This is a genomic window from Psychrobacter sp. N25K4-3-2 (assembly GCF_015351755.1).
GTDB classification, from domain to species: Bacteria; Pseudomonadota; Gammaproteobacteria; order Pseudomonadales; family Moraxellaceae; genus Psychrobacter; species Psychrobacter glaciei.
This window is the reverse complement of record NZ_JADKLX010000001.1, coordinates 115,344-173,014: the sequence shown is the minus strand read 5'-3', so window position 1 is coordinate 173,014 and position 57,671 is coordinate 115,344. Positions and strand designations below refer to the sequence as shown.

General features: G+C 43.6%; 44 protein-coding genes and 1 pseudogene (2 of these 45 cut by a window edge). 22 read left to right on the top strand and 23 right to left on the bottom strand.

From position 1 onward, the window contains the following. From IOD06_RS00675 to IOD06_RS00650, 6 genes are all read right to left on the bottom strand, one after another. Positions 1-2,980, bottom strand: partial view of an AAA family ATPase gene (locus tag IOD06_RS00675; RefSeq protein WP_194618547.1) — the 5' portion only. Its footprint begins 935 nt before the window's first position; the window shows 2,980 of its 3,915 coding nt (coding positions 1-2,980); its start codon is at positions 2,978-2,980; its stop codon lies off the left edge, out of view. Positions 2,981-3,082: 102 nt separating this feature from the next. Then, the gene (locus IOD06_RS00670) at positions 3,083-4,690 is read right to left on the bottom strand and encodes an exonuclease SbcCD subunit D C-terminal domain-containing protein (protein WP_227669825.1); all 1,608 of its coding nucleotides are present in this window, start codon (positions 4,688-4,690) and stop codon (positions 3,083-3,085) included. Positions 4,691-4,858: 168 nt separating this feature from the next. After that, positions 4,859-6,526, bottom strand: coding sequence for a uroporphyrinogen-III C-methyltransferase (gene cobA, locus IOD06_RS00665; protein ID WP_194618546.1), 1,668 nt, complete (start codon positions 6,524-6,526; stop codon positions 4,859-4,861). A 202-nt stretch (positions 6,527-6,728) separates the two neighbouring features. Next, positions 6,729-7,367, bottom strand: a complete 639-nt coding sequence (locus IOD06_RS00660; RefSeq protein ID WP_194618545.1) for a phosphoadenosine phosphosulfate reductase family protein — start codon at positions 7,365-7,367, stop codon at positions 6,729-6,731. Positions 7,368-7,453: 86 nt separating this feature from the next. Further along, positions 7,454-8,050: a DUF934 domain-containing protein gene (locus tag IOD06_RS00655; RefSeq protein ID WP_010198042.1), complete on the bottom strand. Its 597-nt coding sequence runs from the start codon at positions 8,048-8,050 to the stop codon at positions 7,454-7,456. After that, positions 8,043-9,728 carry a nitrite/sulfite reductase gene (locus tag IOD06_RS00650; protein WP_194618544.1) on the bottom strand — a complete coding sequence of 562 codons (1,686 nt, stop codon included), beginning with the start codon at positions 9,726-9,728 and terminating at the stop codon, positions 8,043-8,045. The genes IOD06_RS00655 and IOD06_RS00650 overlap by 8 nt, the downstream gene beginning before the upstream one ends. A 277-nt stretch (positions 9,729-10,005) precedes the next feature. Between IOD06_RS00650 and sat the strand changes: the two genes are divergently transcribed. Beyond that, positions 10,006-11,259, top strand: a complete 1,254-nt coding sequence (sat, locus tag IOD06_RS00645; protein WP_194618543.1) for a sulfate adenylyltransferase — start codon at positions 10,006-10,008, stop codon at positions 11,257-11,259. A 105-nt stretch (positions 11,260-11,364) separates the two neighbouring features. On the opposite strand, the gene IOD06_RS00640 is transcribed toward sat, so the two are convergent. After that, positions 11,365-11,886 carry a hypothetical protein gene (locus IOD06_RS00640; protein WP_194618542.1) on the bottom strand — a complete coding sequence of 174 codons (522 nt, stop codon included), beginning with the start codon at positions 11,884-11,886 and terminating at the stop codon, positions 11,365-11,367. A gap of 255 nt (positions 11,887-12,141) precedes the next feature. On the opposite strand from IOD06_RS00640, the gene IOD06_RS00635 reads away from it, so the two are divergent. The 5 genes from IOD06_RS00635 (at position 12,142) to IOD06_RS00615 (ending at position 17,353) form a co-directional block, all read left to right on the top strand. Next, positions 12,142-13,266, top strand: coding sequence for a sulfate ABC transporter substrate-binding protein (locus tag IOD06_RS00635; RefSeq protein WP_194618541.1), 1,125 nt, complete (start codon positions 12,142-12,144; stop codon positions 13,264-13,266). Positions 13,267-13,416: 150 nt separating this feature from the next. Next, positions 13,417-14,517 carry a sulfate ABC transporter substrate-binding protein gene (locus IOD06_RS00630; RefSeq protein WP_194618539.1) on the top strand — a complete coding sequence of 367 codons (1,101 nt, stop codon included), beginning with the start codon at positions 13,417-13,419 and terminating at the stop codon, positions 14,515-14,517. Positions 14,518-14,698: 181 nt separating this feature from the next. Next, entirely contained in the window at positions 14,699-15,583 is an 885-nt protein-coding gene (cysT, locus tag IOD06_RS00625) for a sulfate ABC transporter permease subunit CysT (RefSeq protein ID WP_189581940.1), read from the top strand. 1 nt (position 15,584) lies between these two features. Beyond that, complete coding sequence (gene cysW, locus IOD06_RS00620) at positions 15,585-16,520, top strand: sulfate ABC transporter permease subunit CysW (RefSeq protein WP_010198022.1); 936 nt, start codon at positions 15,585-15,587, stop codon at positions 16,518-16,520. A 110-nt stretch (positions 16,521-16,630) separates the two neighbouring features. Continuing rightward, positions 16,631-17,353, top strand: a complete 723-nt coding sequence (locus IOD06_RS00615; RefSeq protein ID WP_010198021.1) for a sulfate/molybdate ABC transporter ATP-binding protein — start codon at positions 16,631-16,633, stop codon at positions 17,351-17,353. A 418-nt stretch (positions 17,354-17,771) separates the two neighbouring features. Here IOD06_RS00615 and IOD06_RS00610 read toward each other — a convergent pair whose 3' ends face one another. After that, positions 17,772-18,101: a helix-turn-helix transcriptional regulator gene (locus tag IOD06_RS00610; RefSeq protein WP_194618537.1), complete on the bottom strand. Its 330-nt coding sequence runs from the start codon at positions 18,099-18,101 to the stop codon at positions 17,772-17,774. A gap of 376 nt (positions 18,102-18,477) precedes the next feature. Between IOD06_RS00610 and IOD06_RS00605 the strand changes: the two genes are divergently transcribed. From IOD06_RS00605 to bfr (IOD06_RS00595), 3 genes are all read left to right on the top strand, one after another. Beyond that, the gene (locus tag IOD06_RS00605) at positions 18,478-18,669 is read left to right on the top strand and encodes a bacterioferritin-associated ferredoxin (RefSeq protein WP_010198018.1); all 192 of its coding nucleotides are present in this window, start codon (positions 18,478-18,480) and stop codon (positions 18,667-18,669) included. A 405-nt stretch (positions 18,670-19,074) separates the two neighbouring features. Next, positions 19,075-19,563, top strand: coding sequence for a bacterioferritin (gene bfr / locus IOD06_RS00600; protein ID WP_010198016.1), 489 nt, complete (start codon positions 19,075-19,077; stop codon positions 19,561-19,563). Positions 19,564-19,624: 61 nt separating this feature from the next. Then, positions 19,625-20,107 carry a bacterioferritin gene (gene bfr, locus IOD06_RS00595; RefSeq protein ID WP_194618535.1) on the top strand — a complete coding sequence of 161 codons (483 nt, stop codon included), beginning with the start codon at positions 19,625-19,627 and terminating at the stop codon, positions 20,105-20,107. A gap of 143 nt (positions 20,108-20,250) precedes the next feature. On the opposite strand, the gene IOD06_RS00590 is transcribed toward bfr (IOD06_RS00595), so the two are convergent. Further along, entirely contained in the window at positions 20,251-21,627 is a 1,377-nt protein-coding gene (locus IOD06_RS00590; protein ID WP_194618533.1) for a DHA2 family efflux MFS transporter permease subunit, read from the bottom strand. 387 nt (positions 21,628-22,014) lie between these two features. Between IOD06_RS00590 and yghU the strand changes: the two genes are divergently transcribed. The 4 genes from yghU to IOD06_RS00570 all read left to right on the top strand — a co-directional run bounded on the left by yghU (position 22,015) and on the right by IOD06_RS00570 (position 28,372). After that, positions 22,015-22,869: a glutathione-dependent disulfide-bond oxidoreductase gene (gene yghU, locus IOD06_RS00585; RefSeq protein ID WP_194618532.1), complete on the top strand. Its 855-nt coding sequence runs from the start codon at positions 22,015-22,017 to the stop codon at positions 22,867-22,869. Positions 22,870-23,281: 412 nt separating this feature from the next. Next, on the top strand, positions 23,282-24,367 hold the full coding sequence (locus IOD06_RS00580; RefSeq protein WP_227669824.1) for a DUF1176 domain-containing protein: 1,086 nt from the start codon (positions 23,282-23,284) through the stop codon (positions 24,365-24,367). 607 nt (positions 24,368-24,974) lie between these two features. Next, complete coding sequence (locus tag IOD06_RS00575; protein WP_189581957.1) at positions 24,975-26,642, top strand: DEAD/DEAH box helicase; 1,668 nt, start codon at positions 24,975-24,977, stop codon at positions 26,640-26,642. Positions 26,643-27,127: 485 nt separating this feature from the next. Then, positions 27,128-28,372, top strand: coding sequence for a DUF819 domain-containing protein (locus tag IOD06_RS00570; RefSeq protein WP_194618528.1), 1,245 nt, complete (start codon positions 27,128-27,130; stop codon positions 28,370-28,372). A 120-nt stretch (positions 28,373-28,492) separates the two neighbouring features. Here IOD06_RS00570 and IOD06_RS00565 read toward each other — a convergent pair whose 3' ends face one another. The 3 genes and pseudogenes from IOD06_RS00565 to IOD06_RS13680 form a co-directional block, all read right to left on the bottom strand. After that, positions 28,493-29,233, bottom strand: a complete 741-nt coding sequence (locus IOD06_RS00565) for a peptidase (RefSeq protein ID WP_194618526.1) — start codon at positions 29,231-29,233, stop codon at positions 28,493-28,495. Positions 29,234-29,267: 34 nt separating this feature from the next. Then, the gene (locus IOD06_RS00560) at positions 29,268-30,053 is read right to left on the bottom strand and encodes a transglutaminase family protein (protein ID WP_189581966.1); all 786 of its coding nucleotides are present in this window, start codon (positions 30,051-30,053) and stop codon (positions 29,268-29,270) included. 957 nt (positions 30,054-31,010) lie between these two features. Then, positions 31,011-32,369 (bottom strand): annotated as a pseudogene (locus IOD06_RS13680) (circularly permuted type 2 ATP-grasp protein); the annotation flags it as partial. Positions 32,370-32,883: 514 nt separating this feature from the next. On the opposite strand from IOD06_RS13680, the gene IOD06_RS00550 reads away from it, so the two are divergent. Then, positions 32,884-33,522, top strand: a complete 639-nt coding sequence (locus IOD06_RS00550) for a GDSL-type esterase/lipase family protein (RefSeq protein ID WP_194618522.1) — start codon at positions 32,884-32,886, stop codon at positions 33,520-33,522. 159 nt (positions 33,523-33,681) lie between these two features. On the opposite strand, the gene IOD06_RS00545 is transcribed toward IOD06_RS00550, so the two are convergent. After that, complete coding sequence (locus IOD06_RS00545; protein WP_194618520.1) at positions 33,682-34,776, bottom strand: DUF2855 family protein; 1,095 nt, start codon at positions 34,774-34,776, stop codon at positions 33,682-33,684. A 42-nt stretch (positions 34,777-34,818) separates the two neighbouring features. Next, complete coding sequence (locus IOD06_RS00540) at positions 34,819-36,258, bottom strand: NAD(P)-binding protein (protein WP_194618518.1); 1,440 nt, start codon at positions 36,256-36,258, stop codon at positions 34,819-34,821. Positions 36,259-36,377: 119 nt separating this feature from the next. Between IOD06_RS00540 and IOD06_RS00535 the strand changes: the two genes are divergently transcribed. From IOD06_RS00535 to rhuM, 4 genes are all read left to right on the top strand, one after another. Further along, entirely contained in the window at positions 36,378-36,971 is a 594-nt protein-coding gene (locus tag IOD06_RS00535; protein WP_194618516.1) for a TetR/AcrR family transcriptional regulator, read from the top strand. 203 nt (positions 36,972-37,174) lie between these two features. Next, positions 37,175-39,229 carry an autotransporter domain-containing protein gene (locus IOD06_RS00530; RefSeq protein WP_194618514.1) on the top strand — a complete coding sequence of 685 codons (2,055 nt, stop codon included), beginning with the start codon at positions 37,175-37,177 and terminating at the stop codon, positions 39,227-39,229. Between the two features lie 192 nt (positions 39,230-39,421). Next, positions 39,422-40,165 (top strand): zinc-dependent peptidase, encoded by a 744-nt coding sequence (locus IOD06_RS00525; RefSeq protein ID WP_194618512.1) that lies wholly within the window; start codon positions 39,422-39,424, stop codon positions 40,163-40,165. 71 nt (positions 40,166-40,236) lie between these two features. After that, positions 40,237-41,229: a RhuM family protein gene (rhuM, locus tag IOD06_RS00520; RefSeq protein WP_194618510.1), complete on the top strand. Its 993-nt coding sequence runs from the start codon at positions 40,237-40,239 to the stop codon at positions 41,227-41,229. A 146-nt stretch (positions 41,230-41,375) separates the two neighbouring features. On the opposite strand, the gene IOD06_RS00515 is transcribed toward rhuM, so the two are convergent. Next, entirely contained in the window at positions 41,376-42,047 is a 672-nt protein-coding gene (locus IOD06_RS00515; protein WP_194618508.1) for a hypothetical protein, read from the bottom strand. Between the two features lie 202 nt (positions 42,048-42,249). Between IOD06_RS00515 and IOD06_RS00510 the strand changes: the two genes are divergently transcribed. The 3 genes from IOD06_RS00510 to IOD06_RS00500 all read left to right on the top strand — a co-directional run bounded on the left by IOD06_RS00510 (position 42,250) and on the right by IOD06_RS00500 (position 43,895). After that, positions 42,250-42,747, top strand: coding sequence for a hypothetical protein (locus tag IOD06_RS00510; protein WP_227669823.1), 498 nt, complete (start codon positions 42,250-42,252; stop codon positions 42,745-42,747). Positions 42,748-43,341: 594 nt separating this feature from the next. Continuing rightward, positions 43,342-43,590, top strand: coding sequence for a hypothetical protein (locus IOD06_RS00505; protein WP_194619680.1), 249 nt, complete (start codon positions 43,342-43,344; stop codon positions 43,588-43,590). Between the two features lie 74 nt (positions 43,591-43,664). Further along, complete coding sequence (locus IOD06_RS00500) at positions 43,665-43,895, top strand: hypothetical protein (protein WP_194618506.1); 231 nt, start codon at positions 43,665-43,667, stop codon at positions 43,893-43,895. 202 nt (positions 43,896-44,097) lie between these two features. On the opposite strand, the gene IOD06_RS00495 is transcribed toward IOD06_RS00500, so the two are convergent. From IOD06_RS00495 to IOD06_RS00485, 3 genes are all read right to left on the bottom strand, one after another. Next, complete coding sequence (locus tag IOD06_RS00495) at positions 44,098-45,036, bottom strand: response regulator (protein WP_194618504.1); 939 nt, start codon at positions 45,034-45,036, stop codon at positions 44,098-44,100. Positions 45,037-45,069: 33 nt separating this feature from the next. After that, the gene (locus IOD06_RS00490; RefSeq protein WP_194618503.1) at positions 45,070-47,427 is read right to left on the bottom strand and encodes a PAS domain-containing sensor histidine kinase; all 2,358 of its coding nucleotides are present in this window, start codon (positions 47,425-47,427) and stop codon (positions 45,070-45,072) included. A 330-nt stretch (positions 47,428-47,757) separates the two neighbouring features. Continuing rightward, positions 47,758-49,158, bottom strand: a complete 1,401-nt coding sequence (locus tag IOD06_RS00485; RefSeq protein WP_194618501.1) for a PLP-dependent aminotransferase family protein — start codon at positions 49,156-49,158, stop codon at positions 47,758-47,760. Positions 49,159-49,326: 168 nt separating this feature from the next. Between IOD06_RS00485 and IOD06_RS00480 the strand changes: the two genes are divergently transcribed. Then, the gene (locus IOD06_RS00480; RefSeq protein WP_194618499.1) at positions 49,327-50,277 is read left to right on the top strand and encodes an EamA family transporter; all 951 of its coding nucleotides are present in this window, start codon (positions 49,327-49,329) and stop codon (positions 50,275-50,277) included. Between the two features lie 114 nt (positions 50,278-50,391). Here IOD06_RS00480 and IOD06_RS00475 read toward each other — a convergent pair whose 3' ends face one another. The 5 genes from IOD06_RS00475 to IOD06_RS00455 form a co-directional block, all read right to left on the bottom strand. Further along, entirely contained in the window at positions 50,392-50,625 is a 234-nt protein-coding gene (locus IOD06_RS00475; protein ID WP_194618497.1) for a DUF1272 domain-containing protein, read from the bottom strand. Between the two features lie 156 nt (positions 50,626-50,781). Then, positions 50,782-53,175, bottom strand: coding sequence for a TonB-dependent receptor (locus IOD06_RS00470; RefSeq protein WP_194618495.1), 2,394 nt, complete (start codon positions 53,173-53,175; stop codon positions 50,782-50,784). A 204-nt stretch (positions 53,176-53,379) separates the two neighbouring features. Continuing rightward, on the bottom strand, positions 53,380-54,021 hold the full coding sequence (locus IOD06_RS00465) for an RraA family protein (RefSeq protein WP_194618493.1): 642 nt from the start codon (positions 54,019-54,021) through the stop codon (positions 53,380-53,382). A 93-nt stretch (positions 54,022-54,114) separates the two neighbouring features. Next, positions 54,115-56,229: an IucA/IucC family protein gene (locus IOD06_RS00460; protein WP_194618491.1), complete on the bottom strand. Its 2,115-nt coding sequence runs from the start codon at positions 56,227-56,229 to the stop codon at positions 54,115-54,117. Between the two features lie 4 nt (positions 56,230-56,233). Continuing rightward, positions 56,234-57,671: the 3' portion of an IucA/IucC family siderophore biosynthesis protein gene (locus IOD06_RS00455; RefSeq protein ID WP_194618489.1), read on the bottom strand. It continues 476 nt past the right edge of the window; only the last 1,438 of its 1,914 coding nucleotides appear in the window; the start codon falls outside the window, past its right edge — the gene reads right to left on this strand; it ends in the stop codon at positions 56,234-56,236.

Sequence of the window (57,671 nt, the reverse complement as noted above, 5' to 3'; positions counted from 1 at the left end):
GTTGCTTTCTAGTCGTTAATTGTTCTAATGCTTGCTGCACCGAATCTAACCGCCTTTGTGCTACTACTTGCTTGGCTTTAGCCTCATCAATAGTACTGCGTAATTGCGTCTCTTCGTAGTCTGGATTTTTATCTGAGAAAATATCTATTCTAGAGTGGTTTAGTTGTTCAATATCATTGGCTTTATTGGTAATGAAGTTTGTTAGTTTTGCGAAAGCTACTTCATCGTTGGTAAGCTGATCTTGCTTAGTCTCAATCTGCGCAGCCAAGCTGCTTAACGTATTGATGAGCTGCTGTTGGCTATTTTTTTTCTCATTAAATCTTTGTTTTAACTGATTAAGCGCGCTACGCTGTTGACGCAATACATCTATATGACGGTCATAGTCTGCGTTATCGAGCACAGTGTGCTGATCGATACTGTTATCCAGTTGTCCCAGTACGTCTTGAATGACTGTTGACTCAAAATCGATACTGAAATCATTCTTATATTTATCTACAGGGTATTTGCGCACTAAAGATGAAATTGTTGTCATAGCGGGCGCCAGCTCAGAGAAGTTAGCCATAACCCTACCTTCGATACCTTCAATTTTCTGCGCGTGAAGCGTGATGTCAGTTGTTAAGTTATTGATATTACTGATCAATGCCTGCTGCTGTTTTTCGTCATGTTCGATAGCAGTACGGAGCGTGGATGTATTCTCAGTCAGCTCGTCATAATGAAGCAATGTCATCTTAATGGACTGCTTTTGTTCAATAAGCTGCTGTTTAACGGTATCTAATAAAAATACGCACTGGTCAACATCCGAAATATCGGTATTAATGCCGTCACTCATTTGCGCCAATGGCTTGATAATAGCTACAATCGACTCAGAATAACGATGGTCGGTATTCAACAGCGACGATATGTAACTCTGAATATCACTGCCTAAGGTTTTGGATTGCTGCTGTAGTGGTGCTAGTTGCTGCTGCTGGTTGTTAAGCGTTTCTTGCTTTGTGGCATATTCGATATGGTAGCCCGATAAAGCCTGCTCAAGACTCTCGATACGGGTTTCTAATTCAGCCAGTTGCTGCTGGGTTTGCTTTATCTGAGACGGTTGATTTTGGTTGCTAGTGTCGTTAGTATAATTATTGTCTAGTAATGGATGCTGTTTGCCGTAAGGGTGCTCATGTGCACCGCAAAGCGGGCAGGGCAACCCATCCTCTAGTTCTGTTATATAGTCTTCAAGCTTAGCGACTTTTTGTAATAGGGTTAAATGTGTCAGCTTTTCTTGTCGTTTGATTTTGGCATCTTGAATGTCTGATTGATGGCTAGCCAGCAAACCTTCTAGTGTTGTTAACTCATTATTTAGCGTCGGTAGCGAGAGAGTGGTCTTTGTGATTTGGCCAACAATCTCGGACAACTGCTTTAGATTAAAGCTGGCTTGCGAAATTTGATTGCTAATGTGATCGATTTGCTCTTGTTCGCTACGCATACTAGCGATTGATTGATTTTGGAGCAGTGCCGATTGTTGCTGTTGCAAGTGGGTCAATTGCTCACGTTGTTGTACTACCTTCAATTTATCTGCGGATTGCCGCTCAGATAACTGATCACATTCAGCCTTGAGTTGTTTTGATTGATGATTAAGCGCAAGACTGTCTTCTGTTAAGTGGACATTGTCCTGTAGCAGCCCCTTCAATCGACTACAGCTATTATCAAAGGTTGCTATATCCGTATCGAGGTCGTTTAATTCTTGGTTATCGTTAAAATGCTTTTCTATAGTGCTAAGCTGAGTTTTGGTCACTTGCTCTGTTTGTTTGTGGTTAGAGATTTCTTGACGTAATTTATGAGCATTACTTGCTAGTACATCTTTACGTTGATTATCGTCTACTAGAGACTGTGATAACTGTTTTATATTGGCATCCAACTCACGCGTCTTGGCAATAACTGGCAAGGTCGTTTGAAGGCGTTCTGTGGCTTGCTTTTCAATAGTGTTGGCATCGTCTAACTGAGTCGCAGTCTGGGTCAGTGCTTCTTGCTGTACTGGAAGCTTATCAAGCAGTTCCTGTTGTTCAATACCCAGCCGTTTAACCGTATCGCGGCTATGACTCAGCTCTCGAAATTGGCTGTCAATCTCCAATGCTTTGCTGGCAATGTCTAAGCGCAGCGCTTCAGGAGTGAAGTCTTGCTGTGCCTGCTGCGCTGTTGAAAATTCAGTTTGATAAATAGCCAGACTCTGCTGTAACTGCTGAACGTTGTCTAGCCACTGTAGTTGCTCGCTTAGTGTTTTAAAGGTTTTTCGTTGTGTGCTTTGCTGTTGATTGAGATCTTTTAACGCTGCAATCAGCAGTTGTTCATCTTCGATACTTAGTAAAGACAAGCTGTTAACGCCTGCTTGGAGATTGCTTAGGACCTCTTCTTCAGAGCGTTTCTTTTCATGCACATTTAATGATATTTTGGCATAGATGGCTGTACCCGTTATCTTCTCTAAAATGGCGGCTCTATCACCAATATCAGACTTTAAAAACGCCGCAAAACTGCCCTGTGCTAGCATAATAGATCGGGTAAATTGACTAAAGTCCATGCCAATAAGGTCTTGGATATAGACCGATGTTTTAGATTTTTTTTCTTCTAAAATCTTGCCAGTTTCGACCTCGCTGATTTCATGCTTGATCGGCAATAAGTTACCTTTGGCTTTTTTGTGAGCACGATGTTGATACCACGAGCATTGATAGCGTGTTGAGTCAATCTCGATGATGACTTCAGCCGAGCACTCACCTGTACCCTGAGTCATGATCTCGTTTGTCGAACCTGTAATATCACCCAATCTTGGCGTTTGGCTATATAGTGCTAAGCAAATCGCATCCAAGATGGTCGTCTTGCCAGCGCCCGTCTGCCCAGTAATGGCAAAGATGCCCTCATTAAGAAAAGCGGGGTCACTAAAGTCAATGTGCCATTCGCCTTTTAGGGAGTTCAGATTTTTGAGTCGCAGTTCAATCAGTCGCATGGGCAGGTCTTATTTTTATATAGAGTAGTGAGAAAATGGCAGTGATGAGAAACAGTAGTGAGAAATTAAGAAGCTATTAATTGCCTCTATAATAAGCTGCTATTATTCGGCCTGAGTGTCTTCATGACGAAGGTTATAAACGATTTGCTCATAAGCATCACGCAAGATTGATTTTTGCTCATCAGGGACACTATGTGCGACTAAGCAACGCTCAAATACCTCTTGCTCATTTAAATCTTGGAGCGTCTCAGAGATCTGCTGTTGATTGAGGACTTTATTATAGGTATGAGTATTTTTTATTTTTAACACCTCACAGGACGAGCCATCTACCATCGATTGAATATGATCGCGCAGCTCACTGACCACTTCATTACCTGTATAAATAACTTCCAGCCAAACGGACTCTGTTGCATCGAGAGACTGAATGGTTGTATCGATAGTTTGATTAATGGATTCTAAATCACCTGAGACTTGTGCTAACTTTTGAAATTTTGGGATGGGTAGAGAGATGACCTGCATCTGACGTGATTCGTCATGATGTAGTAGGTTAGAGACTAATATGGCGTTATTTGTGGAATTGTTTGTGGAGTGGTTACTCTGTATAGCGTTTACTTGACTAGAAATTGAGTCGTCAAAGGCGTTTGGCGTAATCTCTTCGCTGTCTGCCGAGTCACCAAAGCCAAACAAGTCGTCCATAAATTCAGTTGCTTGAGCAGCTGCTTTTTTAGAGAGTTTCTCTACGGATTTCTCGATAGGCGCTACCGTTTCTGTCGCCTGAAAACTTATAACTTCATCAATTGCCTTTGACGGTGACATCTCATCAGTAACTTGCTTTGAAGCTTCGCCAAATTTTACCAACAACACCTGTTTTTGCTGGCGAGCTTCTCCAAATCCCATCGCGATGGGTGAGCCTGAATAGCGAATGCTCTCACGCCCACCGACACGCTGCGGCACATGTAAGTGACCAAGTGCCACATAATCAAAGCATTCATCGAACATATCGGCGGATATTTTGCCCAAGCTTCCCACATACAGTTCACGTACGCCATCATCATCAGTAGTAGTGCCACCAGCTGCAAATAAATGCCCTGTCGCGATGATAGGAATGTGACGCTGGTTTGCTTCGACTAATTTAGCCTGCTGAGCTTTGGCAATGCTAGCGACTTCATCATAATGGGCGCGAATGCCTTTGATGACATTGGCGTCTTTGCTATCTGCGGACTCGCCAGCACTACTGCTACGCACATCGCGGTCGCGCAAATAAGGGACAGCGGCGACAATACAATGAGGTGTACCATCTACATCATTCAAAACCAATACTTCATCGGTTAAGTCGTCACAGGCCGTACCAATGACATGGACGTTTAAAAACTTAAGCACCTGACTGGGTGCATCTAAAAAAGTAGGGGAGTCGTGATTGCCCGCGACTATCACTACGTGCTGACAGCAGGATTTTGACACTCTACCCAAAAACTCAAAATATAATGCTTGGGCTCTGTTACTTGGCGTCATGGTATCAAAGATATCACCAGCAACGATTAGTACATCGACTTTTTGCGCGCTAATCGTCTCTTCAAGCCAGCTCAAAAATGCCTCAAACTCCTCATAACGCATGCGACCATAAAGCCGTCGTCCCAAATGCCAATCAGAGGTATGGAGTATAGTGAGAGGTTTAATAGGCATAGATTTGGTATCGGCAAGTGTGGACATAGTTGAGCTTAAAGATTTTTAGTAGAAAGCCTTCATTCTAGCAAGAATTATTGCTGTTTGCTCTGCTGCCAAAATAAAACCCTACCAAATATCATTGATAGGGTTTTATTTTGGTTAGCCCCTTTAGGTGGCTATCGATTAAGTTTTCGATTTAGTTGAGGAGAGTCACTAATCAATGACCAGTTTCTCGAGTCCATCTTCTTGCTGCGTTGCTAGATTTGCCACCATTGATAACGCATGTGCTTGCTGCTGCAAGCTTGTTTCTTTAGGTGTCGCAGCTGTACCGCCACGCAACCAATTATTTGCGGTGTCACTGACGTTTTGATTGTGCTGCTGATTCTGTAAATTATACCAAGCCAAATCATGATGTAGCGCGACCACATCACCCATGATCAGTAATGCTGGCGTTGGCAGTTGCGCTTTTTCTTGTTGGGCGACAATGGTTGCTAGCGTCCCTGTCAATACCTGCTGGTTTGGCATACTGGCATTAGAGATAATAGCGATTGGCGTATCAGCATTGCGTCCTGCCTCAATCAAGCCTTCAGTCAAACGTGGCAGCGAATGCAAACCCATATAAAATACCACGGTTTCATCCGTATTTAAAAAGCTCTTAAAGTTACTATTGGGCGCGCCAGCCTTTAAAAATCCAGTGACAAAGCGCACAGATTGCGAGTGATCACGATGGGTAAGCGGAATACCAGCGTAACTTGCGGCAGCATTGGCAGCGGTTATACCGGGGACGACTTGATACGGGACGCCATGGGCGCGCAGGCTTTCAATTTCTTCACCACCACGTCCAAAGATAAAGGGATCACCGCCTTTTAGCCGTACTACACGGCGACCTTCTTTCGCACTATTGACTAACAGCTCATTGATACCAAGCTGAGCGACGGCGTGGTTGCTACGTTTTTTACCGACAAATACTTTATCAGCATCACGGCGACATAGGTCCAATACTTGTGGTGATACCAGCGCATCATAATAGACAATATCGGCTTGCTGCATTAAACGTAGCGCTTTAAACGTGAGCAGCTCTGGATCACCCGGACCTGCACCAACGATATAGACTTCACCGATAGGCGTTTGCTCAGACGATGCAGCTGAATGTTCAGGATGTTGTTGTGGCTGATCTTTTGAATCCGTCACCGATATCGCTGTTTGTGGAATTTGAGTGTCTGCATTGCTGGTTCTATCAATTTTGGCAGCCGTGTCGTTCAAGTCAGCTTGCAGTTGAGCAGCCGCTTGGGTTTCATTACCCGCAAACATCAGCTCACTAACTTGACCTTCAAAAGTACGCTCCCAAAACTGCCGACGACCTGTCAAGGTTGGGATTTTGCTTTTTACCTCAGTACGAAAATCGCCTGCCAGCTTGGCAAGTTTACCGTAGCCTTGAGGTATTAAGGTCTCAAGACGCGCACGCAACAGACGTGCCAGCACGGGCGCTTTACCATTCGAAGAAATACCTATCACAATGGGATTGCGATCGACGATGGCAGGAAAAATAAAATCACACAAAGGCGGGGTATCGACCACGTTTACAGGAATATTAATATCGGTAGCATCGGCATGAATTTGATGATTGAGCGTTTCATCATCCGTCGCCGCGATAATGACACGGGCACCTGTCATATAGGTTTTATGATAGTTTTCATAGATGAGTTGGTGCTTGCTATCAGATAGCAACGCTTGTATCTCAGCCATAATGGTTGGTGCCAGTACCGTGATACAAGCCCCAGCGCGGCTGAGCAAGTCAGCCTTACGTAGCGCCACATCGCCGCCACCGACGATCAGCACTTTGCGGTCTTCTAATTTAAAAAATAGCGGAAAGGTGTTCATAGCATCACCAGCAATTTATTCAATGTAAAATATACCCCTATTATGAGGTATCGCGTGCGACGTCTCACTTAGTGTATTGGCATTAGTATATTCGTTTTTGACATGTTAAAGGTGGTTTTTGATTGAAAAGGGAATAGCCATACAGAATGCAAAAGCCCTCTCGTTTATGAGAGGGCTTTTGCTTAACTAAAATCAGTCGATATTACAGCTGAGTATGCAAGCCACACTCACGGCTCTCTTCTACTTTCGTTGGATCAAAGTAGTCATGCTCGTTAGGTAGTTTGTGCTCGTCTAAATAAACATCCAAGTCTGCATCTGTTTTTTCAAACAACGGTGCTACTTTCAGCACGCCATCTTTTGATAAACTTAACACATCAAGGCCTTGACGGAATTCGGTTTGATCTTTACGAATGGCATTGAACCAAACGTCAGGCTTTAGCTCATCTAGTGCGCGGCGGAACGGCTCAAGCTTCACTTGTTCAGTGAATTCGTCATGCTGTGGGTTATCAATCCCCGGAATACCATTCATAGTGGCGTCACGATGGGCAGCCGTTTGTTTAGGGATATACGTAATGACATTTAGACCTAAATCTTTGATGACTTTATTAGCAAAACGATAAGTGGCATCGGTGTTATAACCAGAATCTACCCATAATACGGTAATATCAGGACATTGCTTGGCGACCAAATGCAAAATAGCAGATTCATAAGGACGGAAGTTCGTCGTGATAATTGGGTTTTTAGCTTGCTGCAATGCCCATGCTACGATTTCTTCTGGTGATTTACCTTGTAGCGCTTGGTTGGCTTGGTCAAGGTCTAAATTTGGGTGTAATTGGCTCATAATGCGTTCCTTAATTGTTGTTAATATAAAAAATGGTTAAATAAACAAAATATTTAAAAGTAAATAATGGCTACTAAGTAGCAATATTAAGCGCCCGAAAACATCGGCAAGTCGGCAGCGTTGCGACCATCATAACTACTGGCAAGCGCATTGAACGCTTGACTGATGTCAGAGATAGACTGCATATCGTGCTCGCTAAGTACAAAAGTGTCGGCACCCGCGCGCAGTAGATACGCAATTTGGTCACGACCAAACTTGCCTGCCATACGAATCTCGCCTTGAAAACCGAGCTGACGTAATGTTTGCGCGAAACTAAAACCGCGCCCATCAGTAAAGGCTGGCACATGAATCACAATCAAATCTTGCTTTAACAAAAAGTCTGTCAATCCTGCCAGCGCATCAGTATCAGTGTCTGAGGTAATCCAAACACCAAGACGGCTAGTATGCTCGCCCAACAGCTCATATACTTGCTGCAATAGTCCACCAGCGAGCGTGCCTTTAGCATCCAGCAAGTCTGCAAGTGGTAGGACGACATCGAGCTTCTCTTGCTTTTGTAAGGTCTCGAGCAGCGATATCTCTGTGAGAGCGATACCATCTGGTATCTCATTGGTGGTAAGCGCATGCCAAGTATCAGTCTGACTGATATCGACACCATCACTATTTAGGACATGATGATTACCCATAGACCTTCTCCTTAAATGGTGCGATACCGACGCGATCGACCAAATCAGTAAAGAGTTCTACGTCATTGTCATTACTAGCACGTAGCTCTAGATAAACGTCCAAAATCTTTTGTAGAGTAGTAGCGACATCATCAGCTGGCACTGCTTTGCCCAATATCTTGCCGATTTTGGCATCACTGCTTGAGTTACCACCCAAGCTAATCTGATACCAGTGTTCGCCTTTTTTATCGACACCAAGGATACCGATATCACCCGTATGATGGTGCGCACAAGCGTTCATACAGCCGGACATGTTTAGACGAATCTCACCCAAGTCATAAAGGTAGTCGAGATCATCAAACTGTTTCTCGATTTGCTCAGCGATATTGTAAGTCGTGGCATTGGCAAGCGAGCAATAATCCCAACCTGGGCAGACAATCATGTCTGTTAAGGTGTTTATATTGGCACGCGCTAAATTAAGCTCAGTCAGCTGTTGCCATAGCTCATACAGATGATTGGTTTGCACGTCAGCAAACACCAAATTTTGCTGATAAGTACCGCGTAACTCCCCAAAGCTATATTTATCTGATAAGTCAGCGAGGGCATCCATTTGCTGCTCGTTGACATCGCCCGAAGGCACATAGCTTCCGTCGACCAACCCTGCTTTTAACGAAATAACAACGGCACGGTAGCCCGACACTTTATGCGCGACCGTGTTTTGATTGTACCAATTGGCAAAGTCTTTATCGGCATTGAGTTGCTGCTGCAAATCAGACTGTGCTTGCAGAGCGTCGAAGGCAAAATAATCAGGCTCGCTAAAGAAACTGCTGGCAGTGGCAAAATTCTCGTCTGTTAAGGTCAGCGCGCCATCTTTGGTATGCGCTTCCCACTCTGCATCGACCAATTTGGCAAAGGCAGGACCGCCCATGCTCTCCACCAATATTTTAATACGGGCTTTAAATTTATTATCGCGGCGACCATGCAGGTTATAAACACGCAAGATAGCGTCTAGATAGCTGAGTAGATGCTGACGCGGTAAGAATTCGTTAATCACTTTACCAATCACTGGTGTGCGACCAAGACCACCGCCAACCAATACTTCAAAACCAATCTCGCCTGCCTCATTGGTTTTTAGGTGTAGTCCCACATCATGCACTTGCGTCGCCGCGCGGTCATTGGCTGTACCAATAACAGCAATCTTAAATTTACGCGGCAAAAAAGCAAACTCAGGATGAAAAGTTGACCATTGACGAATAATTTCACAATAGGGACGTGGATCTGCAATCTCTTCTTGATGAATACCAGCGTAAGGATCAGTTGTGGTATTACGAATACAGTTGCCCGACGTTTGGATGGCGTGCATCTGTACCGATGCCAGTTCTGCCAATATGTCTGGAACTTCCTCTAGCTTCGGCCAATTCAACTGGATATTGGTACGGGTCGTAAAGTGCCCATAGCCTCTGTCATATTTGCGAGTAATCTCTGCCAATTTACGCAATTGGTAACTGGCAAGCAGGCCGTAAGGGATAGCAATACGCAACATCGGCGCATAACGTTGGATATAAAGGCCATTCTGCAAACGCAGGGGCAAAAACTGATCTTCTGGCAGCTCACCGGCCAAAAACCGTTCAGTTTGGTCGCGAAATTGGGCGACCCGTTCCTCTACCAAGGTTTGGTCAGCGTAGTTATATTGATACATGACGTAATCTCAATTTTGTTTTTAGACTTAAAAGCAGCGACGAAAATGATTTGCGTGTGTAATAGATTTTGTTGCCGATCGCAATGTGAATAATTCAGCTTTACATCATATAAGCTTGTGCCAAAAAACATAAATTCCTTTAAGACATATCCATATCCAAACACAGCATAAATTTTCATAACGAAAGTTAGGTAGCCTATGCGTATTCTATTTATAAGCCAATTCGCTAAGCCAATTTACTAAGTATAATCATTTATTATTAAGGTTTTAAATCAATATGACATCTTCAGTCCTCAATCAAGCAGCTTCAAAACTAGTCCCTCCTCATGGTAGCAGTGAGCTTAAGCCATTATTGTTAACTGGCGACGCCCGTGATCAAGCCTTGTCACTTGCCAGCACATTACCGACGATTACCTTAAGCTCTCGTGAGCGTGGCGATTTGATTATGTTTGGTATTGGCGGCTTTACCCCGCTAAACGGCTTTATGAATCAAGCCGACTGGCAGGGTGTGGTTGATAATATGCGCTTACAAAGCGGCGAAAATGCTGGCTTGTTTTGGCCGATTCCAATCACCTTATCTGCACCAACAGCCACAGCCGACAGCCTAAATAAAGGTGATAAAGTTGCGTTGGTCGCTGAAGATGGTGAAGTGATGGGCATCTTGACGGTTGAAGAAACCTACAGCATTGATAAAGAACACGAATGCCAGCAAGTATTTACCACGACAGACTCTGAGCATCCGGGTGTGCAGCAAGTGCTAAACCAAGGCGATGTCAACATCGCAGGTAGCGTAGAAGTGCTGAGCGAAGGCGAATTCCCAGCCTTATACCCAGAGATTTATAAAACGCCTGCGGAGACGCGCGAAATATTGGATGCCAAAGGCTGGAAAACAGTCGCAGCGTTCCAGACGCGTAACCCAATGCATCGCTCACATGAGTATCTTGCCAAGATTGCTATCGAGATTTGTGATGGGGTGTTGATACATTCATTGTTAGGTGCGCTCAAGCCAGGTGATATTCCTGCTGACGTGCGTCAAGAAGCAATCAAAACCTTGATTGACAACTACTTTAGACAAGATACGGTGATTCAAGCGGGTTATCCACTAGACATGCGTTATGCTGGACCTCGTGAAGCGTTACTACATGCGGTATTCCGTCAAAACTATGGTTGTAGTCATCTGATTGTTGGTCGTGACCACGCTGGTGTTGGCGATTATTATGGTGCCTTTGATGCTCAGACTATCTTTGAGCACGTTGGCAAAGACGACCTTATCACTCAGCCGTTAAAAATTGGCTGGACGTTCTGGTGTAATGCTTGTAATGCGATGGCATCCGACAAAACTTGCCCGCATGATGCCTCTGAGCATGTCAAAGTGTCAGGTACTAAGCTACGTAAAGCACTATCAGAAGACGAAGAGGTGCCAGAGAACTTTAGCCGTCCCGAAGTACTAGAAATTTTGCGCAATTATTATGCCGGTATCGCTCGTGAGGAGCGTGCTGAGGTTAAGCTCACTGGTGCATCCGCCGTATAATTAATTTGTATCGTTGATAAATAAAATCAGTCATAAAAAAAGGTGTCAGACTTATCGTCTAGCACCTTTTTTATTGTCTACAGTACAGCCTAACGTCATTGAATGTTAATTCAGCTCTAAAGCACCCGAAAGCTTCTCATAGTTTCCGGCTAGCGTACCGCCACCTGAGCAAAAATAGTTTAATGCATATTTATCTGGGCTATCAATGGTCAGCGTATTATCTTTAAATTGAAAGAACGCCATGCTGTCATTGCTGCTATTTATCTTGGTCTGAAAAATAATGCCGTGCGCATCATCCTGACCCAGCAAGGTCGCCTTACCATCAAAATAACAGGTTGGTTTTTTCACATCACTGCGGGCGCGCACTTTTATAGTAATGTCTGTCGCTCCGTCAGGTCTCACCATAATGCCTACCCAATCATAACCTTGCTTGCGAGCCGCATAACTCTCTGAGGCGTAGTCACCAACGACTTTTTGCACAGCAGGTGTCGGCATAACAGCAGTACTTTTCACGTTGCTATCACCGTAGTTATCATTGCTATAACTACAACCGCTGACGGTAACAAGAATAGCGCTGGCAAATAATAACGCAATAGAAAGTACTGAGCGGGTTTGGTATTGAATCATATGGTCGCACCTTGTGGTTAAGTGAATGATAGGTATTGCTCCTGCCTGCTTATGCCAAGTGCTTCACTCGATAAGCTAATTTGTCACTAAGCGTTCATGAAACAAGCTGCTAGCATGGCTCTCATTATACTCAATATTAAATTAAAAAAGCCAAATTCACTGAGCAATAGCCATTGAGACCATAATAAGTATTTTAATAAAAAATGGTCGCATCGAAACTAAAAGATATGAAACTCGAAACTATAGAGAACATTTATGCAAATTAATATCAACAAAATCTCATCTCGCATTGGCAGTATTGCTGGTGCCCCATCATTATCTAAAAGCGTACAACCACGCATCCTCATGATTGGCAGCGCATTGACAGCGATGATGCTAATTGCAGGTTGCAGCCCAACGCAAGCCACGCAAAACGAATCTGCCAGTGCGCAAAAAGACATCAGCTTACTGAACGTCTCTTACGATGTATCGCGCGATTTTTACAAAGACTATAACGCGTTATTCAGTGCGAATTATCAGAAAGAAAACCCAGACAGTAAGATCGATATCAATCAGTCACATGGTGGTTCAAGTAAGCAGGCCTTGTCGGTTGCCAATGGCTTGCAAGCCGATGTGGTAACCTTCAACCAAGAAAGCGACATGAACTTGTTGGTTGAAAAAGGCTTGGTCGCAGCCGACTGGCAACAAGCCCTACCGAATAATGCCGTTCCTTATACCAGCACTATGGTGCTACTGGTACGGAACGGCAATCCAAAAAACATTCAAGATTGGTCGGATTTGGCGCGTAACGGTATCGATGTGGTCATCCCGAATCCAAAAACCAGTGGTACCGCGCGTTATGCTTTTTTGGGCGCTTATGGTTATGGGCTGCATCAATTTAAAGAAAACGTGGAAAATCCTACCAAAACGGATGACTTTATCAAGAAACTATTGGCAAACGTTGTTACTTATGACAATGGTGCACGAGCAGCGACGACCAGCTTTACCCAACGCGGGCTAGGTGATGTACTTATCACTACCGAAAACGAAGCGCATCTGGCGGTGCAGCAGTTCGCAAAAGGAAAAGTTGACATTGTTTATCCGAGCTACTCGATTGTTATTAAAAACCCCGTTGCCGTAGTGACCGCTGTCACCGAAAAAGGCGGTAAAACTGAGGCCGCAACCGCTTATCTCAAAGGCTTATGGGATACCCCCGCACAAGAACTCATGGCACAGATGTATATGCGTCCTAGTAATGAGCAGGTGCTGGCCGCGCACAAAGACACCTTACCTGATATTGACACTTTTGAGCCAGTCGAAGTTTTCGGGTCTTGGGCACAGATCATGGACACATTCTTTGTCGATGGCGGGCGTTTCGATCAGCTGGCACGGGTAGAGTAGAGGGCAACCCTTAAGTAATTGATAACTTTATCTATATAATACAGTTATTCCATTTTGGCAATAACATACACATATTCATCATTAAACATAATAAGATGGCGCTGTTAGCATACCTGCATTACATAAAAAACAGACATCTCTGAGGTATTTATGACATACGCAGCTCGTTATCAACAAAAAAACAAAGCGCTGAGCGCTCTAAGTGTCGCTGGCGTGGCGTTGACACTTGGACTTGCTGGCTGTAGCAACAGTGAGCAGGCAGATACAACTGCCAATGCTGATGGCACAGCCACGAGTGCAGAAGGTCAGAATATCGAGCTGTTGAACGTCTCTTATGATGTGGCGCGTGATTTTTATAAAGACTACAACCCACTGTTCGTTGAGCACTATAAAGCTGAGAACCCAAACGACACTATCCTAATTAAGCAGTCACATGGTGGCTCAAGTAAGCAAGCACTGTCAGTTGCCAATGGTTTGCAAGCGGATGTTGCGACGATGAACCAAGGTTCAGACATTGAATTGCTTGAGAAAAAAGGGTTGGTTGAGTCAGATTGGGAAAGCAAATTCCCAGATAATGCTGTGCCATTTACCAGCACCATCGTATTTTTGGTGCGTAAAGACAATCCAAAAGGCATCAACGATTGGGAAGATTTGACCAAAGATGGCCTTGAGATTGTAATGGCTAATCCGAAAGTCACTGGTAATGGTCGCTATGCATTCTTAGGGGCTTATGGTTATGGTTTACACGCCTTTAATAACGAAGAAGCACCAGCGAAAAAATATGTAAAAGATATGCTTAAAAACGTGAAAGTTTATGAGAATGGCGGACGTGCAGCGACAACGACTTTCGTTCAGCGCGGTATTGGTGATGTACTCGTCACCTTTGAAAACGAAGCCAATCTTGCCGCCACTGATTTTGGTGCGGGTAAAGTTGACATCGTTTATCCTAAATACTCTATCAAATCAGAAAGCCCTGTTGCGATCGTTAAGTCGGTGACGGACAAGAAAGGCACGACTAATGCAGCAAAAGCCTATCTTGATTACTTATGGAGCGAGCCTGCTCAGCAATTGGCTGCTGACCTTTACTTACGTCCTAGCGTAAAAAGCGTTCTTGATAAAAATGGTGACAAATTACCACCGGTTGAAACTTTCCGTCCAAACGATGCGTTTGGGTCATGGGATGAGATCATGAGCACTTACTTTAGTGATGGCGGCGTATTCGATCAGTTAGCAATCAATGCCCCTCAGTAGCCAGTCTGCTATGTTTTAAACGTACTGTCGTTACCAGCTCAGCAATTCTAAAGTAACGTCCAATCATATAAAGGACATGGCACCCGCGCTATGTCCTTTATACCATAAGCGTACTAATAATAAATTTGATAAAACGTGGTCTTTACGATAAGTACCATCAGATAGGCAATAGGACATTACTATGAGTGCACCACTATCTTCTGCCAACAAACCCCTGCGAAACAAAGGGTGGCTGAACCGTTTGCGTCAGCGCAATGTGCTGCCAGGGTTTGGTCTGAGCATGGGCATCACCGTCTTTAGCTTATCGTTACTGGTGGTACTGCCGTTTGCTATGATGGCTTATACCACAACGCAAATGGGCTGGACTGGCTTTTGGGAAACCATTACCCAGCCGCAAGTGACCGCTGCTATAAAATTAAGTTTGTGGATGTCGTTCTTAGCGATGCTTACTAATATGGTGTTTGGTACGCTGGTCGCTTGGGTGCTGGTGCGTTATGAGTTTTGGGGTAAGTCTCTAATCAATGCTTTGGTTGATTTGCCTTTTGCACTACCAACCGCCGTCACCGGTATCTCTCTTGCCACTCTTTACGCGCCTAATGGTCTGATTGGTCAATGGTTCGATAAATTCGATATTCAGGTGGCTTTTACGCCTATTGGTATTTGGCTCGCCTTAGTAGTGGTCAGCTTTCCGTTTATTGTTCGTGCGGTACAGCCCGTATTGGCCGAGCTATCGGTTGAGTTTGAAGAAGCATCTGCGGTATTAGGTGCGAATCGCTTTACCACTTTTCGCAAAGTTATTTTACCAGAGCTGTTACCCGCTTTACTTATGGGTGCAGGCATGATGTTTGCTCGTGCGACTGGCGAGTATGGCTCGGTGATTTTTATCGCTGGTAACATTCCGATGCAGTCTGAGATTTTACCGCTCATTATTATCAGTAAGCTTGAGCAGTTTGATATTCAGGGTGCCTCCGCTGTGGCGTTATTTATGCTGCTGATCTCATTTGTGATTTTATTGACCATCAACATCGTACAGTGGAAACTGTCGCGCCGTGTAGGAGCTCGCTAAGATGCAGATATCCAATAGCTACGATTATCAAAGTAATCCAGCGACTAAAGACAGCCCATGGATTAGACGTACCTTTATCGCGATTGCTGTTTTATTCATGGTTATCATGTTGGTGGTGCCATTATTTGCGGTGTTCTACGAAGCCTTTAAAGGTGGTTGGCAGCTGTACATTGCCTCGTTGGTCGATCCAGAAGCCTTGCAAGCCATTAAGCTGACGTTAATTACCGCTGCTATCGTGTTACCCATTAATATGGTGATGGGTATCGCGATTGCATGGTTGGTCACGCGTTATCAGTTTAAAGGTAAGCAGCTGGTCACAACCTTGCTTGATTTGCCATTTTCGGTGTCACCAGTGGTCGCCGGTTTGATGTTTGTCTTGTTATTCGGCCTTAACTCTACCGTTGGTGGCTGGCTTGAGAGCATGGGCTTTCAAGTGATTTATGCGGTACCAGGGATTGTGTTGGCGACGCTATTTGTGACCTTTCCCTTTGTAGCACGTGAGCTGATACCGCTGATGCAGACTCAAGGTGATAGTGAGGAGCAGGCCGCGCTGACTTTGGGTGCCACCGGTTGGCAGACTTTTTGGCATGTGACCTTGCCCAATATTAAATGGGCATTGCTCTATGGTTTGATTTTAACCAATGCGCGAGCAATGGGTGAATTTGGTGCCGTGAGCGTGGTCTCGGGTCATATTCGCGGTGAGACCAATACCATGCCGCTCTTGGTTGAGATTGCTTACAATGATTATAATTTTACCGCGGCTTTTGCCTTATCAAGTTTACTTGCTGCGCTCGCTCTAGTGACGCTACTGATACAACAAGTCATGACCAAAGTACAAGAGCGTAAATTTGCCAAATCTGAACGGCTGGCAAGTGCCCCTGAGCTGCCAGTGAGTGCCAATGCCACCGTAGCAAAGAACGAAGATAACAGCCTATAACTGGTTCAAGTAGCTGTTAATAGTTCGCTACTTATATTTAGCTACTAATAAAACAGCAATCGAAGACAATCTGCTACGATAAGACAAAAGATATAATAAGAGACACTATTATGAGCATCGAAATTAGGAACGTTAATAAAAGTTTTGGCAATTTTACTGCCTTAGACAATATTAATATCACTGTGCCTACTGGTAAATTGACGACCTTGCTAGGCCCCTCTGGTTGCGGTAAGACGACACTGTTACGTATCATTGCTGGGCTTGAATATGCGGATTCGGGACAGATATTGTTTGATGATTTGGACGTTACCAACACGCCGGTTCAAAAACGCCATATCGGCTTTATGTTTCAGCACTATGCCTTGTTTCGCCACAAAAATATCGCCGATAATATCGCCTTTGGCTTAACGCTGTTGCCAAAGAACGAACGCCCAAGCAAAGCTGATATCAATAAGCGGGTGGCAGAGCTGCTAGAATTAGTACAGTTGCCGCAGATTGCCAATGCTTACCCACATCAATTATCTGGCGGTCAGCGCCAACGTATTGCACTGGCACGAGCACTGGCGGTAAAACCAAAGTTATTACTACTGGATGAGCCGTTTGGCGCACTTGATGCCAAGGTGCGTAAAGAGTTGCGTACTTGGCTAAAAGACATTCATCATGATCTTGGTATTACCAGTATCATGGTGACCCATGATCAAGAAGAGGCGCGCGCAATATCTGATGAGATTGTGGTAATGAATCATGGTCATGTCGAGCAGGTAGGTACTTCAGAAGAGCTGATACACCATCCAGCTAACGCTTTTGTCAGCGACTTTTTAGATTTAGTATAATCAGACTTCTTTAAGTCATATAGTCAGTGCAAAGTAATATCGATACATCACGCACTGATGATATCAATTTTTCTTGCTTGCTGTGCCTGAGCAGACAGAGGCTACAAAAAATTAATATCATCAGTATCGTAGCGTTTTTGGGGTATTTTGACTATATCTCATCGCATTTTACCCATGTTTAAGACAACCAGTCTGTGCAGTTGCTGTCATTTGTAAATAAAAAAAGACCTAAATTATTAGGTCTTTTTTTATGGATTAAGCTATTTATAAGTGTCAACTTTAGAGGTAGAGCAATGACCAAACCCGCAGATAGTAACGCTTAATGAATAGCTTCTAATTACCTACTATCCTAATCGCTTACCATCTAATCACTTATTAGTAGTAACTACTTAATAGTAACTACGCAAGTTAATAGTAACTACGCAAGTTTTTGCATATCACCGTCTAAGTCTCCGAGTGAGGTTTGCTCATAAGTGATGTCTAAGATATCTTGGCACCAGTCAGGCAGGTCATCTGCTACTTCATACCACATCCACGTACCGTCGCGAACACAGCTTAAAATACCCAGTTTTTTCAAATGGTTTAAATGGCGAGAGATGGTTGGCTGCGGTTGATCCAGTATTTCTACCAATGCGCCTACACAGAGTGCCTCTTTTTTGAATAAAATCTGGAAGATTTTTAAGCGTGTCGGATCAGATAAAACTTTAAACAATTCGATAGGTTGTATCGTAAAATTATTATCAGACATAGGGTAATCCCAAGAGAGCTTTTATTAATAGGATGTCAATATAACAGCAGTTATCAATAAAATCGATTAAAAAGTGAGCAAAATTACACTTCATCGTCAATTTAATACCGTTAAAAATGTTCGGTTACATGTTTGTGTGTATGCAGTTACATGAATTGAGCTTTTATCAAGATTCAATAGCAGTAGATTTATGACGGACAGATAGGTCAATGCTATTGCAAATGGTAATAATTATCGTTATTATAACGACTAACAAGATAAAGTATTGAACATCAAGTAACCTATATCGTTCAAAACATATCTCTTCATTTTTAAGTATCTCTTTATTTTTAAGTACTTCAGCAAAGCATATAGTAACCATCGTAGGAGCAAGCACATGTACGTATGTATCTGTAACGACGTAAAAGAAAAGCAAATCAAAGCCGCTATTGCTGCTGGCATCGATACCCTTGACGGTCTAAAAGATACCCTTGATGTTGCGACGTGCTGTGGCTGCTGCGAACCTATGGTCAACGATTATCTTGATGAACACCATGCTAGATTAGATGTCCTAGCTTATGCCGTTTAACGATTGTTAGATAAGCACCGTTTACGCTTGCGCATGACAAGTAGTCCTACCTTCGAACAACCACCTCTTCTATTATCGCGGCTTACTCTTTATAGCTCAATTAGCTGTTATAAAGGGTAGGGCAATTATCATGCTTATATCCCGCACTGGACTTTCTCTATATTGCTCAAATACCTATTGAGCGTCTTCAAAAAAGCTGGCTAATTATGATTCTCAATTAGCATCTTATTCTTAGTTAATAACGTTACAAGTCATACAGCGTCTATATGCTACTATATCTATCTTGATTTAGAAGATTTTTTGTTGTTTTCAATTTGACCGTGCAGGTTACTGATAATGCTATCAATACAGGTATTATTACTATTGCTGTAATCTGAAAGACGAATAAATATAGGAGTGCGTGTGATGATAGGTAGCCCAAAAGTTATTGAGTATTTAAATTTTCTATTAGGTGGCGAGCTTGCAGCTCGTGACCAGTATTTCATTCACTCAGAGATGTATGCGGAATGGCATTACGGCAAATTATACGACCGTATCAATCATGAGATGCAAGATGAAACCTTACACGCACAGGCTATCATTCGCCGTATTCTAATGCTCGGCGGCACGCCAAAGATGAAAGTCAACGATATCAACGTTGGTAGCACCGTTCCCGAAATGCTGCAGCTTGACCTTGATCTAGAGTATGAAGTGCAACAGCATCTAAAAGACGGTATTGCGCTGTGTGAAGAACAACATGATTACGTCACTCGCGAGATGTTGGTTGTGCAGCTAAAAGACACTGAAGAAGATCATGCGCATTGGCTTGAGCAGCAGTTGCGCCTCATCGATATGATTGGTCTGCCAAATTATCTACAAAGTCAAATGGCTGAGGTATCTCCTCATCTTGTTTAATAGCTATCGATAGCGTTACACGACATTTAATTTACTAGATAATGATAAAGGGAGAGATATTATGAAAGGGGATAAAGACGTTATTCGTGCACTCAATAAAGTGCTTGGTCAATCACTAATCGCTATTAACCAGTATTTTTTGCACGCACGGATTGCTCGGCATTGGGGTCTCGAAGCGCTGAATGACTCGTTATACCATCAGTCAATTGCTGAGATGAAATGGTCAGACGATTTAATCGAGCGTATCTTGTTACTTGATGGTTTACCGAACTTGCAAGAACTGGGTAAAGTGCTGGTGGGTGAAGATGTGCCAGAGATTATTGATTGCAATTTGCGTTTAGAAAAACAGAAATTCGACATTCTTACCGATGCGATTACTTTGTGCGAGACACATCGTGATTATGTATCTCGTCAGCTATTGGTGAAGCTCAAAGATGGCAATGAAGAATATCAAGACTGGCTAGAGACGCAAGAAGACTTGATCGAAAGCATTGGTGTAGAACGCTACATCCAATCACAGATGGATGATGACAAAGCGCCTTAGTCCTTCATCGCTTAAGCCCTTCATCGATTAAAAAGCCAGTAGGCGTTTGATATCATTTAAACCTCTACTGGCTTTTTTGTGTCCGGTATTTATGAGCATGTTTATGACATCATTTGTCTTCAGTTTTTAGATGAGGACATGCCCTAATACAAACCGCGACCATCTTCAGGTTTAAGACGTAAGAAATATAGTCCTGAGAGAATCGTTAGTATTCCCAATATCCAATACGTCGTCTGAAACGCCGCCAAGGTATCAAGCTCAAACCGCTCACGTAGTAGATTCAGTAGTGCAGCCCCAAAGGCAATGCCAAAGCTAATCGCGAGCTGCTGATTAACAGCCATCAAGCTATTACCGCTACTGGTTTGTACGCCTTCCAAATCACCGATGGTAATGGTGTTCATCGCGCTAAACTGCATAGAGTTACAAGCACCCATCACGGTCAAAATAGGGATGAACCAAAGCCACTGTGAGGCATCATTAAACTGCGCTAACATAATGATGAGCGTACCCATAAAAAATGTATTGTAGACCAATACCGTGCGATAGCTGTAACGTTGAATAATTTTACTCACCCAAGGCTTGATACCAATCGCCCCAACCGCGATAGGTGCCAGCAGCCAACCTGCCTGCGACGGTGAGTACTCAAACACCACTTGTAATAGTAACGGTAGTAGAAACGGTACGGCACTAATGCCTAAGCGCGTAAATAAGTTACCCGTAATCCCAATCTTAAAGGTACGAATATCAAATAGGGTCAAGGGGAATAGCGGCGCTTGACGGCTTTTGGCATGCCAGATATAAGCACCTATCAGCAGGCTTGCACCCAAACCACAGAACAATCCATATAGCTCTCGTCCTGCCTGTGAGCCAAACTCTACTGCTAGCGTAAACCCACAAGCTGCAGTGGCAAACAATAAAAACCCTGTCCAATCTAAATGCTTAGTATCTTCAAATAAAGCCGGTACCAGTTTTTTCCCCATGATAAAGCCAAAAATACCCATCGGTATATTGATCAAAAATATCCACTGCCAGCTGGCATATTGCACGATATAACCACCGAGCACTGGCCCTACCAAGGGTGCTACCAATGCTGGAATCACCGCAAAGTTCATCACGGTCAATAGCTTATTGCGAGGATATGACTTGACCAATATCAACCTAGCAACAGGTGTCATCATCGCACCGCCAATGCCTTGTATCACACGTGAACCAATTAAAAAGTCTAGGGTTGGTGACGCCGCGCACAGCAATGAACCAATACAGAAGATGATGATCGCGGATAAAAACACCCGACGTGTGCCATATTTGTCCGCTAAAAACCCACTGATTGGTATAAAAACAGCTAAGGTTAACGCATAGCTAATCACAGCCCATTGCATTTTAAGTGGTGACTCACCCAGTGCTTGTGCCATTTGTGGTAGCGAGGTATTCAAAATGGTGGCGTCTAAAATTTGCATAAACAGCGCCACCGCCAGCACATAGGGTAGGTATTTATTTTGTGTGGAGGTTAGCGTTACCATACTGACATCACCATATCTTAAGGCTAGGGTATTCAAAGAGCGTGCTCGTGAGCCACTACCTTTATCTCTAAAGACCGTTAAATTGTGCGTAGTATAGAAACAATGGCAGAGTAGTTAAAGGTGAGCAAAGTAACCAAAGGACTTTTTATCCTAAAAACCACTACATTAATTACACGACAGGACTTTAATAGGTTGAGAGATAGCCGTTATAGTAGAGCACACATTCAGTCAGTCTCATATAAATTGGATACATGAATTAAATAATTCGTTAGGTTCGCTCAGTCTACTATTTATAGTGCTTTTGCCTGCTTTTTTATCCAAATTATCTTGAACGGGCTACTTTTAGTAAAATTATATTTTGTGACACAATAACAAATAGGATCTCTGATGAGTAATGATAACAATCAATCAACGACCAATAATAATGTAAAAGAAGCGACTTATACGCCACCTAAGGTATGGACACAAGATAAAGAAAGTGGCGGTAAATTTTCTAGTATCAACCGCCCAACGGCTGGCGCGCGTCATGAAAAAGAGCTGCCAGTCGGCGAGGCACCATTACAGCTCTATTCACTAAATACGCCAAATGGTGTCAAGGTTAACATCTTATTAGAAGAGCTGGCCGAGCTTGGTATTGAAGGTGCTGAATATGATGCCTATAAAATTGACATCTCAGAAGGCGATCAATTTGGTTCGGGCTTTGTGGCGATAAATCCTAACTCAAAGATTCCAGCCTTGGTCGATCATTCTGCCGATACCGCTGGCGAGCCTATTGCGCTTTTTGAGTCCGGTGCCATCTTAATATACTTGGCAGAAAAATTTGGTCAGTTCATCCCTTTAGCCGCTGGTAAAGCGAGAGCAGACTGTCTGTCTTGGTTGATGTGGCAAATGGGTAGTGCGCCTTTCTTAGGCGGTGGTTTTGGTCATTTCTATGCTTATGCGCCAGAGCCGATGGAATACCCCATCAATCGCTATGCCATGGAGACCAAGCGCCAGCTCGACGTACTCGATAAACACCTAAAAGACAGCGCATACATGTGCGGCAATGACGAGGCAGATTATAATATTGCGGATATCATTATTTGGGCATGGTATGGACAATTGGTTTTGGGTAAGCTTTATGAAGCCGCTGAATTCTTACAGGTCGATGATTATAAAAATGTACAGCGCTGGGCGAAGCAAATTGCTGAGCGTCCTGCGGTAAAACGGGCAGTCGATCTGTCACTAAAACCAATGGCTTAAGTAATTAAGCATCATAGGTCTTCATTAGAAAAATAAAAATAATGAGACTGTCAAACAAGGCTGGTAAGCAATTTGCTTATCGGCCTTGTTTTTTAACATATTGATAGTGCTATCTTTATATATCGATATATTAAATTAGCAGTATACTTGTATCTTTACATAATGGTACATTAGTACAACAGATAGAAACATTGATACGTTAAGATAACAGGTCGCCGTCTTAAAGGACGTGTGTTTATAATTCTTCTATTGATGAGTAATTATTATGAAGAAGCATAAAGTTCTAAGTGCACCATTATTGTTAACTGATCACAATGCCAGTTGCTATATCAATATTCATAAAAAATTTAATGCAAAAAATGTGACTCATTCTGCAAATAAAGCTAAAACAACAACAAAAATAAGCCTATTAATGTCAAAAAACAAAATTTTATTACCCATACTGACGGCAATGACTATCACATCATTTAGCTCTATGAGCCACGCTCATGCTGCCGCCGTTGAATTTACCAACCAAGATTGGCAGGTTGCTTGTGATAATACCCGTACTTGCCGGCTGGCAGGATACCAAGCAGAAAACAATAGCCAGTTGCCCGTCTCGGTATTGCTGGTGCGCCGTGCGGGGGCCAATGCCACCGTAGACGGTCAGGTTAAGTTTGGCGGTGCTAAAGAAAGCGCTGCGAAAGCCTTGATGCAACTGGGTAATCGCCATCGCATTTCTTTGGTTATCGACGGCAAAGACTTGGGTGAAACCAAACCTTTCTCCGCAGCAGCAGGCAATGCTGAGCTGACCTCGTCACAGGTGACCGCACTGCTAGATGCTTTGACTAAATCAAGCAAAATCGAGCTGGTACTACGTAACTCACGTTGGCAGTTGTCTGATAAAGGGGCTAGCGCTGTCATGCTCAAGGCAGATGAGGCACAGGGCCGCCTAGGCACATCGAGTGCCTTTATCCGTAGCGATGATGCCAAAAAGCCCAATAGTAGTGTCTTGCCACCTAAGTCTGCACCGTCGCTCCGTTTTGTAGCACCCAACCCTGCTGCTATATCTAGCAGCAACAAAAAATTTGTGATGAAATCCTCGCAGTTGTCAACAATGATGAAAACTACCATGCGAGATGCCGATAGTGACTGCCCAAATTTGTTCGATGAAACCTCATGGCGTGTCAGCCGTTTGAACAATACGCAGTTATTAGCACAACACGAATGCTGGGTAGGGGCTTATAATGCAGGCATAGGCGTCTGGGTGATAAATGACACTAAACCCTATAAGCCGACCTTGGTTACCACCAATGCAACCGATTACGACAAAGGTAAAATCACGTCGGTACAAAAAGGTCGCGGGATTGGTGACTGCTTATCCAAAGCCGACTGGATGTGGACAGGTAAAGCTTTTGAAAAAAGTCATGAGAGCACTACGGGGCTGTGCCGTATGGTCGAAGCAGGCGGGGCATGGCAAATGCCAACCTATGTGACAGAAGTAAAAATGCCACGCTAGAACATTCGACGTTCATTTTAATAAACAATCATTTATTTAAAGGCTAAGGCATGTCTTCATTAAATAAATGATTGTTTATTAAGAAGATAGCGCTTATTTTAATAGTAATTGGAAAAATAGATACAGATAGTGTTTGTACTGTGCTATACTGCGTCGCCACGTTAGCATTGACTAGCGTGAATTATGAGATTGATAACATCGCCTGCGATTTTGGGTCTAGGATGACCATAAGTAATTGTTGCCGATGATTTTGTGTACTTAAATAACCTTTTAAAAAATATCAGTTATTTTTGACTCATATCTTATCTACTGGCCCATAAATAATACGGTCTAGATTGGTTGTTGTTTGCCTTTATCTGCTTTGGACAAAGCATTGATAATGCGCTGATATCAGGCAAGGATAAGACACTCGGCACTACCACCAAAATACGTCAGACAGCACGAACGCATTTATTGAAGAAGTAGAGCTTTATTAGCTTGGCTTCTGATTATCGACATTTTCATATTGCTCGGTAATTTTTTAATAAAAGCAGCGTGGTGAACGGTTATCAGTGGTATGCATCAAGTTTGCTGAATTTACAGCAACTTATACTTACCAAGGATTCTCATGACTGACATCTTATCTGCAATCGCCGCTGAAAATGGCATTATCGAAGACACCACTCAAAACACAACTACTAATGAAGCAGCTTCTACTGACGCTGACGCTTCTGACGAAAATCAAGTTACTTTTACTGACCTCGGTATTGCCAAGCCAATTTTGACCGCGCTTGATCGCAGTGGTTATACAAACCCAACACCTATTCAAGCACAAGCCATTCCTTTCGCTCTAGCGGGTCGTGACCTTCTTCTATCAGCGCAAACCGGTAGTGGTAAAACGGCAGCTTTCGTTATCCCTGTACTTGATCGTTTAAGCCGCGCCACTAGCTTTGACAAACTAACCAAAGCACTTATCCTAACACCAACGCGTGAACTTGCTCAGCAAGTACATGACAGCGTTCGTACCTACTCTAAAGATATGCGCGGTTTGTTCTGTGTGCCATTAGTAGGCGGCGCACCGTACAACGGTCAGATTACTGCTTTGAAAAAAGGCGTACAAGTTATCGTTGCGACCCCTGGTCGTTTACTTGACCATATCAATGCCGGTCGCGTTGACTTGTCAAACCTAGAAGTATTGGTACTTGATGAAGCTGACCGCATGCTAGACATGGGTTTTGCTGATGACATCAGTGATATCCTACGTGCTGCACCAACGGATCGTCAAACCATCATGTGTTCAGCAACTTGGGATGGCCCAGTAGGTAAAATCGCTGCCAGCTTCACTAAGAACCCTGAGCGCGTATCAATCAAAGTAGAATCTGCACATATCGAAGAAAAAGTGTACTACTGTGATGATTTTGATCATAAAAACCGTTTGCTTGACAAAATCGTTTGCCAGCAGGATATGGAACAGATCATTATCTTTGCTGCTACCAAACGTAGTACTGAAAAACTGGCCAAACAGCTACAAGAAGCGGGTCATAAAGCAAGCTTCCTACATGGTGATTTGCCACAAAGCAAGCGTAACCGTATCGTTCAAGACTTGCGTAATGGCAAAATTAAAATCCTAGTAGCGACGGATGTTGCCGCTCGTGGTCTAGATATCCCAGCTATCTCGCACGTTATCAACTATGACTTGCCACGTCAGACTGAAGATTACGTCCATCGTATCGGTCGTTGTGGTCGTGCTGGTCGTACTGGTATCGCTATCAGCTTATGTAGCATGGATGACCGTCCACAGCTAAACGCGATCAACCGTTATTTAGATCGCAAAATGGAAGTATGTATCATCGAAGGCATGGAGCCTAAGAAGACTTACGTACCTAGCGAAAACAAAGGCAATGGTCGTGGTCGTGGTCGTGGTCGTTCAAACGGCGGTGGCGGTAATGGTCAAGGCCGTGGTCGCTCAAGCGGTGGCTATCAAGGTAATCCTGCTAATGCTCGCGGTCGCTCAAGTGACAGTGCTTCAACCGGTCAACGCGCAAGTAATGACAGCGGTTATCAAGGTAAGCCACGTGATTCATCTGGTAAGCCAAATGAGCGTTCAGGTGGCAAGCCGTATCAAGGCAAGCGCACTGGTGCTCCTAGCCGTGGTGATAGCACTGGCGTTCCACGCGGTGAGCGTGCTGCAACGGGTCGTGGTCGTCCAAGCGGCAGCCAAGGTCGCCCAGCTGGTCGTGCTGACAGCCGTGGTCAAGGTCGTTCAAGCGGCGGTAACCGTAGTAACAACTCGTAATACCGTTATATTTGATGATTAATAAAGGTTATTAATAAAATAATCCTTACTTAATCGGATAAAATAGCGTCAAAAAGCCAGATACTTGTTATCTGGCTTTTTTGTGCGTCGGGGTTTTATGTGTATCCAATTAGGGCGTGTTCTCATGTCAATCCAGTATTCTCTAAATGGGCTAACAATGAGGACACACTCTAGGGCGTGTCTTCATTTCAAAAATGGTGATAAAAATGAGATAAATTGGCGTCAAACAAGGAAAATAGCGCAGATAATATCGAGATATTAGTCAGCTATTTGACGCCGTTTGGCAAGATTTAGCCATTTTTAGCCCATTTAGAGGACTATCGAGTGAATTGAAGACACGCCCTAGTACTGATAAGCTGCCAAAACGAACAAATATATCTTTGTTGTCAATCGTTGCTTGCACCTGTTTTTCGCCTTATCTATACTGATTCACTTTTGCTAGCTGTAACTCTTGGAGTACCTTGATGCCTGATATTTCTCATTTAGCCATTGATAGCTTGCCGTTAGCCTTTGGTATCATCATGGCTGTTATCGGATTGGTGTTCTATACTCAAGGTTTGCCCGGTAAGTTTTGGCAGCGCTTTTATGCGGTATTGCCGGGTATCGTACTGTGCTGCTTTATACCAGCCGCACTGAACAGTTTGGGTGTGTTCGCTGACGGTATTGGCTCACAGATTTATGGTTTCACTGCTACTTATTTGCTGCCAGCAAGTTTGCTATTGATGACGCTATCAATGGATGTACCAAAGATATTGGGGTTAGGCTGGAAAGCGATTGCGATGTTCTTCGCTGCCAGTATTGCCATTGTCATCAGTGGCCCGATTAGCTTGGGTATCGCTAAGTGGGTGTCGCCGAGTATGTTTACCGACGATACTCTTTGGCGCGGCTTTTCAGCAGTGGCGGGCAGTTGGATCGGTGGTGCGGCTAATCAAGCGGCGATGAAAGAGCTGTTTGGGGTCAGTGATGATTTGTTTGGCATGATGATTTTGGTCGATACGACCAATGCCTCATTGTGGTTATTGGCGATATTAATCATGGCAAAGCATAGCGATAAGATAGATCGCCTATTAAGAGCGGATACCAGCAGTATCGATAAAGTGATTAAAGCGGTTGAAAGCTACGAGCGTGATCATACGCGTCCAGCGACACTGAATGATTTGATGGTGATGTTTGGCTTATGCTTTGCGATGGTTGGGGTGGCACATTTCATAGGTGGTCAGATTGCAGAGTTTTTTGCACCTTATAGCTGGGCGGTACAGTATAGCTTTGCCAGCTCGTTCTTTTGGATGGTGGTGATTATCACCTTAATAGGTGTCATCTTTTCTTTTACTAAAATTCGCAGGCTTGATCATGTGGGTGCCTCAAAAATCGGTACCGTATTTATCTTTGTATTAATTGCGGCTATTGGTATGCAAATCAATTTGGCTGGTATCGTCTCGCAGTGGCGACTACTACTCATTGGTCTATTGTGGATGAGTATTCACGTTGTTATCATCTTTGCTGTTGCTAGAGTCATTCGTGCGCCATTTTTCTTTCTAGCAGTTGGCTCTAACGCAAATACTGGCGGTGCATCATCGGCACCGATTGTCGCAACGGCCTTTCATCCATCGTTAGCACCAGTTGGCGTATTTTTAGGTATTTTGGGTTATGCAGTGGGCACGTTTGGTGGTTATATCAGTACGCAGCTAATGCGATTGGTGGTGACATAACCTTATAATTTGAAAAAATGGTTATAAAAAAAGCAGCATAAGGTCGATTTATGCTGCTTTTTCTACGTCTGTCGGTTGATCCTCACCATTCATTTAAAACAGTTTTTGCCCTTCATATACCTATCCCCAATAACCATCAGGACATTTAGGCAATTCAATCAAAATACGACGCAGCTCCTCTGACCATTGATGGCGGATGCTGTTGAAATACGCATCATTCTCATCAATGCGGCGGCCATTGGGCATAGTGAGGCTGTCATTTTTATATAGTACAAAATCTATCGGCATGCCTACTGACAAGTTTGATTGAATGGTTGAGTCGAATGATAGCATCAACGCGCGGGCTGCATGTCTCACGTCTGTATCGTAGCTGACAGAGCGATCTAGAATGGGTTTGCCATATTTGCTCTCACCCAACTGAAAAAACGGGGTGTCTTCAGTGGCCCTGATACAATTGCCTGCAGGATAAATCATGTACAACTCAGGCTTCTGGCCTTTTATTTGACCACCCAGCATAAAAGAGCTGGTAAAGGCGCCATCGACACTAGAATTAGCGACTTTTTTTGCATGGTTCATTTTTTCACGCATGCATTCACCAACCATTTGCGCGGCATCAAATAAAGTCGGGACCGTATTGAGATTACTCTCAAGACGCTGGTCAATATCATTTTGTAGCTTGTTAAACACCGCCTGCGATGTCGCTAAGCTGCCAGCTGTCTGTAATACGATAAAGCGCTCGCCCTCAACGCCATATTGATAGAGTTTTCTAAAGGTTGAGATATGATCAACCCCAGCATTGGTACGTGTGTCGCTAGCAAAAACCATCCCTTCTTTCAGGCGAATAGCGGCACAATAAGTCATAACTGATCCTTAGTAGAATAGGCTTAAAAATAGCCTATGATAATCTCGAAACCAATACTTGACTGTAAAGGTTTTCATAACCGCCGCCCATTCTAACACCGCGGACAGGAGCTGTATCTAAATAGTCTCGACCAATGGCGACGTAGACATGAGAGCTTGGTTGAAACAGCTGATTTGAGATATCAAAGGTGTACCAGTAACCGTCCAGCCATACTTCTGCCCACGCATGACTGGCCATATGGTTTTCGGTATCGTCGTATAGATAGCCTGACACATAACGGGCTGGGATATGCTGATCCCGTAAGCAGCCTAAAAACACATGGGTGTGATCTTGGCAAACGCCAGCGCCTGTCGCAAAAGACTCAGTCGCTGTCGTACCTACATGAGTCACATCTTTCACAAACGGCATCTTCATGATAAGGGCATTGGCCATCGACTTTAGGCTGTCATGCGTGGGGTTTTTTAGATAGGGCGCTGAAAACTCACGCATCTCTTGTGAACATTTGGTCAATGGCGTTTGTACAGTAAAGAGCAGATAGGGGACATGTGCCATATCCTCTAACCGTTTGGTCTCTGTATCAATCTCGACGATACCTGACGCTTGCATCTGCAAGTTATTATGCGCCTCGTTACGGCTGAGGGTAAGCCAGTCATTGCCAAAGCCGTCCTTTTGATTGGTCGCCACTTTGGGGAGCATCACCTCCCATTTGTGAATGATTTGGTGCGGCATCTGCATTGGCGTCATGCGTATATACTGGACACTGCGCTGTGCAAGCTCGCCGTAATAATAGTTGGTTTGATGGCTGATTTGAAGTTTCATGATAGCTTCCTATTTTTCTGTTTATTTCATATGTATGGTCAATCCCATATAAATCGGATATGGCGTTAGGCTTGCTTAGTCTACTATTGGTAGTACTGTTACTCGCCTTGCTATTATCCAAATTATCTGGAATCGACTGTATCATTAGCGCCTGTAATCATCTTGCGACTAGACACCTTGACGCAAGATGATATTAAACTCTTTGCTAATCAGCTGAAAATCACTAAATTTCTTCGATCTAATCATCTGATTGGCCAGACGTGTCAGCTCACGCCAGCGCGTGTTTTCAGGCAGCTCATTGATCCAGTACTTAAACTCAAGACTGACTTCTATTGAGTCTTCTTCCAGTAGCACAGCCCGCTCTAGCTGCTCAAAATGACGCCCTAATTGCCAGAAGCAGGTCACCGTTGGATGCTCTTGTTTCATAGCTGCGTTACATGCGTGTAGCTGTAAGGTTGCAGCCCGATAAGTACCAGCACTTGAAAGCCGCTTAATCAAATTATATAACTCAGCCGTGTCTTTACCAATGACGCCTTTGGCCTCTTGCACATTGTCATCTATCGATTGAACGATGTTCGGTATGATATTTCGTTCCAGATCAGACAGCATCTGCGCTTTCATGGTCTTAAACGATTCATCCGCATCCGCGTCAAAACCTAAATGGCTGATTAAATGCTTCAGCTGTGATTTTTTGAGATCGTCTTTGACCAGTTGCTTCATGACATTATCATAGTAATACAGGCGCTCGCTGTATCGGCCTAGCCATATGAGATGACTGGCAGTGGAGAGTAGCAAGATCATTGGTGCGTCATCTAGCATCTCATAGCCTGCTTCTTTAGGCTGCACACGATCATAATAGTTGGCGTGATCTGAGTTGTTGGCATCTAAAGGCACAGGCGTGTATTTGCCAGCTTGACCATTACCGTTTGGTTTTTTGGTTTCAGATTGTAGGTGACTGTCATCGACGACCCAAGTGTCCTTAATACCGCCACCTTGTGATGAGTTGACGACTAATGAGCCCTCAACCATGGCCACACGAGTCAAGCCACCCGGTACGATATCGACTGTGCCATCGCCGTGACTGAGGATAAAGGGACGCAGATCAATGTGACGTGGCGCAATGCCATCGCTGACAGCAGTGGGGTTGGTCGATAACGAAATAGTCGGCTGGGCAATAAATCCAGCTGGGTTTTCAAGTAAGCGCAGGCGATACTCTTCGATCTCCTTTTTGGTAGAAGTCGGCCCAATAAGCATGCCGTAGCCTCCCGAACCTTGGGTTTCTTTTACGACTAGCTTGTCTAAATTATCAAGCACGTATTTGAGCTCATCAGGCTTGCGGCATTGATAGGTTTCTATATTAGGCAGAATCGGCTCTTCGTTTAGATAGAATTTAATCATGTCTGGTACAAAAGGATATAGGCTCTTATCATCAGCCACACCTGTACCTGGTGCATTTACGATAACGACATTACCAGCGCGATAGGCGCTCATTAGCCCTGAGACGCCCAATATCGAGTCAGATTGAAAAGCGAGCGGATCAATATAGGGGTCATCAATGCGTCGGTAGATCACATCGATTTGTACCTTGCCACGAATACCTTGCATATAGACTTTACTGTCCTCAACTACCAAATCATAACCATGTACGAGTGGCACATTCATCTCATGTGCTAAGAACGCATGCTCATAATAGGCACTGTTAAAGCGGCCAGGTGTCAAGATGACAACTTGTGGATCATATTTGGAGGTTGAGCTGGCAAGACAGGCTTTGAGGCGGTCGGGATAATCACTGATGCCCATAATAGAGGTGTCAGCAAACATATCAGACAATAATGTCTCTGATATTTTACGGCTCTCAAGCATATAGGAGACACCAGACGGAGTACGCAAATTGTCCTCTAATACACAGAACTTGCCAGACTCGTCACGGATCAAGTCGATACCACTGATATGCGAGTAGATGGGTTTGTCAAGCTCAATACCCATCATCCAAGGCTCATAGCAGCCGCTGGCATAGACATAGCTGGCAGGCACGATGTCGGCCTTCATGATGGCTTGGTCATGGTAGATGTCATGCAAAAAAGCATTGAGTGCGGTGATGCGCTGCTTACAACCGGCTTCTATCAGACGCCACTCGCTTGCAGCAATAATACGGGGGATAATATCAAACGGAATCATACGCTCGATGTTTTTGGCATCGCTATAGACGGTAAAGGTAACGCCCTTACGATAAAAGATATTTTCTGCTTGTTCGTTTAGATAATTGAGGGCATCCATGTTGATGTTATCAAGCCAATTACCAACGGCTTTTGCCACTGGACGATACTGACCTTTAGCCGTTTGGAGCTCATCAAAGCTTGGTGCTCGTGATGGGGGAGTATCTGCTAAATTCTTGACGGGTGTATCCTCTGACTGATTCTGTGATTGGCTTTGCGATGGCTCTGAAGCGTTGTCTTTTGTACTTGTTTTAGGGGCAGCCGTGTCCTTATTTGTGTTTTGATTCTGACTTTGGTCTTGCGACTGGTCTTCTTGTGATTGATTTTGGCTCTGAGACTGAGACTGAGATTGAGATTGAGATGATTTTTTATTCATAAATACCACACGTATCCTTGGTAGAATCTAGATGATAGTGGACAGACAATAGCGTCAATTCGCCATACATAGCGCCTGTATCTTGTATGAACTATACAACGTCTACTGGGCAATATACAACAATCGTTCTATAATAAAATGGAATATATTCAATATGTTATGAATTAGAATATTACAAACAAGTGTTCTATGGTCCACTAAATAAGACAAGAAATCGTTGAACAAGGTCAATAAAACTATGAAAAAATACCATCGTTCTTTAATACTGGCAGGTATAGGATTGTCAGCGACTATCAGTGTGACTGGCTGTGGTAGCGAACCACAACAAGATCTCTTGCCCGCTGGTAGCACAGTGATAGCGCTTGGCGATTCATTGACTTATGGCTATGGCGCGAGTCCAGAAACTGCCTATCCTAAGATACTTGCAGACTTGAGCAAATGGAGAGTCATTAATGCAGGTGTCAATGGCGATACTTCTGCAGATGTGCTGGCTCGAGTGGACGAAATCACTAAGCAAAACCCTGACTTGGTACTGCTTGGCGTCGGCGGCAATGATGTGCTGCAACGCGTTCAATCTGATACGACGCGTGCCAATATTACCGAAACGATTAATCAGTTTAAATCCGCTGACATTTCAGTGGTACTGATAGCACAGCCTTATTTTAGTACCAGTGCGCTGTTCGGTAAGGCCAGTGACAACCCTATTTATGAAGACGTTGCAGATGCTGAAGATGTGCCATTATACTCTGATGGCTGGTCGACTATTCTGTCAGATGACGCATTAAAATCTGATAGAATTCATGCCAATGCGGCGGGATACAGACAGTTCGCCGAAGGGTTACATGGTTATTTAAAAGACGAAGGCTGGGTACATTAAGCCGCAAATATTAACCTTGAAAACGGTAAGTAGGGCGTATGCGTTTGGCATCTAGAATACCATAAGAAAAAAGCAGAGTGCCTAGTTAATAGACGCTCTGCTTTTTTCTTAATGACGAATCAACAATTTTTATAGTCAGGCCTTTATAGCCCTGTCATTTTATTCATCGTCACCCATGACGACTACTAAACCTTCATCAGCGGCTATTTTGCCCTCGCAAATGTTTTTATAAACCTCCAGCAAGCCATTAACCCCGTCAAGCTCTTGAATTTTTAGCCATGCATTGGTTTTCGCGGTGCTATTCATGATATAGCGCATGGAGCGTTTGTTAAATTCTTCAGGGCCCCATTCTTTCATGCATTGCTGTACATGGCTGGGCGCAAAAAACTGCTGGCTACGTTCTTGAATGATACCGTCTACATGACGAGGTTCGTCCCAATGCGTGAGACCGACATTGCTGGTGTAGCGCATGTTATCGCCTAAGTGTCTATGTAGACGGCTAAGCACGTCAGTATTGGCTGACATATCTACAATGACCGTCGGCTTAGTCGCATCAATCTGCTCCAGCGTGTCATAGCTCAGCACACCGTCATAAGCATCGATGGAATTAACAAAATCTATATGACGGTTTGATGTGAGACCGATAACGTGCGGCGCGTCTTTATCATCAGTGAGGCCATAGGCTAGGCCGATACTGGTTTTACTAGAGGCACTGATAATCACCACTTGTTCTGCGCCAAACCAGTCATTGCGCTTTAATAAATCATGCAAGCAGAATGAGGTCAAATGTAAGACAAAAAGGAGCATCCGCTGATTATCATAGGCACGGTCATAGTTTGGTTCGTGGTTAACGCGCTGATACATATTGTAGCCGGGTGGCAGCTCGGCACGATGGGCACTACCATCGAGCAGGCTGGTTTGCGTGACTCGCTTGGGGGTAATAACCAATTCGCTGGCAGGCGGAAAGTAACCAAATAGCCGTTCACCGACGGGCAGCGCCTCACTATTTGATTCGATGACATCGGCAAAGCCCCATACAGGAATAATGCCCCATTTTTCGGGTTCATTCCCATTTGGCGGAAAAAACTGCCAATAGCGTAATTGGTCGCCCATGACTGCATAAGTAATGTTGTTGGCAGTAAAAGCAAAGCGATCAACTTTGACGCGTACTTCACCATCGCCAAGAGTGTGTATAGGCGTCTCTTGCAGGCGAGCTTGGGTTAGGTTTGCTTTGTTGGTTTGAAATTCTGTCATAGTCGCTTCCTTGATAGATATTATTGGCAGTTCTAGCATTTTTTAGGCATTAGCGGTGTTGGCGTGACGTGCTGCCGTGATTTGCATAATTTCACCCATGAGCTTGGGCATGTTTGCAGCGGCTTTTGGTCCTGCTTCTTTTAGACGTTTAAGGATAGCTAGCTCTTCAGGTGGCGTATCTTCGCTGGCACGTACCAATTTAGTGAAACCGTCTAAGCGATTGTTAATCATCCATTCACGTAGCGCAGGCTCTTTTGACCAACGCATTTGATTCTGCATTTGTTTAACGAGTCCAACTAGAAAGTCCGTATCATGATTTGGGATCGGTACCACTTGGCACAACTCGTTTTTGACAGTTTCGTCATCGTAACTGGCCTCAATGTGAGCGATGAACGCGGCACTGAATACAGGCTGATAGGTACGCACGGTTTGTACCACTACGGTCTTACCTTTAAATACATCGTACGTCTCTGTCACTGGTACCGCCCGTGCGGAGCAGTCGATATGCATGGTGTTGGGAGTGGTAGCAATGCTGTCATCACCAAAATAGATTTTGTCGGTATCTAAGCGAGTCACACGGCCTTTACGCACAATGTTTTTGACCCGGCGTAACTGTGTAAGCTCTTCACTACTAATGGTGGCGCCATGGAACATTTGCGGGCGTACGTTTGGATCAATACGCATTAATACGCCACCTTTTTCTAAACGGTCAAAAAGGTCTTCGATATTTTCAGCATCAGCAATTGCTTCTGCCTGAGTGGCCTGTGCTCCAATAGTATGGGTGAAAAAATCACGAGAGGGCTGGGTATTTTGACGATTAATTAGCCAAGCGTCTCTAGGCATAATCCACGTGATATGGTCTGGGTTGATATGATTTTCTAGTAGCCATAAAATCGCATCGATACCTGTTTTGCCACCACCGACAATGACATAACCACTATGTGATGTGGTTAGATTCGGTAAGTCGTTTAATGGGCCAAATTTAACACCATCAGCAATCTCAAAGTTTGGGGTATGGGTTGCTGGTACTGAAGTTTTGAAGTAAGTGCCATCAATGATTTTTTTGTTGACCTTGACCTCATAGCTGGTATCAGACAGTAACGATGAAAATTTACCATTACCTTGATACTCACACATCGGGAAATACTTCACACGGCCACTTGGTAAAAACGTATGCTTCATGACTTTATCAAAGTACGCCATGACTTCTGCGCCTGATGCCAGCTCGGACAAGCCTTTGTTTAAACCAATCTTATCAATCATACCGCCACAAAGCTCACGCGAGCTAACACCATAAAAAGACGATGGCTGATGCAGTGTGACAAACGAATAGGCATCGTTCCAATGACCACCGGGCTTATGCTGCTTATCGACGATAATAATATTAGCATCGGTCTCTGTAAGTAGTACGTCGGCAAAAGCCATGCCCACCGCGCCACTACCAATGATTAGATAATCTGTTTCTAGCTGTTGAATACTCATAGCGTCCTTACTCTCAAGTTAAATTTTTATCAATACAATCAATTCATAATCGTTTGTGCATAACAGTGTTATATACTAGAATAACACTGTTATAATTGTCAAGATATAGTGAGAATCTAATGGATGCCAGAACCAAAATACTAAATGCCGCATCTGAGCTTTTTTTAGAAGGGGGCGGGGATGCCCTAAGCGTGCGTGCCATCTCTAAACGTGCAGGATTGTCCACTATTGGTATATACAGTCACTTCCAAGGTAAGCAAGGCATACTGGATGCGCTATATATTGAAGGGTTTAATCTCGTCCGTGACGCCATGAATGTCATTCCGGACGGTAAGGCAAATAAAGAACAAGTATTAGAGGCGTGCCTAGGGTATCTCAATGTCGGAGAAAAATATGAGGCGCATTATCGACTGATTTTTGGGGAGTCTGATGCAGGATATCAGCCCTCAATCGAGGCCATTGCAGCAAGAGATAGTGCTTTCTCAAAATTGGTACGGGTGGCGGGTTCATATCTACCAGATGGTGCTGGTATTGAGGAGCGCAGGCAAATAGCGCTAGATATATGGGCCATCGTGCATGGGTACGTCAGTATCAGTCACCACATGGTGTTTACCGATGACATAAAACTGGACTGGAAATCAATGGCGCTACGAGTGGTAGCAGTGCAGTTGGATGCCGTTGACATAACTAAAGCTAAAGTAAAGCCCTTCTAAAAACGAGCTTAATTATCAGTATAGATATCAAACAGCAATCAATAAATAAATACTCATAATAAGCAGACAAATGGCATTTCAATCAACCGCTCTTTTATTCAAAAAAAATAAATAAGTAAACATGGATTTTTTGTCTTGTAAACCATATTTTTTTAGGTTATTTTTTAATATTGATTAGATTTCTTTGACCAAGGAGAGGCCGTTTGAATACTATCTTATCACCGCTTACCGTTTCAGTCGTTGCGGCCCTAGCAATGCTGACAGGCTCGCAAACATTTGCAGATGCTCAGTACGGTACTTATGGTGAAGAAACGGCGTTAACGCTTGCCCGCGACTATGCTGGCAGGTATACAGGATCTGACAAAGAAGTCCAAGCTGCTGATTATATGCAGCAGCGCATGACTATCGATGGCAGCAATAACCAAGTCAATCGCCAAACTTTCGATTTCGTAGCGCCTCGTGGTTTATTCAAAGGTGAGACGTTAACGAGCAATAACGTTGTCGTGACCCAAAAAGGTAGTGCTGATACCAACAGAACGCTGTTTGTCGGTGCACATTATGATTCTGCCGTCGCCTATCCAAATTATGAGAATTTAGAGGCGTTGGATGATAACGCTTCTGGATCTGGCGTTTTGACTGAGTTGACAAGAAACCTGACTGGTATTGAAACAGAGCATGACATTCAGTTTGTGGCATTTGGTGCAGAGGAGGGTGGTCTCAATGGTTCAAAGGCGTTTGTTGATCAGCTCACGGACGCAGAAAAAACGACCGCACTGGGTATGATTAACCTAGACAGTCTGATTACAGGCGACAAGATGTATGCCAACGCAGGGCGAAATGCTTACGATAATAACGGCAATGAAGTGGCTGCCAATGTAAGTTTGCGTGAAAATGCGCTGCGTATTGCTAAAGAGCTTGGTATTACAGTGGAGGTCAATCCAGCCATTATCGCACCAGGTAATACAGAACCATACGAGCCTTATGGCGTTGGGTGCTGTAGTGATCAGGAGTCTTTTGATAGTGTCATGCAGGTCGTCGGATTTGAGGCAACCAACTGGAGCCTCGGGCCTGACTATGATGGTTACACACAAACTGAAAACCCAGATATTCCAGGTGGCTATACGTGGCATGACCCTGCATTAGACAACGAGGAAGTACTCACGGCGGCCTTTGGTGCAGAACGACTATCACAAAGAATGCGCGACTACTCTCGTATCATCAGTAGATTGATTGTCGAGCAAACCAATGCTGATATCATCGCATCAGCCAAAAGTGCGCTCAATCTGCAAAACACGATGGGCTTAGCTTTACAGGACAATGCTACCGACTCGCACTCAGCGGTGCTTGAGCGCGCCAATGCTTTGGCATTGCATACTCTCGACGATGCGGAGCCTGTTAATTCTGAGTCGCGTACTCAGCTTTGGGTAGATGGCTCCCAAAGCTACGTGAATGCTGACGCCGCACAAGAAGGCACTCGTGCCAATATTGGTCTATATGGCGAATATATGGTACAGCCGAGCTGGCGTGTTGGCGCAGGTGTGCAAGCGGCCAATCAAAACAATAAAAGCGTAGAAAACGGTATTAAAAAAGACACAAGCTATGGTGTTCAAGCCTATTCTTTATTGGGCGGAAAAGACACAGCTTGGTGGAATACTACTTCTTTAAGTCTGTCTAAGCATGACTTGGACGTTAATAGAACCATCAGGCTCGATGGTAATGACGGCATCAACATTATCAACAATAGCGAACGCGGTAATGCCGATGCCGATGTGTTTAGCGCACACAATGAGCTTGGCTACAACTTTCTTATGCAAAAAAATATCGCTCATGGTGCCTTTTTGGGTCTCAATTACAGTGATACAGACATAGAGGGTTATACCAGTGGCAATGGTAATTCTCGTACTGCGCTCAAGATTGATGACACCTCTAGCGAGGCATGGGATTCAGAGCTTGGTTACCAGTTACAGTATGGTTTTAATTTGATGGGCACGCCTGCCAAGCTTCAAGGCAAAGTCGCCTATGTGCATGTGATCGAAGATGGTCTAATAGATAATTTATCGACCACGTCTTTAGCTGACGGTCGGACAAGAGAGGTTAGCATTACTCAAGCAGATAAAGACGACGACTATGGACGTTTTGAGCTGAGTGTGAGTAACAAGGTTCATAAAAACGTTTATGCGTATCTGAATGGCGATACCACCTTTGCACGTGACGATAAAGACAGCTCAGTACAACTAGGCTTGCAATATCAGTTTTAAATATCAATGTATGAATGTCATAATTTGTGAATATAAACCTGCGCTGCTCAATAATTGATTTATGAGCAGCGTTTTTTTCTTATATATTTTAATATACCAATTATAATGGCGTATTATTGGTTACCGCTATAATATTCAGCGGTGGTAATACCAATATGTGTTCCAAATATTATAATAATAGGGGTGACGTGTATGTTTGGCATTATAAAAGACTGGCGTGAACAGCGTATATTGGACAACAGCGAGTTTACCCATGCCGATTGGGTACAAGCGGCTGAGCATATTGTGATACTGGATAGATTAAACAATGACGAGATGACGCATCTGTTTGAGCTGGCGACTTTGTTTTTGGCTGATAAATCCATTACTGGTGCGCAAGGGTTTGAAATCACTAATGCTGTTAGGCAGTCTATTGCGCTGCAAGCCTGTTTGCCTATCTTAAACCTAAGCCTTGAATGGTACGCTGGCTGGTCATCTGTCATTATCTATCCGGGTTCATATAAAAGCGACAGCACCACTGTAGATGAATTTGGTATTGTCCATGAGGGCACTCAGCACCGTAGCGGGGAAGCATGGTTGCGCGGGCCTGTGATATTGTCATGGAAAGATGCCAAGCATTCAGGAGAGCGCGATGGTCACAATGTCGTGATTCATGAGTTTGTGCATAAACTTGATATGATGAATGGCCGCGCCAACGGTTTTCCACCGATGCAACCTGATATGGATCCTGCGCGATGGACTGAGATTATGGCGCGAGATTTTGAGGACTTTCAAACCCATCGCAAGTCAGGGCTAGATCGCTATGGAACGACCAATCCTGCTGAGTTTTTTGCGGTACTGAGTGAGGTTTTTTTTGAGACACCGCAAAAGCTAGTGGACGCGTATCCAGATATTTATGAGATTATGGTGAAATTCTTTAAGCAAACACCACTATGAATAAAGAGTACAGAACCTAAAGCCTTCAATACGGGCTGATCAATTGAAGGCTTTAGGATTGGGAAGCTGAGATGATTAACGCTATAAATGACGACATGTCAACAGTAGAGATCTATGAAAGTGCTGATGGAAAGGCGCAAGTAGATGTGCGTTTTGAGCAAGAGACCGTCTGGTTGTCACAAGCGCAAATGACCGAGTTATTTGGGCGTGACCAATCAGTGGTTTCTCGTCATATTGCCAATGCCATAAAAGATGAAGAAATCGCTGAAAAAAGCAATATGCAAAAAATGCATATTGCAAACTCAGACCGTCCGGTGACTTTTTATGACTTAGACGTGGTTATATCAGTCGGTTATCGCATTAAATCTCCTCAAGGTGTGCAATTTAGGCGTTGGGCAACACAGCGCTTACGTGAATACTTGGTACAAGGCTATACGCTCAATCAGCAGCGTTTCGATAAAAACTCTACCGAATTGCAACAAGCGCTAAAACTAATCAAGAAAACCGCACAAAGTCCCGAGCTTAACACCGACGAAGGACGCGGACTGGTTGAGATTATAAGTCGTTATACGCAGACATTTTTATGGTTACAGCGCTATGATGAAGGTCTACTGGATAGTCCTGCAGGGCAAGATGGTGGTATCTTACCCAGTACGACTGAGGCGATGGCAGCACTGACAAACTTGAAAGCGCAGCTGATAGATAGGGGTGAGGCGACTGAATTATTTGCTAAACCTCGTGGTGATGGTTTGGATAGTGTATTGGGTAATTTGCAACAAACTGTCTTTGGTGAGCCTGCGTACCCAACTATCGAGAGTAAAGCGGCACATCTACTATACTTTATGGTAAAAAACCATCCTTTTACTGATGGTAATAAACGCAGCGGCGCTTTTCTGTTCGTGGATTTTTTGCATCGTAACCACCGACTGCTGAATGATAAAGGTGACATGGTCATCAATAATACTGGGCTTGCAGCATTAACCTTATTGGTCGCTGAATCTGACCCCAATCAAAAAGAGACTTTGATTAAGCTGATTATGAATATGTTGTCGTTAGAAGGGTAATAAACAGGATTATTGTCAACAATCCTGTAGCATAAGTTGCAAAATATATCTTAGTATTTGAATATATTGTATTTATAATCAGATAGATCAGGCTGCCATTTTAAACGCGCCCTATAAAAGTGGTCAGTTAATCGTTTTTATATGCTCTAAACTGTCCACTGGTCATTAATGACAGCCACGAGATAACGCTTACCTTGATATTCCTCGAACACCAAACGCATCGCACGCCAATCCATACCGCTATATTTTTCACTGCCATTACTGTAAAACTCAACGAAGTCAGAATTTTGATATATTTTGTTTAAGTTGTTAATGCTATTGCCCATAGCTTTACTACTATTAATACTGATCGCTGCATTCTGATCAAATGCACTAGCAGCGACCCAATTGCTCAAATAGTCAGGTAGCGGCGTGATCAATAAATCACCCGTGCCATCTTTTTCACCCCACGTAAAGCGAATCTTTGACTGTTGTAGATACTGTGCATACTGCCCGCGACTAAAGACTTTGTCGGTCTCAGGACGTATATATGCATACATCGAGAACCGGACGCCACGTGTGGGATGAATATCATTGGCGATACTGGCATAGTCGCCATTAGCCAGTGCGTGCTGAATACGCAATGATTGCTGTTTAAGCGTTTGCTGACTGCTATCAGCATTGCTAGGCATTGATGAGCTACTGGTTGGTTGAGACACAATGGCTTCGCTAGACTCAGAAACGGACTGGCAACCAGTCACGGTCATAGTGAGCAATAAAAGGCTACTAGAAGCCAATGTCGCAGATTTTTTCTTAAAAAAAGCAGGTAATATCGTCATAAAATCATCCTTAACACGATTATCAGAGATAAAAAATCACTCAAAATTGTCATGAGAACAAATAAAAAAGTATCATAAGAGCGCTATGAAATGGTTCTTTTGGTAAGTAAACCTGAATGATACGATAATACAGCAGAGTCCAAATATGGGTATGATGTAATAGGTTGTAACACTTATAGAATAAAAGCTTGTAGAGAACATCATGCCAACATATAAATCACTCATATTTCTGCTAACCATAGGACTGATGCCTGTCGGTAGCGCTACAGCAGATGTGACAAAATCAGATCAGAAACAAGCTGTTATGGCTGCTATGAAGATTGCGACCATCACAAAGATGTATCAACAAGATGCTGATGACCAAGGGTTGAGCAATCCTGCTGTGCTACAGCAATATGCCAATGCTGATTTACAAGCAGCTATGAAGCTTGAACAAGATTATTTTGATAAAAATCAAACGTCCTGCAATATCGATTATGATGTGCTGTGGGATTCTCAAGATCCTGATTATATGCAAGACAAAAAGTTTTCGATGACTGAGCAAGGTTTGGTTCAGGTTAGCTTGGCGCAAGGCAGCGATATTTATTATGAGTTATCATGTGATGCTAATGATAAGCGTGCTGATTGCCAAGTCGCAGACGTAATCTTAGATGACGATGGTAAAACTTTGCGTAAGCATTTGCTTGAGACTTGTCGTTAGCAGTTAGCAGTTAGCAGTTAGCTGGAACTGACATCAAAAATGTCTAAGCTAAGACAGTTTTTAAGTATGGGATACTTACCTTCTAAGACCATTGGTTTGTTTTCGCATAATGTAACAGACGTTATGACAAAAAAGCCCGCTGCTAGACTTGTCCAAGCAGTGGGTTTTTTTTGCACGTAGTGAGGCGTCATAATGTCCATTATGCGAAATCAACCTCGCTTCCTAGGGTCTTTTCTTTTCCCTACAGTTGACATCTTTTGTCTACACAGCAGTCATAGTTCTTGAAGTGCAGCCTGTAGCGCCTGATAGCATCTTTTAGCTATCGGGTAGCGTTAAGGCATTAAGACAGCCCATCGATACTCTAGAGACTTTTCCAGCGCGATATGACAACGCCACTTCGGCAGCGGTGGATTATCGCGCGTTGCTGGGAGTCCACTATATTTAATGGTGGACTCTTTGCCGAGATTTCGGTATTTATCGGGCTTATAGCGTAGCCTGTAAGCCCTAAGTACATGATTTTAATGTAATTAAAATCACTTGCTTATAATGTCTTTACATAGTAAAGTATTTGTAATTACAAATAAGGTATTTATTATGAATTCACCAGACTTCTTATCACAGATCGATTCTTTAGTTAAAGACAGCTCTAAGGTAAACAAGCAAAAGGTTTCAGCTCCAAAGAAGACTAGAAAATCTACTAAAGAAGCTAATGTTACTTTCAATATGAGAATTAATGAGAGTCTTAGGAATCAGTTTCATGAGTTGTGTTATGAGAATGATACAACGATGAGTCGAGAGATTAAACGCTTTATACGTTCAGCGGTTGCTAATCAGGAATTGTAATTAAAAAGCGCAGCACCTAGCGACTGTAATCGTTTAGTGCTGCTAACCACAGTAGAACTACAACGGAGTTCAATATGGCTATTCAAGATGTTATCACTTTGTTAGGTAAGAAGGTCACGTTTTTACAGTATCCACGTTATCTAGGAGTGCCTAATGAGCTTCAGCTCATGGTCACGGGTCACGTAGAAGCAGTTATTATCCATCAGCATATGTTTGAGACTGAAATACTGGTCGATGGTGATTATTATTCGATGGCAACGTTAAAATTTATTGATTTATTACCAAATCCAATTGAAGTAAGTTAGTATATAAATATTCCTTAGTAACGACGTCAAAGCCCATGTATTTTATACGTGGGCTTTTTCTTTGAAGCCATTGGTTTGTTTTCGCATAATGTATATTATGTTAAATAGGTAGTTTGATACTTAGTGAGCTGACACTTATGCTTATATGAGACGATGATTTTTCAAACCATGAATAGATAATGTTTAACATGCCCTATTCTTTTTATCTACTAATGCGCCAACCTCTGAATTTGGCAAAGAAACCTTTCAATCTTTCAGAAAAGTTAAAAGCCTCTGACTCCAGCACTTCTTCAACATGATGGCGAGCTGCCAGTATCGGCTGCTGTACCAATCTTTCGTGATGATCAAAAGCCCGATCAAGACTGATACTCATGATAGATAAATTAGTCGGACGTGGTAGACAGCGATACACCTGACCCTTATTAATTAAATCAATGACCATATGAGCGTCTTTGAACTCAGTCAGCATCAGAACCATTAGATCTGGCTGGATGTTTTTTAGGGCATAAACGATGGGTGTAATATTTTCTTTATTCAGCGTCGAATCCGTAATAGTGACGCCAAAGCGTTTTTTTTGTAGTAACTTTGCGGCCTGTTCAAGGTTACTGGCCCAGCTCACGGTATAAGCGCTCTTAAAATGACTTTTTATTTGTTGATAGACGCTCTCATCGTCATCTAATACCAATATATTGCGATTGCTAACCGTGCCACTATCAGCATGGTTTTGAGTCGCATCCTTTTCCGTAGTATTTTGCGTTATTTCTTGGGTTTTCTGAGCAATTTCTGTGGCTTTATTAACGATTTTTTTAAGTTCATCATTTTGCCATGGCTTAGTGATATAGCGATAAATTTCGCCCTCATTCACAGAATCCATCACGGCATTTAGATCCGCATAACCGGTTAGCAAGATACGAATAGTATTTGGCGAAGCCGCTTTGATGTCACTCAATACTTCCGTACCTTGCTTATCTGGCATACGTTGGTCGCTGATGACCACTTGTACCTCATTCTGGCTGACATATTCCATCAGCTCAGTAGCATCGGTAGTAATAAATACGTCATGTGACTGGCGAAAATGCATTTTTAAGCTGCGCAAGATACGTGGCTCGTCATCAATAAAAGCAATTTTTGGTTTTTGCATGACGCTCTCTTTCAATAAGTGGCTGGAAGTCTCTTAACTTTCAAATAAGGCTTGCGAAGGTTTCTTTTCATGAGCGATAGACTGTATCGGTAGCATGAGGGTAAACGTCGTGCCCTCCCCAACTATTGAGCTAACCTCAATGCGTCCATCGTGTTGCTCCATAATTTGTGCCGTAATGGCCAATCCTAACCCTGTGCCATCGCCTGCTTTTTTGGTGGTAAAAAACGGCTCAAAGATATGATTTAAAACATCCTCTTTGATACCAGATCCATTGTCTATAATGCGTACCACAACATACTGCTGCGCCTTATCAACAGACGAGCTGACTTTTAATGTCCCTTTATGATCACTAGGTATGGCTTGGGCGGCATTATTAAATAGGTTCAATAGTACTTGGTTGATTTGCGAAGGATTACATTGAATCAGCGGCAGCTCGGCTAAATTGGTTTTGACGTCTAGCGTTTTTAAGTTATTGCGAGCCATAATCAACGAGGTATTGATACACTCATTGATATCGATATCTTTTACCTTAGATTCGTCAATTCGAGAAAAATCGCGCAAGCTGACGACCAGTTCAGCAATTTGATCAACACCATACAGTCCATCCTTAATCAGATTGGTCAAATCTTCACTGACTTCATCTTCTTTAATCTCGTCACAGCATTGTAGCGTTTGCTCTATCAGCTGTTTGACTTGCTCTTGGTTGATAGTTGGCGCTTTTAACGCCTGCAATAATTGATCGGTATGTTGTAGCAGCTCATCAAAACGAACAAGATTATCGCCGACCAGCTCCATGTTACTACGCACATAGCCCAGCGGCGTGTTGACCTCATGTGCCACGCCTGCCACCATTTGACCTAATGTAGCCATTTTTTCGGAGCGCACCAGATGCACTTGTGAGGCTTTTAACTCATCCATGGCTTGCTGTAAGTCTTGCGTACGGGCGGCGACTTGTTTTTCTAGATGAACATTGATTTCAGCAAGTGCGCCTTCATTTTCGACGACGCGGTCGATCAATTGATTGGTCTGTTCACTGATGATTTGAATTTCGCTGACATTTGAGTGTGGTAGTTTAAGCGCGCTTAATTGTTGATATTTTTTTTGCTCAATCAATGCGCCCATATCAGCCACTGCTAGTGCCATGTGCTTTAGTGGTCGCGTAAAGTAGCGACGGAACGCCCATGCGGTCAACAACAAGATAGGAATAAAACCCAGTAGCATGGTTTGAATCAGCTGGTTTGACAATGCATTTGCCACGCTCATCATGTCATTATTGGGCTTGACGATGACCATCTTCCAATAGGTAAACGGCATACGAAACACAAAGGCGGTGGCAGGCTGCTGCAACACAAAATCATTGGGCACAGCGATGGTCCCAATCAAGTGACTGTCTACCAAATTAAATGTTTGGTCAATATTTAATAGCAGTAATGCTGACAGTAACTTGGATTCTTGTTCGCCGATTTTATTCAGGTTAGTCGTACTCAAAATACTACGTGCCGCGAGCGTATAACGACCTTCATCTTTGGCAACGGCCTCATCGATGAGTGTTTGGTTAATATTATCTAGGCTGTCCGCAATAGGTGCAAAGGTAGGGTTTTTCTCGGCCAATTGATGCGCAGTTACCATCTCGCCTTGGGGGTTATCCTCAGTCACTTGCGTGACCATAGATTGATCAGGAAAGGTCAAAAATCGATTGTCCAAGTCTACCAAAAAGACATAACCACCCAGCTTATCTTGCCACTTTTTCATGGCGTCATCGAGGTTATCTAATAGCAGATTAAAACTCACTACCCCATCAAAAGCCTGATTGCGACTGTCATACAATGCCTTGGCACACGTCATCATCGGCTGATTGCTTTGCGGATCGACATAGGCACGGCTCCAGACACAGTGGTCATGGCGTGCGTACATCGCAGGAATGTACCACCACTCTCGATAATAGGGACTCGGCGTTTGGCGCACTTGATTATAATACTCTAACGGCTGCATGTTGCCTGAGTCATCACGCGCCCACACAAACGACTGGCGCTCTCGGTTTTGAGCATACATATTTGGATCAAACCACACGCCACCGCCCACAATCCGTTGATCGGTCTGTTGCATGAGATTGCCAAAGGTTTCTTTATAAAGGCGGTCTTCTTTTGGTAACCCGCCAGCCATCGCACTGGCTGCCTTTGCCAGTCCGTCGACGTGGCTGATATTTGCCATAATGCTATTAATGGCTTCGTTACCCGTTTCAACCACCGTCTCTGAGGTCATCTCCAGTATGCGAGGCTTAGCTTGGGTTTCGATGACCCAGTACACCATCAGGATAATTAGTAAAAAAGCCAACGCTAAAATAATCAGCATACGTGTGGAAATACTACCAAGCCGACCAGCAACACTCATAGATAAACCTTATATTGATGCGTCTACCAACATCAATGAATCACTTAATGAATAAAGACATCAGTGATACGCAACCACCATTTATAGTGGGCTCAAGGATACGATGCCGTCATGACAATATGATGACAAAAGTTTTGTTTTATCAGGTGTTAACCAGTAGCTTTTAATTTTAGCGACAACTGTGGTGATGTTAGGAGATACAATCCTGCCAGCATTTGTCTTTGCTAGTTGCTTAGTATAAATTAGGTAGGTGTGAACATTATTTTGCTTACTATTACTTTTCTTACTAGTGGTAAAATTATATTTTTGATAGAAGACAGTTACTTATATTTAATTATCTAAATACTTCATTAACCACGCCAAAAAATCATCGCTAGTTGTTGATACATTGAGTCTTAGATGAGTTGAAGCACTTGCATCTGGATAAAACAATTGCCCCGGTGCGACCAGCCAGCCTTCTTTGTAGGCATCTAGTGCCAGCTGGCTCGTATCTTGCCCCGTGTCTACCCAAACAAAGAGACCTGCTTGTGTATGTTCAGGGTAGATAAGGCCTATCTTTGGTAATGCTTGGCGCATTCTTTCATGAGCGCTATATAAATGCTGCTGCACTTTTTTAATCTGTCGATGATACTCACCATGCGTCCATAAATGATGACAAACTCGTTCACCAAATTCTGGCGTGTTTGAATTACTCAAGGTTTTCATACGTAATACATCATCGATATAGTTATCAGGACAGACTAACATGCCGACTCGCCAGCCGGACGCCATCGACTTTGAAAACCCTGTCGCATAAAAAACCCGTTCAAACTGGTCAAGACTGGCATAACGCAGCACTTGGCCACCCGGTACGAATGCAGCGTATAAATCATCTTCAAAAATATAAGCATCGTACTCATGAATAAGATTGAGTACTTGGTGCGCGCGCGCAGGATGTAGATTATAAGAAGTCGGATTATGTAGCACACTGTTGGTTAAATATAGCTTAGGACGATGCGTGGCAAATAGCTTTTGCATGTGCTCGATATTAGGCCCTTGATGGTCACGTTCTACAGAGACGACGTTTAAGCCCTGTTGTTGCAGGCAACTTGATAGCCAATACCAGCCCGGCCCATCAACGACCACTGTATCCCCAGCTTGAGTAAGAAGCCGCGCCACCATGGTCACGGCTTGCGACACTCCTGCTGTAGTAATTACATGGTCGGCATTAGTTTGCATGCCTAGCGTATGTAGGTGTTGAACCAGCTGCTGACGTAGCGGTAGATAGCCGTGAACATTGCCATAATCATAGATAAAGCTATCGGCTTGCTGAGTGACCTGCCGTATGGCCCATTCCATCTTATCATTACGTATCCAGTCTCTCGGTAATGTTCCCACTCCTGGCGAGCGATGATGTGGAATATCACTAAAGACCTGCTGTACCAGCCAGCGCGTATCTATTACTGGGTGCTTAACGACCACTCTTTTATCATTATTTGGCTGGACTACTTGTGCTTGCGTATTGACATAATAGCCCGAGCTGGGCTTAGCGATTAGCACACTGGTAGCCACCAATTGCTCATAAGCTTGTACCACCGTAAAGGTTGATATATTTAATAGTTTCGCTAACTTTCGCACCGATGGTACGCGTTGGTTGGGCAAGTAAATCTGCCAGTCAATACGCTGCTGTAGCCATTCAGCGACGGCGGCAGTTTTGGTTAAATTGGGATTGAGTGTATAGGTTTCGACCATAATGAAGGACGCCTATTTTTATATGAGGTTTATGAATAAAAGAAGTGTCATGCTGAGAATAACTATACACTTTGTTCACCATTAGTGAAACTGTATCGGGTCTGTTATGGACATTTAAACTATAGTTGAGTGCATCAACAACGAATAATCATTATTTAGGATAATCCTATGACCCCAATCCACATTGCCTTAGCCGTATTGGTTACCTTTATATGGGGCGTGAACTTTACCTTTATTGCATGGGCGCTTGAAAGCTTTCCACCATTAATGCTCACTGCCCTACGCTTTTTCTTTACAGCTGTGCCCCTGGTACTTTTTCTCAAGCCGCCTAAATTCAACCGTACGCTATTTATTTATGCGATCGGCACCTTTGTCATGCAGTATGCTTTTGTATTCACCGCCATGCATTTGGGTTCATCAGCAGGATTAACGGCGTTATTGCTACAAGTTCAGATCTTTATTACCGTATTACTGGCTTTTGTCATACTGGATGAAGCCGTGAGTCGCATGCAGATCATCGGTATGGTAGTCGGTGTGCTAGGACTGGGTGTGATTGCGCTTAACCTTGGTGGTGATATGCCCTTGGTTAGCTTCATCTGTATCTTGATTGCGGCCATAGGCTGGAGCTTTGGCAATATTGCTTCAAAACAAGCCTCAACGCAGCAGAGTACCAGTAATATTTCTACTGCCTTGCCTGTCAATAGCAACAATAAAACTTCAAATAAGACATCGGCACTTTCTGCGCTAGCACTGGTGGTATGGGGCGGTCTGATCGCCTGTGTGATTTTGACGTTATCTTCTCTACTATTCGAAACCGAAGCATGGCAGTTAGCGACGTTCACGCAAGCATCGCTCAAGTCTTGGCTATCGCTTGGTTTTATAGTCTATATCTCAACCCTGATTGGCTTTGGACTGTGGGCACATCTGCTGGCGCAAAATACCGCCTCAAAGGTTATGCCCTTTGCTCTACTGGTGCCCATATTCGGTATGGCGACCTCTGTGTTGTTCACAGGAGAGGTGGTGACATGGTGGAAAATGCTGGCTATGATGCTCATTTTATCTGGATTGATATTGGCAAATATGAAGATAGGACTGGGAAGGAAGGCTGTTCTTACTTAGTAGTGGATGAGGATAACGCAGTCCATTTATATGACTATCAACTGAATTGAAGACGCGCCCTAGTAAATGGCATGGCAATGAATAGACATCTAAACACTATATTTTAACTGCATTTTACCTGTCTCTTTTGACCACACGCTTTAATGATGCCGGATACTGTTTAAGTAGAGACGCAGGACGTATAGGACGGACGGTTAAATTACCACCACAATTAGGACAATAGTTATTTAAAACATTAGCCGCACAAGAGGTGCAAAACGTACATTCAAAACTACAGATCATCGCATTTGTAGCATTAGGCGGCAGGTCTTTATCACAGCATTCACAATTGGGTCTTAGCTCAAGCATATTATCTTCCATTTACAGTAGTAGTATTAAATAATATCAAATAGAGAGACTTTATTTCATTTTTATCACCATTTTTAAAATGAGGACACGCCCTAAATAAAAAAGCCTTCCATACTATCAAACAATTAGTATGAAAGGCTTTTGAGTACTTATTATTCAATAATCAACGGTGTAGCTTAAGCCATAGGTGGTGCCTGATGCCGGTAAGCGGTTCAGGTCTCCGTAAGTGGTTTGATGATAGACCGTTAGATAGTCTTTATTCAGTAGGTTATAAACCCCATAATCTACTCGGCCTACTGGCATTTTTACTTGTCCCAATACATCAAGTGTCATATAGCCGGTGACAGGCAAGGCACTAGAGTCAGGGTCTTTTTGTTGATCTTTAAAGGCTTCATCATCGCCGCCTATCGCTAATGCCTGCAAGCGGACATTGCTGCCTTCATCAAAGTTGTATTGCGCAAATGCAGTACCTTTGAGCGGTGTTAGACGTACTGCATCTAGCTCTAACCAATCACCATCTTTGTCATACTGACCACGGGTATAAGCGACACTACCGCCCACTTGCCATTTATCACTAATGTCGTGACTGAGCAACCCTTCAACACCATAAACACGCTCATCAGTATCGACCACTTCTACAGTATAGCTGTCAGTAAAACGTACGACTTTGTCTGATTCGTTATAAAAACCGCTCAAGCGCGCTGCGGTATCACCATGCTTGCCTTGCCAGCCAAACTCGTAGTTGTTAATCGCAATCGGCTGTACGTTGTCTGAGTTGACCACGAAACCTGCACGCACATCACGCAGCGCACGCTGGATATCCGCTGTGGTAAACCCTTGTGAAAAATTGGCAAATATCTGATCATTTGGGGTTAACTGATAGCTAGTACCGAGATTAAACAAGGTTTTGTCGTGGTCTGTATTGCCTTTTTCTACGTCGCCTGCTTGATAGTCAATGCCGTAAGCATCGCTTATGCTACTGATATCAGGGTTATTAAAATACTCTTCAAGCAGCTGCTCATAGATGGGCGTAAAAGCATCGGTTTCTGACTTAAGCTTTTGATAACGCACGCCAGCACTGGTATGCCATTTATCAGTGATGTCTACATCTGCATTGACAAAAGCGCCCCATTTATCGATGGTAGTATCTGGTCCACCGTTATAAGTAAGTCCATTGGTTTGGGCGCTTAAGCCATTACTGGCAAGAAACGTGTTTAGGTTTTGACCATAATAGGTCTGCTCGCTGTTTTCTCGTTCGAAATCAGCACCATAGCTAAACAGTGTCTTTTTTCCTGCGATTTCGGTTTCGGTTTGCATGGCTGCCCGCAAACCCATTACTTCGATATCAGCTTCTGACTGGGTTACAAATACTGCAGCACTGGTAAGCTTGTTCACGGTTTTTTCATCAGTCAAACCATTGGCCTGCCATACTTCAGCTGCTTGGGTTGCTGCGCTCTTGGCAGAAGGATAAAAACGGCCTTTTTCGTCTCGATAGTAGCCCGTCACACTTAAGCTTGAACCTGCAATATCGTCATTATTATAGTTCAAGTTCATTGAGGTCTTAGTGGTGTAAGGCTCGTTTTCTACGTCGGCACCATCGATGGCTTTTAAGGAAGGCTTTGCGCCAAACAACACTGCCAAACCATCACCATAGTCTGGGCCGTAGTCGGTGTTTTGCTCATCTTTATAGTAAGTCACTGCAAGGTCAAGACGTTGGCTGTCAGTGAGCTCTACACCTAAGCTACCATTAACACTTAGCGATTCGGTATCTTGTTGGTCCGTTTGGTTCACATCTGGGCTGATACGGTTGCCTTTGCTATCAAACTTGCCGCCTTTGCTATCGTAATCAACATCTAGACGACCATACACTCGCTCGCCGCCATATCCTAAGGTTTGTCCTACATGATAACCCAATGAGTCTGACTCAAAGCCACGACTGCTACTGACGCCGACTCTGGTTTGTCTGATGGGACCATAACCGACCAAAGATTTGGTCACGAGATTGATAAGACCACCTGCCGCGCCAGCACCATAGATACTGGTAGCGCCTGAGAGTACCTCTACCCGCTCAAGCTGTGCAGAATCAATACTATTTAACTCACGTGAGAGGCTACGTGAACTGCTCAATGGCACACCATTCAGCAAAAACTGTACTGGACGGCCGTGCATGGTAGTGCCATAGTTACTGGTTGAACCGCTACTGGCACCTAGGCTCGGAATCAGCTGCGCCAATATATCACCAGTGGTACGGTCACCCGTTGCCTGCATCTGAATCTCATTTTCAGTAATCACTTGCGTAACGGCTGGCATCTCGCTAATTTTTTGCGCCAGTGCCGTACCTGTTCTGGCCTTAGCAGTGACATTGATAGTGTCTAAAGTCACATTGGGAGCTTCAGTTGATGCCGAACTTGATGTTGAATTTGAGGCCAACGCTTCTGACGTAGCCGCATTGGCAGCAACGCCCGTAGCACTGACATCGGTTTGTGCATATAATTGCTGACTAATGCAAAGGGTAAGAACGGATAGAGCAACTTGATGATGGCTTTTCATATTTACTTCACTTAGTTGGATAGTCAAATAGTGGTATCAGTTATATTTAGCTAACAATACTGTGTGTACTAACTTTGTGAACGATATTGTAAATGATAATCGTTTTTATTTCTATATGTATTTATACTTTGTTAGTAAGTGCTTACTTATGATGATTCTGGGTTAGCTGAAAATATTTTTTTGATAACTTCACTAGGACACGCCCTAGCTCTCAAACAACTTATCTAACTGATTATTACGATACGCCTCAAAAAACATCTGAAACTTTATCTCATCTGCTTTGTGCTTTTTTTGGCAATCTAGTAATAGCTGCTGCGCTACATCAACAGATAATATAAATACGCCGTCATTATCCATAATGGCGATATCGCCTGAACGGATCGTCGTGGTCTGCTCACCAAAGCGATAGCAAATATCGGACGCCAGCGTGCCCTGTGCTTGGTTGCTCTTGAAGGTGGTCACAGCGCTGATACCCTGCGCAAATACAGGAAAACTTAGCTGCTGAATTTGTACCGAATCCGTTGCCTGCCCAATAATAATGACGGCTGACAGCTTCTCATAGATAGCCGCACAAGTGCGCAGTGCTCCCCAACATGCGGTGACGCCTAATACTTGAGCATCAATACATAACACATCATTGGGCGCTGCTTGAATCAATGCCTGATTGATCACATCCGTGTTGTCCGAGGTTAGTTGTACTGTTAACACTCGGCCGACTATGGTAGCCGTGCAAGGATTCAGAGCTTTGATATCTGGTAAATACCCTTCCCCAGTCAGATGACCAATGGTTGAGGTACCTATCTCTTTATAACTGTCTATAAGGTCGTGAATATCGATGTCATTCATTGTGTTCTCACTATCGTGCTTTTTAGCTTTTGCTTGTTTCTTGATAACTTTTGTCGCATCACTAAGTAGCTATTAGTTAAAAGGGTTAATTGGCTAGCGGCTTTTCTTAACACGCGTAAACGGATTGATCGTTTTGCTTTCTCCAGCTGGCATACTGCCATGAGGATCGGAGCCACATGCAATCACAGGCAATAGCAATGTTTTATGCGGATAATGTGAACTGTTCAATAGCTCATCACGGAGTATCTGACGCTGATCATCATCAAAATCGATAGTCACTAAGGATTCCTCGATACTTATCATTGCCTCGTGCCACAGCGCATCTTCATTAATATGATAGTGCTCAACCAATGACTCGATAATCGCTCGAATATTAACCAGTAGCCCTAACGACTGTAGATAAAATATCAGCGCTTGCGGCGTCTCTCGATATAGACGATTCTTAAAATCTGGTGGGCTCAGATATTCAGGATCTGCTATTTTCTGACGTGCCAGCCATGCTAGATGGATGCGTACGGAGTCATGGTCACGCAATAACAGACTGGTAAAACGATTGTCTTTTAATACAATAACAATATTTTGCCCATGCATCTCAGGCGCAAACCCTAGGCGTAAGCAGCGCAGCATCGTCCCCAAAAATACATCACAAAGATTTTTAAAACACGCTATCACAGCGAGTTTTTTATTCTGTGGCGAGCCTTCTTGAAAGCTGTCTTGAGCACTGTTTTGGCTACTATTAATGCTCTCCTGAACAATCCCGTCAAAAATGTGATGGCTGACACCTTGCTGATATACCAACATACCCAAGCTTGCCATCGGTAATAATCGAATCGTATCGTCACACAGATCTGCTGGTAATTGACGTAGCATCGCGCCTAAATGCGTGGGTTTTTCTTGATAAAAATAAGGATTGATAGCGCTTTTATCATGCAAATGAGGCGGAGACATGTAACCCCACCATAGGCGCTCATCCCATAACCGTAACTGTGCTGATAGTACAGGGTCTAACGTTCTTGCCTGCATCAATATGGCTTGGTTTTTTTCACCATTGATCAGCTTGAGGGCTGGCAAGTAGCGCTTTGAGTTTAGTGCATATACACCTATGGGCAGCTTAATGCTATTTGGTGTATCAGCATCAATTAACATACTGCGCATGGATGAGCTGGCATAAGTAATTAGCTCGTCAAACTTGAGGGAAATAACTGTGCCATTGGCAAGATCGTCGGCATACATCTCATCAATCACATGAATCATTTGCCAAGGGTGTACGGGCATCGCAATGTGCGTATCCGCTATGCCTTTGTCATCTAGCTCTCGCATCAACTTCTGCTGCTGCATAGTATCCAAAAGATATTTCGCTGGATTTTGCGTTGTTGTGTCTTGAACATGCTCTGCCACCATGACATGGCTGTTGGCGATGGCGACCCATACTAGCGTGATAGGCTGATTAAACTCTGCCATATAGCGTTTATACTCTTGTGAAGTAAAGTTCAACTTGCCTTTTGCTAATGGATGAAACGGACGATCCATCAGTGAAGCCCACTGCTCCACTGCAATCAAGGTTTGATGCCAATGCGGATTCTGACATACTGTAGTCGTGATGCTTGCCACTGCTGACTGTTGCTGCGCTATAAAAGAAGCCTCTAAGCTCTCTTTTAGCTTTAAGACACCGACGTCAGATAAGCTGGCACTATCCATCATTGATAAAAAGATATCTAACAAGTGCTGTGCTGAGCTTACTGGCTCTAGCAAAGCGCAGTCCACATGATGGCTATTATTGATATTACTATCAAGACTGGCATTCAAGTTGTTGTTCAGACTGTCATTGACACTGTGTATGACAGGCAAACAGGATTTAGATAGTCGCCATGGTGAAGAATAAGCAGGCTCGACCAGTAGCAATAACTGTCTATTTTGGTCAAGTTTTATCTCCATCAATGGGTTATCTTGGTCAAAGAAATCTCGATACTGCTGTGATAGCGACGCTATAAATTGATGCGCGTCTTGAGCTTGTGACGTTTGATAATTTGCCAAGTACTCAGCGGTGGTTGTCACTTGAATAAGGTGCTCATCCACCCACTGCTCTAATAGAAAGCACTCTACTAAATGACTAATCAACGACCATTGGATGGCCTCGATATCCGGTTCAGGGTTTGCATCAAGGGAGCTTTTTTTCACAGGGGTTTGCACAGGAAATAATGTATGCATCGTTTCACCCCCGACTTTTAAACAGTGGGTTATTGATGTATTTAATCGGGAATGCTTTATCTCCGAATAATCGGCGCTTAGCCAATGACTCAATGCGCGTTTGTTCAGCGAATACATCAAACAAGTCGAACCGTACTTGATGCTCTGGATGAGAGGTTTGATAGTCAGTCACGCAGTCAGCAACCTGTTGCCAAAACGCCACTTCAGAATAGTTATAATGCGTCTGCATAAAAATCGCAATATCTGACAACGCCACAAAGAATAAGCAAGCAACCGTCATATCACGAATGCCATCGGTATCTTCGGTCTCGATAAATGAGCCTCTATTCAAGGCAGCATGGGCAGGTGGCAAGCTATAAAAGTCTGGACGCAAGTGTTGTTGGGTCAAATGATTAGGTGAATAACGAACCCCGTCATGCAAGTCTTTTAATAATATTTTTACGGGATAGCCATCTTCATGTACCAAGACGATGTTTTGCGCATGGCATTCTAGTGCCACACCATAACCAAATAGGATATGCAATAAAGGGGTTACAGTAACCTTAATTAACTGCGCAATCCATGTTTCTACACCATATTTATCAAACCAAGGTGCTATCAGATGCGAGCCATCAGCATTGACATAGCTGACACCATTTAGCGGAAATGCTGTTTGACATTTTGATAGATACTGGTTTACGTTTTCTCGCCAAATCGCAGCTAGCCCGCCATACATATTTGGATGCTGATAGCCGCGCGAACGTAACGCCTCATGATCTAAACTAACGCCAACGGTCTCACCTAAAAACGCAATGGGTAATGCTTGGGCGGTCTTGTCGTCGGCAATCAGTTGATTTAGCCAGGTAGTGACAACAGCAGCATTCATCACGGTATGCTTTGCTAGTATTCGCGTGCTTGAGGTATTAATCAGGTGCATACTTAGCTTTAGGTAGGCTTTTTCATTAATAGTGTCGTTGTTACCATTGTCATCGCTATCACCAAGCATCGTCAATGAGCGAATAGACTGCTGAGCACGGTACTGATGACCTGCATCACCCAAATAGATAACCTCTTGCGTGGCAAGCAATGGTTGTAATACTTGAATTAAGGTGTTTTGCCATTGCCAAGGGTGCGCAGGTATTAGGCAATAGTCATTAGCCGTCTCATTTGCAATTACAAGTACTTCTATGAGTTTGGCATTGAGTGCAGAAAATTCATTCGCACCTACATAATCTTTTATCCATTCATTTATATCGATGCCGGTAGTGGTATTACTCACCAGTAGCTCTTTTTTGACCGCCAACCACACCACGCCGATGTTTTGATCAAACTCTGGGCCATAGTCATAGTTATCTTGCAAATCAAAACCAATACGAGACTTAAAACACGGATGATAAGGATGCCCTGCCGTCAAATAGCCTTCGAGTTGCTCATAAGTGAGCGTATCAATAGGCACAGGTATA

Coding starts and splice junctions, on each gene's coding strand:
- IOD06_RS00670 (WP_227669825.1), bottom strand. CDS start 4,690: ATGTCCACACTTGCCGATACCAAATCTATGCCTATTAAACCTCTCACT.
- cobA (WP_194618546.1), bottom strand. CDS start 6,526: ATGAACACCTTTCCGCTATTTTTTAAATTAGAAGACCGCAAAGTGCTG.
- IOD06_RS00660 (WP_194618545.1), bottom strand. CDS start 7,367: ATGAGCCAATTACACCCAAATTTAGACCTTGACCAAGCCAACCAAGCG.
- IOD06_RS00655 (WP_010198042.1), bottom strand. CDS start 8,050: ATGGGTAATCATCATGTCCTAAATAGTGATGGTGTCGATATCAGTCAG.
- IOD06_RS00650 (WP_194618544.1), bottom strand. CDS start 9,728: ATGTATCAATATAACTACGCTGACCAAACCTTGGTAGAGGAACGGGTC.
- sat (WP_194618543.1), top strand. CDS start 10,006: ATGACATCTTCAGTCCTCAATCAAGCAGCTTCAAAACTAGTCCCTCCT.
- IOD06_RS00640 (WP_194618542.1), bottom strand. CDS start 11,886: ATGATTCAATACCAAACCCGCTCAGTACTTTCTATTGCGTTATTATTT.
- IOD06_RS00635 (WP_194618541.1), top strand. CDS start 12,142: ATGCAAATTAATATCAACAAAATCTCATCTCGCATTGGCAGTATTGCT.
- IOD06_RS00630 (WP_194618539.1), top strand. CDS start 13,417: ATGACATACGCAGCTCGTTATCAACAAAAAAACAAAGCGCTGAGCGCT.
- cysT (WP_189581940.1), top strand. CDS start 14,699: ATGAGTGCACCACTATCTTCTGCCAACAAACCCCTGCGAAACAAAGGG.
- cysW (WP_010198022.1), top strand. CDS start 15,585: ATGCAGATATCCAATAGCTACGATTATCAAAGTAATCCAGCGACTAAA.
- IOD06_RS00615 (WP_010198021.1), top strand. CDS start 16,631: ATGAGCATCGAAATTAGGAACGTTAATAAAAGTTTTGGCAATTTTACT.
- IOD06_RS00610 (WP_194618537.1), bottom strand. CDS start 18,101: ATGTCTGATAATAATTTTACGATACAACCTATCGAATTGTTTAAAGTT.
- IOD06_RS00605 (WP_010198018.1), top strand. CDS start 18,478: ATGTACGTATGTATCTGTAACGACGTAAAAGAAAAGCAAATCAAAGCC.
- bfr (WP_010198016.1), top strand. CDS start 19,075: ATGATAGGTAGCCCAAAAGTTATTGAGTATTTAAATTTTCTATTAGGT.
- bfr (WP_194618535.1), top strand. CDS start 19,625: ATGAAAGGGGATAAAGACGTTATTCGTGCACTCAATAAAGTGCTTGGT.
- IOD06_RS00590 (WP_194618533.1), bottom strand. CDS start 21,627: ATGGTAACGCTAACCTCCACACAAAATAAATACCTACCCTATGTGCTG.
- yghU (WP_194618532.1), top strand. CDS start 22,015: ATGAGTAATGATAACAATCAATCAACGACCAATAATAATGTAAAAGAA.
- IOD06_RS00580 (WP_227669824.1), top strand. CDS start 23,282: ATGTCAAAAAACAAAATTTTATTACCCATACTGACGGCAATGACTATC.
- IOD06_RS00575 (WP_189581957.1), top strand. CDS start 24,975: ATGACTGACATCTTATCTGCAATCGCCGCTGAAAATGGCATTATCGAA.
- IOD06_RS00570 (WP_194618528.1), top strand. CDS start 27,128: ATGCCTGATATTTCTCATTTAGCCATTGATAGCTTGCCGTTAGCCTTT.
- IOD06_RS00565 (WP_194618526.1), bottom strand. CDS start 29,233: ATGACTTATTGTGCCGCTATTCGCCTGAAAGAAGGGATGGTTTTTGCT.
- IOD06_RS00560 (WP_189581966.1), bottom strand. CDS start 30,053: ATGAAACTTCAAATCAGCCATCAAACCAACTATTATTACGGCGAGCTT.
- IOD06_RS00550 (WP_194618522.1), top strand. CDS start 32,884: ATGAAAAAATACCATCGTTCTTTAATACTGGCAGGTATAGGATTGTCA.
- IOD06_RS00545 (WP_194618520.1), bottom strand. CDS start 34,776: ATGACAGAATTTCAAACCAACAAAGCAAACCTAACCCAAGCTCGCCTG.
- IOD06_RS00540 (WP_194618518.1), bottom strand. CDS start 36,258: ATGAGTATTCAACAGCTAGAAACAGATTATCTAATCATTGGTAGTGGC.
- IOD06_RS00535 (WP_194618516.1), top strand. CDS start 36,378: ATGGATGCCAGAACCAAAATACTAAATGCCGCATCTGAGCTTTTTTTA.
- IOD06_RS00525 (WP_194618512.1), top strand. CDS start 39,422: ATGTTTGGCATTATAAAAGACTGGCGTGAACAGCGTATATTGGACAAC.
- rhuM (WP_194618510.1), top strand. CDS start 40,237: ATGATTAACGCTATAAATGACGACATGTCAACAGTAGAGATCTATGAA.
- IOD06_RS00515 (WP_194618508.1), bottom strand. CDS start 42,047: ATGACGATATTACCTGCTTTTTTTAAGAAAAAATCTGCGACATTGGCT.
- IOD06_RS00510 (WP_227669823.1), top strand. CDS start 42,250: ATGCCAACATATAAATCACTCATATTTCTGCTAACCATAGGACTGATG.
- IOD06_RS00505 (WP_194619680.1), top strand. CDS start 43,342: ATGAATTCACCAGACTTCTTATCACAGATCGATTCTTTAGTTAAAGAC.
- IOD06_RS00500 (WP_194618506.1), top strand. CDS start 43,665: ATGGCTATTCAAGATGTTATCACTTTGTTAGGTAAGAAGGTCACGTTT.
- IOD06_RS00495 (WP_194618504.1), bottom strand. CDS start 45,036: ATGCAAAAACCAAAAATTGCTTTTATTGATGACGAGCCACGTATCTTG.
- IOD06_RS00490 (WP_194618503.1), bottom strand. CDS start 47,427: ATGAGTGTTGCTGGTCGGCTTGGTAGTATTTCCACACGTATGCTGATT.
- IOD06_RS00485 (WP_194618501.1), bottom strand. CDS start 49,158: ATGGTCGAAACCTATACACTCAATCCCAATTTAACCAAAACTGCCGCC.
- IOD06_RS00480 (WP_194618499.1), top strand. CDS start 49,327: ATGACCCCAATCCACATTGCCTTAGCCGTATTGGTTACCTTTATATGG.
- IOD06_RS00475 (WP_194618497.1), bottom strand. CDS start 50,625: ATGCTTGAGCTAAGACCCAATTGTGAATGCTGTGATAAAGACCTGCCG.
- IOD06_RS00470 (WP_194618495.1), bottom strand. CDS start 53,175: ATGAAAAGCCATCATCAAGTTGCTCTATCCGTTCTTACCCTTTGCATT.
- IOD06_RS00465 (WP_194618493.1), bottom strand. CDS start 54,021: ATGAATGACATCGATATTCACGACCTTATAGACAGTTATAAAGAGATA.
- IOD06_RS00460 (WP_194618491.1), bottom strand. CDS start 56,229: ATGCATACATTATTTCCTGTGCAAACCCCTGTGAAAAAAAGCTCCCTT.